We start from the raw sequence: 57,338 nt of genomic DNA on the forward strand, positions 1-57,338 counted from the left end.
ATTTGCCTGGGTTCGGCCTTGGCGACCATCGGTCTAACAGTGCCCGCTGTTCTGATCGCGGCGCATATGGTCGGGTTGCCGATCGAACTTGGGCTCGGCGGCGCGGAAATCGTACTCTTGGCTTTGACGCTCGGGATCAGCATCCTAACCTTTGTCGGGACACGTACAAACGCGCTGCAAGGCGTTGTGCATCTCGCCGCCTTCATGACCTACGTATTTTTGATTTTCGACAGCTAAAAGGCTGAACAGTTCAAAGACCATTGCTGCGCTCGAGTTCAGATTCGGACGTCGCTCAAAAGGAAAAGAGAAATGACCTCAAGACGTGAATTCCTGCAATCTTTGCCATCCCTTGGCTTGATGATGGCCACCACAAGCCTCACCACATTGACAGCGGGTCATGCATTCGCAAAAAGTAAGGTCGCGCCGACTGATACCTCACATCACCGCCCCTTGTCCTATCGAGGGAGTTTCGACGACAACCGTGTTGAGTTCGCCAACGGCGGTATCGCAAATGGCGACTATGTGGACTGGCTGTCTGGCCAACCCAATGAGGCGACGATTTTTGAACCGCAAGAGGGCGTGTGGTCAATTGTCGGCTATATGCTTGGCAACTTTACCTTTGTGCAGAGCGAGACCGGGCTCATCGCTTTTGATGCCGGAAGCAACATCGGAATGGGCCGCGACATCCTCGCATTGCTGCGCACCCGCACAAAGTTGCCCATTGTGGCGATCATCTATTCCCACCACCATTATACAGCAGGAGCGCGTGCCTATGCCGAAGATCGCGGTGCCGACCTGCCGATCTATGGACACCCAGATGTCGACAGGAATTTGTTACTGACGGCGGGTGAACTTGGCCCCATGCAGTTCCGCCGAGCCAGTCTTCAACTCGGCTTCTACTTGCCGCACGACGGGCCAGACGCTTACGTTGGCCCAGCAGAGCCAACGTTTGACGATCCTGAACTTCAGGCCAATGGACATTTGCCAGTGACGCATCCAGTTTCCGACGGTGAAGAGGTGGTGATTGATGGTCGCCGCGTTATTTTCCATCACGCAGTTGGCGACACAAGGGACAGCCTGATCGTGCATTTCCCGGACCAAGACCTTGTCTTGCACAACACAAACGTCACGCCGATGGCCTTTTCCATGTACACGCTGCGCGGAGATTTCTATCGTGCGCCAGATGACATGATCGCTTCCATTGACAAGATGCGCGCGATCCGGCCTGGCGTGCTGGTTGGATGCCACGGCGTTCCGCTCTTCGGCGATGAGGCTTACGAGGTGATGACCGCACATCGCGATTACTACGCATTCATCTACAACCAATCCATTCGCGCCATCAATCAGGGTATGACACCTGAACAGATGGTAGAAACTATTCAGATCCCAGACCATCTTGCCGCGCACCCGTGGCTCTATCCGGGATATGTCGAACATGAGTACAACATCCGGGGCATATACCGGGGTATCGTGGGGTGGTTTGCCGAAGATACCGCTGACCTACACCCGCCAACAGACGCAGAACTTGGTAACGTGATGATCGAAGGGTTTGGTGGTGTGGATGCCGTTATTGAACGGGCGAGAGAGGTATTCGATCAAGGTAAATACAATCTCACGGCAAAACTCATGAGCTTTGTTATTGGCGCAGATCCGTCCAACGGCGAAGCCCGTCAACTGAAAGCCGACGCCTCGCGAGCCATGGGGCAAACCGCTCAGGCGGGCATTCAGGCGCGCAATTTCTTTCTCACACACGCGCGGCATCTGGAAGGCAAACTGGATTGGACGCAACCTCCTGAAATCGGATTTTTCACCCTTCCTGGTGTTGATCTCGTGATGTCCACGCCGCCAGGCACATACCTCAAGCTGTTGCAGTTCAATGTGGATCCAGTGGGTAGCGCCAATGTTAACGCAGTCGCCAAATTCAATTTCACCGATTTGGGGCAATCCTGGGCCGTACATGTCCGCCGTGGTGTTGTGGAAATCACCGAAACCGTTCCGGAAACAGTCGACGTGACCATCGAGTTTGACCGTAAGACCTGGGCACAAATTGCGCTGCGGCAGATGTCATTGGCCGACGCCGTGCAAAGAGGAATGGCAGCGGTATCTGGCGATCAATCCGAAATGGCGGCGATTTTGGGATCGTTTGACAAGATTCCCACAGCTCAACCCGAACCAGAACTGATGAATGGGTAAGGTTCTACAAGATGTTGCGAAGTGTTGAAACGGCATCACCTCGCAACATCTTGGGAAGGCATCGGATCCGCAATTCGCAACTCAGGTTGTAAAAGCGGTCATTCGCTTTGAGGCATGTGAATGTCAGCTCTGGGCCGTTCGCGACGCCTCGGAGCAATTGCCATAGATGTCAGCTAAGCGCAGATTGCGACCTTTGCAAAGTCTCGGCGTTTCCCCGAAGCAGACTTTGAAGCCGACTGCGGCGAAATTCCACTTAGAGCCCAAACTTACCAATGCCGCATGATGCCCCAATGACAGCAACGCGCAGAGAACGGACTTTGCAAAGTCGCGCGGACGGCCCGGAACGATCATTGGGCAATCCCTTCAGGAATGTCCGGTATATGTCTCCTGCAAACGTAACCGAGCTGTTCAGTTGGCCAGCTTCATTGGCTATAGCAGGTTAGCTCGATGGTCAAACGTAGGTCACTGCCCCTTGGAGCGCAGACTTTCGATCTCTTGAGCCATGTCTTCCGTCAGTTCATGGATAGCGCTCTTTAACGATCCCCGGTGCAGTTCAACCCGCAGGGCGGTGACGTTTGCTTGAAAACGCCGAGCAAGACGATCCGGGTCGGCATTTGATGGCAGCTCTCCCGCCTCACGCGCCTCTGAGAAGGCCGTCGCAAATTCTTCCCGCATCTGGTCGAGGTAGATCTGAGTCGCCTCAGCGATCTTCGGGTCCGTCGTCTTTGTATCCACAAGCGTCTTGGTGAGCATGCATGCCTGACGCGAGGCGTCTTCCGGGGCGAGGTCGGCGTATGATCGAAAATGCCCGGCCAGCCCAGCAAGCGGGGATGCAGCCCTTGCCATGTGATCGCGGAACCCCTGGCGGGAGCGTTCGAAATACCGCTGTAGCGACAGCAGGTAGAGGTTCTCTTTGCTGTCAAAGGCGGCATAGATGCTGCCCGGCTTCAGCTTCAGGGCGGCTTCCAGATCCTTCAGGGACGTCGCGTGATAGCCCTTGCGCCAGAACAGGGTCATGGCGACCTCAAGGGCGGCGTCCCGGTCATAGCTGGCGGTGCGGGCCATGGATCAGTCCTTCATTTTGGCAAGTTGGGTCAGAATGCTGGTGTAGTTTTCCACCCCTTGTGCGCCGGTGACAAGATGCTGGCTGTCAAAGATCACCGCGGGCACGCCCTGAATACCCTGTTTCAGCCAGAACGTTTCATGTGTGCGGACCTCGTCGGCGTGGCGCTGGTCCTGCAGAACGGCCAGTGCCTGAGCCCGGTCCAGCCCGACCTCGCCCGCCACATCGGCCAGGACCGCGATATCGGACAGGTCGCGCCGGTCGGTGAAATGGGCGGCGAAAAGCGCCTGCTTCAAATCAAGCACCCGCCCCTGTTCGCGGGCCCAGTGGAGCAACTGATGCGCGTTGAAGGTGTTGTGCATCCGCATGTCGTCGCTAAAGCGGAACGGGAACCCCAATTGCTCACCAATGGTGGTCATCTGGCGGCGGGATTGCTCGGACTGTTCGGGCGTGGTGCCGTATTTTTCGATGATATGTTCGCGCAGGTTCTGTCCCTCGGGCGGCATCTGCGGGTTCAGCTCGAACGGGTGCCAGTGAAGCTCATGGGCTGTACCGGTGTCTTCCAAGGCCCGCGCCAACTGGCGGTAGCCGATCACGCACCAGGGGCACATGACGTCGGAAACAATGTCAATCCGTAGGGAGTTGTTCATGATAGGTTCCTTCAGACGTGCCCAAGGACGGTGCGGTCACCCCGTAGCCAGAGGCGTAAATCGTTGATGTCGAAGGCCAGTGAAAACAGGTTCGCGGCCAGCAGGATCGTCAGATAGGTATCATAGGCACCCGTTGCTACAGGTCTGGCGAAGATCAGGATAAGCACCAGCGGTGTCCAAAAGAAGACATGCCCACCCGAGACCAGCTTCGAAAACCCGCGATGCAGGACCAAGGTGGTGATGCTGGCCAGCATTCCACCAATGGCCAACGTGGCGATCAGGATGCCTTTGGGTTCGGACATAAAGGCGAAGCTGGCCATGTTGATGGGCCCCAGAAGAAGGCTCATCCAAAGAATGACCCATGTCGGCAGCGCCCGAAACGAGCGCCAGATGTCGGCAAACAAAGAGAGCTTGGCATTAGTGTTCATTCATGGGCTCCTTGGAAGAAAGGGCGGCCGGATACCGGCCGCCCCGCGAGGATCATTCAGCCGCGACGGCGGGTTTCTTTTCCCAGGCGAATTTCTGGAACACTTTATCGACCGGGGTCTGGGCAAAGTGGTTGGTGTAGTTCGACATCACCTTCTGAGACACGCCCAGGATCACTTCCAGGATGTTGCGGGGCTCGAAGCCCGCGTCGAGGAAGGCTTGGGTGTCGGCATCATCCACGAAACCGCGATTGCGGACGACCAGCAGGGTGAAATCACGCAGCGCTTCAAGTTTGGCTGTGGGCAGCGGAGTTTCGTTGCGCAGGGCTTCGGTGATGGCGTCATCGACCTTCATCATCTTGGCGATGCCGGTGTGGGCGGGCACGCAGTAATGGCAGTTCTGCTCGACGTTGACGGCCTGCCAGACCACGGTCTTTTCCTCATCCGTCAGGCTGGTGGCCAGGAACTGCTGATGGGCAAAGTTATAGGCAGCCAAAAGCGGCGGAGCGTCGGCCATCGTGCCGTGCAGACCGGGAATGCGGCCGTTGTTCTTCAGCGAGGTTTCCAGCAGCGGCTTGCCAGCCTCGGGAGAGGTTTCAATGGTGTGGATGGTAAAGTCAGCCATGGGATTTCCTTTCGTTCATGGAGAGTTGAGACAGGGTCAGCCGAACGGGCTGTAGCCCAGCCAGGTGTGGATCTGGCCGACCACCCACAGGGCGATCACGCTGGCCAGTAAGAAGGCGCCGTCCCAGATGATGGTGCCGCGGGGGCGGGCAACCCAGGGGCCTTCGGCGCGATTGGTTGCAAGTTTGGAAACCGGCACCCAAAGCAGCAGGCCTCCGAACAGCAGAATCGAGGCCAGGTCGCCATTGACCAGCAAATGGGCGACAGCCCAGAGCGCGAAGCCGGTCAGCATGGGATGACGCACCCCATTCAGAATCACGCCGCGCTTGGCCGCCGGAGTGAAGAAGAAGATCGCGACCAGAACCAGCAGGTTGTTTGCATGGGTCAGGTAGGCAGGTGGGCTCCAGACATGGACGAATGGCGTTGCGCGAAAGCCGATGGTCATCAGTGCGACCGAGATCAGCACTGCGACGGCCACCAGCCGCCACCCGGTTGTGCCTAGGGCGGCCCGGGTGTCGGGGGCGATGCGTTTGAACAGGTGCGCGGCCCACCAGAGGGCGATGCCAAAGATAAGAAGGATCCAGCTCATTGGTATGTTCCGAGTGAGGGTTAGATTTTGGCGGGATTGATGCCCATGCGGACCATCTTCTCGCTCATGCGGATGGCGAGTTTGGCCGGGGTCAGACCCATCATGCGGATCATCAGACTGTTTCGGCGGCCCGGTACGACGGCAAAACGACTTCCAAGCGCATTCAGACCTGCGGCCGCAACGTCAGCCGGTTCCATGCCCTTGAGCGGCATCTTCGACCAGTCCACGCCATTATCGGCAACCATGGGTGTATTGGTCAGGCCCGGAGACAGCACGGATACGTCGACGCCCTTGGGGCCAAGTTCGCCATGCAGGGCCGCGCCCAGGTTCAGGACATAGCCCTTTGCGCCAGAGTAATTGGCGAAATAGGGGAATGCTGCGTGCCCCGCCATCGACGAGATCAACAGGATGCCGCCTTTGCCGCGCGCGACCATGTTTCGGCTGAAGTGGTGGGTCAGTTCGAAGGTGGACAGCACATTGATACGCAGGGACTGTGCCTCTTTCGCGGCATCTGTCTTTTCGAAGGCGCCATTGACCTCCATGCCCGCGCCGGGGATCAGCAGGCCGATTTCCTCGTCCACGGATTTGACGGCTGCAATCCCTTCATCGGTGGCCAGATCTGCCACGATGTATTTGGCCTGAATACCGTGCATGGACTGCAGGTCAGCAACCTTGGCTTTCAACTCGGCCTCCTTGCGGGCCACGACGACCACGTTCAGCCCCTTGGCTGCGACCTGGTCGGCCAGTTCGGCTCCAATGCCCGAGGTTCCCCCGGTGATCAGAGCCCAGTCTCCGTATTTTTCTTTGAACGGTGTGGCCATCGTTTCGAATCCTTTGTTCGTTTGGCGTTGGAGGATGAATAGATATTCTTGAGTGATCGCTCAACATTATTCCTGAGCGATCACTCAAATGTGAGATCAGCTGCGCAAAATGGCGATCAGTCGCGGCCGGATCAGGGTGGTCATGACCAGCGCCATGGCCAGACCGATGGGGAAGGATGTCACAAGTGCGTTCCACCAGAGGTCCGCGAAGATTTGGGTGTCGCCAAACCCGGCGGTGGTTCCGGCGGTGATCACCGCCATCAGGGATTGCATGACAAAGGCCATGATGATGCCGAGCACGAGGTTCTGGCCCAGGGGCGAGATTTTTGGCAGGGCTGCCTCGATTACCCGGGCCAGAAGGCCCATCACGATCAGGGCAAATGGCATCAGGACAAAGAGGGCCTTCAGGAACGAGACGCTCCAGTCGGCAAGGAATGCGTTGCCAAATCCGGTGTTGGCCCATGTCATGACCCCGGTCAGGATCGCCGCGACCGGTGCCATGACGGAAAGGGCGATGGCGATCTTGGTCGGGGTGGAACGTTTGGTTCCGGGTGCGGTGGTGTACGTGCTGTCGGTCATTTTGGTTCTCGCATGTTTGGGAAACGAAGGCCGGGCAATGAGCCCGGCCAGTTTGGGAGGTTGGGAATACTGGGTGCCGTTGGCACGTCAGGTCCAGGCAGCGACCAATGTGGTGTTGCGGCGGCGCAGCCAGGCGTTGACCATGGCCAATCCCATAACAATCAGGGTGACAACCGGCGGTTTGGACTGGAACGGCAGAACTTCAGCCGGAACATTCGGGTGCAGGTGGACATAGACCGCCACCAGCATGATCACGACGATCACAAGGTTGGTCAGGTAGAAAACCGCATCCGCGAATTGCCCCTGCAGGCGACGCCCCAGGATAAAGAAACCCAACAGGACAAGGCCGACAGAGATTTCACCGGCTTGTCCGGCAAAAGCCGACAACCTCGGGAAGGGCAGCTCGCTCAGCGCGATCTGCTGGGCGAACATGTTGGTGAAGGGCATGAAGAATTTGGCCACCCCGCCCAGTAGCAGGAAGGATCCCATCACCCCACTGAGAACACGTTCGGCATTTTGTGACGCTGTCCCGCCTGAGCGGCGAATAACCAACCAGGCCACACCGGTGACGCCCAGAACGATCCCGATCAGGATGGCTTCGCGGAGGATTTGTTCGGTATTCATATCGAGGTTCCTTTTGGAGGTCTCCGGTCAGCGAAATTTGGCCGGAAGGTAATGAAAGGGGTGCGAGACAAAGCCCTGGCCAAGGTCACGACGCAGGGCTTGCCGTCGCTCGGTGATCTCCAGCCGGTAAAGCGCCGAGCGGATCATCAGTTCCGCCAGGACGTGGATGGCTGAGTTGGCGGCATGGGTGACGCTGTGTTTCATGGCTTTTGCCTTCTCTCGCGCTGGAGTTTCCGGTTTACGCGGCGCGACCGCGCCAAAAGTCGACGGACAGGTAATGCTGGATGGCGTATTGGCCGTGAGCCTCGTGCTCTTCGTCGCTCATGTCGGGCGACCAAGTGTTGGGTTTGAACCCTTCATCGGGTTCGGTCCCTGCCAGGTGGTTGGTGTAGTTCGACAGGACCTTGAGGCTGATCCCGACGATTACTTCCAGCATGGTCTGGCGCGTGTAGCCCGCCGCCAGGAAGCCCTCGATCTGCGCCTCAGACGGATAGCCGCGGGTGTCATTGACGACGGTGGCAAAGCTGCGCAGCGCCTCGAGCTTGGGGTCTTTCAGCGGCTTGCCGGTGCGCAGGGCCTCGATCACGTCGATATCGACCTTGACCATCTGGGCGATGGTCGTGTGGGCGGCCATGCAATAGGTGCATTCGTTCAAACGGCTGATGGTCAGCAGGATGACCTGGCGTTCGGTCTCGGACAGTTTCGTTTTCTGGAAGATCTGGCTGAGGGTCACATAGGCCTCAATCATCGCCGGCGCCTCGGCCATGTTGGCCAGAAGGTTGGGCGTATAGCCGTATTTCTGGGTCGCCATTTCAAGGATCGGCTTCGAGCCTTCGGGGGCAGTTTCTACGGTGTGGGTGGTGAATTTGGTCATGGGGTGGCTCCTAACATCGGCGCTTGAGTTTATACCGTTCGGTTTAATCTATATGATAGTTTGTACCGACCGTTCAAGGCTGTTTTTGCGGAGAACCGTTTGAATCGCGTTAACCTTTGATTTCACGCGGATTAAAACTTCTGAGCGCTGGCAAATTCCGGCCCCTAATTCGGATTTTGTTGAATGGCCGGTATAAAAGCCTATGTTTGAGGCGACTCAGTAGACGAAAGATCCTTCCATGCCGTGGGAAAAAGCATTCGACACCGATGAGGCCTTGGAGCGGGCCGCCGACGCCTTCATGGCGAAGGGGTATGAAGCAACGTCAATTACCCATTTGACCAAGGGGATGGGGATCAACAAGGGCAGCCTCTACAACGCTTTCGGCAGCAAGAAAGAGCTGTTCAAAGAGGTCCTGACCAAATTCGTGCGCGACAACCAGGGGCCGCTGTTGGCGCAGTTGGCGGCGCTGGATGATCCAATTGCCGCGATCGCGACCCTATTCGACTCCGTAGTGGCGCAGGGGCTGACCGATTCCGAGAAAAAGGGAAACCTGATCATCAACACGGCGCTGGAGATGCCCAACCATGATGAGGACGTGCAAGAAATTGTCCGGGGTGCGCTGGACAACCTCGAACAGTTTTTTCTGGTCCTTGTGCAACGCGGCAAGGACCAGGGGCGCATTCCCGAAACCATCGTGGCAGAGGACGCAGCCCGCTCTCTGGTCTCATTGACCGTTGGTATCCGGGTTCTGGCGCGCGGGGCATTTGACGGCAACCAGATGCTGTCGATCAAGGCCAACGCCTTGCGCCTTGTCGGGAACTGAAGGGTGCCGGGCACATCTCAGGACGTGGCTGATATTTTGGTAAATTCCAGGAATGCACTGACACCTGCCGACCGGGGTTCCTTCCAGCAGCAGATCAGGTTCCGTTTCAGTTCGTGATCTTCGACCTCAAGGACATGCAGATCATCGCTGACCAGGCTTTTCGGAAAGAGGCCGACACCCAACCCCGCACGGACAAGATCCAGGGCGCGCTGATCCTGCGAGGTGCGATAGGTTACCTTGGGACGGATGTTTTGCTGTGACAAAAGCTGTCCGAAGACCTTGCGGTATTCGCAATGCCTACGCGCGATGAAGGGGAGGTCATGCAGCGTGGTGAGTGGAGCCGATTTCTGCTCAGCGAGGCGGTGGTCTTGCGCCGTGGCAATGACATAGTGCTCGGTCGACAGAACGTGTTTTTCCCAGGAAGGCGGCAGATTTTCGTCTCCTGTGTCGGCCAGGAACACGATATCTTGCCGTCCGTTGGCCAACTGGTCGATCAATGTCTGACTGTTGTCTTCCCAGACCTTGAGGCGGACAAAGCCATGGTTGCGCCGGAACTGCTCCAGCGTGGCGGCCAGGGAGGGCAGATCCATCGTGTCGCAGATACCTATGGACAGCACCTCGCGCTCGGCCGTCTGTTTCAGGGCCGAGCGAACAGTCTCGCATTCACCGACGATGGTCTTGGCGCTGGCCATCAGGCGATGGCCTTCTGACGTCAGGGTGACCTGCCGAGCCAACCGATTGAACAGTTGCACCCCAAGATCATCCTCAAGCTTACCTATGGCCGTGGACAGCGCGGGTTGAGACACATGCGCCCGGGCAGCCCCTTTTGAGAAACTGCCGGTTTCGGCCACGGCGAGGAATTGTTCGAGCTGTCTGAGGTTCACGTCATACACATCATGTATATCAGAGATCAAAACTATAAATTGGATAAATGAAAAGGCGTCGGGTAGTCAAGAGACATGGCCACCAAAAGGACACGCCCCATGACCCAGACCGCCCTTGTCATTGGCGCCGGAGACAATCTCGGCTCTGCGATTGCCCGCAGGTTTGCGCGGGAAGGTCTGCATGTGGTGGCCTCTCGTCGGCGAGGAGATTTGTCGCCTCTGATTGACGAGATCGAAACTGCTGGCGGGCAAGCCACTGGGGTGCATTCCGATGCGCGGGATGAAGATGCGGTCAAGCAGGTGGTCGCAGAAGCCGAAGATATAGGCCCCATCGCGGCATGTGTCTTCAACGTCGGCGGTAACGTCCGCTTCCCCATCACCGAGACCACGACCCGTGTGTATCGCAAGGTTTGGGAGATGTGCGCGCTGGCCGGGTTCCTGGTGGGCCGAGAGGTTGCGGGACGCATGAAAGAGCGTGGCGAGGGCACCATCCTGTTCACCGGCGCCTCGGCCTCGCTGCGTGGCAATGCCGGGTTCGCAGCCTTTGCCGGGGGCAAACACGCCTTGCGGGCTCTGGCCCAGAGCATGGCACGAGAGCTTGGCCCAGAAGGGGTGCATGTGGCCCATGTCATCATCGACGGGCTGATCGACAATCCGAACACCAAAGACCTGTTCCCCGCGATGTTCGAGGCCCGTGGTGAAGACGGCATCCTGAAGCCTGACCACATCGCCGAAGCCTATTGGCAGCTGCACGCCCAACCCCGGACCGCCTGGAGTTTCGAGATGGACCTGAGGCCCTTCAAGGAACCCTGGTAACCCCTGCCACAAGGAAAGACCCATGACAAAATCATTCGATTTCTATTTCGACTTCGCGTCGCCCTATGGCTATCTGGCCAGCCGCAAGGTGGGGGCGCTCGCCGCAGCCATCGGGCGTGACGTGAACTGGCGGCCCTTCCTGATCGGCGCGGTCTACAAGGCGCATGGCGGGGCTCCTTTGGCCCATCCCTTAAAGAGCGACTATGTGTTCAAGGACGTGTTCAGACGCGCTCGGATCGACGGCGTGGAGGGCATGCAAATGCCCGCGAATTTCCCGACCAGTTCCGTGCCGCCCTCGCGCTTGACCTATTGGGTGGAACGCGAAGCCCCCGAAAAGACGGGCGCCTTCGTTGAGGCGGCTTACAAGGCCTACTGGATTGAGGGACGTGATACCGCCGACCCGAATATCGCGCTCGACGCTGCTGAAAGCATTGGCTTTGACCGGGATGAAGCGATGGCGGGTGCACAGGATCAAGCCATCAAGGATCGTCTGCGGGAGGTGACCGAAACTGCACTGGAACGCGGCGTCTTCGGTTCGCCTTTCATTCTGATTGATGGGGAGCTCTTCTGGGGCGGAGACCGCTTCGCGGATATCGAGGCGCTTTATGGCTGATGCAATGACAGCCCAAAGGCCGGGTAAGTTGCACTATGCGTGGATCGTTGCAATCGCTGGCGGCGTGGCCACCTTCTGCGGTTTGGGGCTGGCGCGTTTTGCGTTCGGAATGCTCCTGCCGTCTATGTCGGCATCGCTGGGCCTGGACTACGGCCAGAGCGGCGTGCTGGGCTTCGCCTATCTGATAGGCTATCTGGTCGCCGTTACCCTGGTGCCGGTTGTCCTGCGCCGATTTGGAAACCGCATCACAACCAGCGCCAGCCTTGTCCTCATCGCAGCCACCATGCTGGGCATTGCGCTTGGGCAGGACTTCCTGCTTCTGTGGCTGCTCTATGCTTTGACCGGTGTCGGCAGCGGCGGCGTGATCGTGCCAGTGATGAGCCTGGCCTCGCATTGGTTCCACCCCTCCCACCGAGGCCTTGCGGCGGGCATCCTGATGTCTGGCCCCGGATTGGGCGTGATCATCTCCGGGTTTGTCGTGCCGAAACTCACCCCCATGGCCGGGTTCGAAACATGGCAATTGGGCTGGCTGTTGTTCGCGGCCATATCGGCGGGCGTCGCTGTTCTAGCCTTTGCCCTGTTGCGTGACCGTCCCGACGACATTGGCGCCGATCCCTTTGGACGCGCCATGGAAGACCACACGGCCATCCGGGTTGAAATGAGCCGGAGGACCAAGCTTCGGATGCTGATCCACATGGGTCTGATCTTCGCCCTCTACGGTGCGACCTACATGGCCTATGTCACCTTCATCGTCACCAGCATGGTCGATACCTATGGCATGTCGCCCGAGGATGCCGGGAGCCTTTGGGCGGGGTTCGGGTTCCTCAGCCTGTTTTCCGGCATCCTGTTCGGATCAATCTCTGACCGTTTGGGCCGCCGCGCCGGGATGGCACTGGCCTTTGGGGTTTTGGCAACCGCCTATCTTCTGGTCGGCTTCGGCGCGTGGATGCCCGGCCTTTACCTGTCGATCCTGCTGTTCGGCCTGGCCGCCTGGAGCATTCCGGTGATCATGTCCGCCTCTGCAGGGGATTATTTCGGCCCGGCAGGAGCCGCGAACGCCCTTGCCGCCCTGGTGTTCGTGTTCTCGGCTGGTCAGGCCGCCGGGCCGCTGCTTGCGGGCTATCTGGCCGACCTGACGGGGGATTTCACCCTCGGCTATGCCGCGGCAGGCCTCATCGCCCTTTTGACCATTCTCCTGATCCGGGCATTGCGGCCACCGCCAGTGTCCGGGTGATCCGGCCTATCGACATTCAACACGAAAGAGACCACCCCATGCCCCTCAAAGCCATCGCCTTCGACGCCTACGGAACCTTGTTCGACGTCTATTCCGTCGGTGCCCTTGCAGAAGATCTGTTCCCCGGAAAAGGTGCCCAGCTGGCCACCATCTGGCGCGACAAGCAGATCGAATACACGCGCCTGCGCAACATGTGCGAACAGTATGCGGACTTCTGGCAGGTGACGGGCGATGCCCTGGACTATGCCTGCGAGGCATTGGAGCAGGACCTGACCCCGGACGCGCGCGACCGCCTGATGGGGCAATATGCCGAACTCTCGGCCTTTCGGGAAAACGCCGAACAGCTGAAACGCCTACAAGGCGCTGGCATAGCCATGTCAATCCTGTCGAACGGAACGCCCTGGATGCTGGATCAGGCTGTGAAGGCCTCGGGCCTTGAGGGGTATTTCGACCATGTACTCAGCGTCGACACGGTCAAACGCTTCAAGACCGCACCAGAAGCCTACCAGATGGGGCCAGATACCTTCGACTGTGACGCCGGAGAGATCCTGTTTGTCTCTTCCAACTGCTGGGACATCTGCGGCGCCACCTGGTTCGGATACCGGACCATCTGGCTCAACAGATACGGGCTTCCCCTGGAGCGCCTCGGCGTCGAGCCTCATCGCATTGGTTCCTCCCTGCAGGACGTGGCGGACTATGCCGTTGAGCTGATCACCTGAAACAAAACTCAAACCAAGGAGAATTCCATGCCCGTCATCCGCGTTGAGGTACCCGAAGGCACCGACTATGACACCAAAACCCGTATCCGCGAAGGTGTGAAACAGGCCGTGCTCGACACGCTTGCCCCCAAGGAAATCAAGTACGACTATGTCGCCGTGCGCGAAGCATTTGGCATTCTGGGCGATGGTCTGCCACTGGTCACCGTCGATCTGCGCCCTGGTCGGGATGCGGGTCGCAAGAAGGCTCTGACCGATGCCATCGCGGACATCTTGCAACAAGAACTGAATTCCGATCCTATCGATCTCTATGTCCTCTTCCGGGAAAATCCCGCCGAGAACCACTACACCGGGGGAACTCCATTGCCGGATTGGGTGCCGGCTGATCAGTAGACGACTTACCGAAAGCGGTCATTTGTGCAGCTCGCAGCAAGTGACCGCTCTCCACCCTTGCTGTTTTTCGCTGCTGTCGCAAAGCGTGCAATGCGGTCGTTCGTTTCGAGGGGGCAACGGCCGTTTTGTCCGCTTAGCAGCCATGCGAAACTCTCTTCGTGGATGTCCGCTTTTTGCACCATGAAGCAATGGAGCCGAGTCCGCTTTGGGCTGGGAGCTGACCTCCGGGAACAAATGCGCTCTCCAAAGTGCGCATGAAAATCTCCGAAGGCCGAGCCAACGGCGGCTCTGCGCAGAAAGCGCGCTTTGCAAATTCAATGCCCCACAGTTGCATTGGCGCAGTCACCACGACGATGGATCTAACTGGAACAGCATTGAAAGCTGCTGGTAGACCTCCGGCTCTTCTCGTTTGAGAGATGTTGGCCTTTCAAAGAAAACCTCAACCGATACGGCGAAAAACTCTTCGTAGCCTTCTGCGCCATAGGCGTCGATCACGGTCGCGTGCCCCTTTTGAACGAGCTGAACATGCTTGTTATATGCTGTGTCGAACACACGGGCCCATTCCGAAAACTTTTGTTTTGGGCCAAGGTTTGGCACCCCATCAGTGCGCCCTGACAAGTCATCGATCTGATGGGCGAACTCATGGAACACGACGTTGTGTCCATCCGCGTCGTTTGCCGCTCCTTGCTGGGAATGGGACCAGGACAAGATGACCGGGCCACGCGACCAGCTTTCCCCCGTTCGAACGATTTCGCGTTCAATCACGACATAGCCATTGTGCTGTGTTTGCCTCGATTTGAAAGCGCCGGGGTAGACCAGAACAGTTGTCAGATTGTCATACCAAGTATCGCTATTCACGACCAAGAGGCAGGCCTGAGCGGCTATGGAAACTCTAATTTCATCAGTAATTTCCAGCCCGTTGCAGCCGGTGAACCGAACCTGGTCCAGAAACCGGTTAATCTTGCCTTCCAGTTTGTCGCGCAAATCTATGGGTATTCTGGACGCAATAGGGACCTGTTCTGCTAAAATTGCGCGATGATCTGCAGACATGGGCTGTGAAAGAAGGCGTTGCAGGCGCTGACGGTTTGACCAGTATCTGGCTATCAAAGCGAATACGCCTAGGGCCATCACAAAAAAGAAGACTGCCATCCGTGCGAACCTCTACCTGCATGAATCGATCTCCTGAATACGGCAGATTGGGTGGCAACAAAACCATACAGATAAAGCCGTCCGAAAATCGGGCGCTGCTTGCATCACGCAGCCATTCGCCACATTGCGCGACATTCGGCATGGTTGTCCAAACGACGGCTGTCAGCGTTGGGTTCAACTGATCGGCTTTCCGCCGTTTCTAAACGAAGCGCTTCTTCACCGAGGAAAAGGCGAGGCTCCTTCAACTTGCGGAGTTTTCGTCGGCCAACACTGAATCAAACGGCAGCCATCTCCCGTTAGCACGGCGGTTTCTCAAGTTGTTCAGACTTGCTCGGAACAATCCCAGCAAAGATCGGGGAATATCCGGGGAGTAGCGCTTGCTTCACCCCATAAAGGCAATAAAATACTAATTATATTTAGAATTTGGTGCGGTCGAGAAGACTCGAACTTCCACGGGTGTTACCCCACAGCGACCTCAACGCTGCGCGTCTACCAATTCCGCCACGACCGCACTTGCCCTGGTGGGTGAGGGGCTAATACCCACCCTTTGCAGGGAAGTGAAGCGAAAAATTCATCGATTTCACATTTTGTTGGCGGCGTCGCGCCGCCGTATCCGCGCCATCAGAAACAGCGCAATCACCAAGGCTGCGATCAAGCCTGTCGCAACGCTTATCTCGACCTGGGCCAGCAGTACTCTGTGCATAATCCGGCCCGGCAGAAGCGTCAGTGCCCCCGCGATTCCCAGCGCCCAAAACGCCATTCCGCGCATCGCCGCTGCATGCCCCTGAAAATCCCCAGCCCAAGCGGCGCGCAGGCCGCTCCACAATCCCAGAAAAGTCAGAACCGACAAGAGGTGGATGGGTGAAAACGGCCCCATCACCTCAAAACCTGTGATCCAAAAAGAAGACCCCGCAGTCACGCCCATCGCCAACACCCAGCAATAGCCCAACCTCTTATGCCACGCCCCGCGCCGGCGCGGCATAATTTGCACCGGCGCCAAACAGATCGCAACAACGGCGGCGACCACGTGAACATGCGTGGCGAAAGACGCCTCAATCAATGGAGTTAACGTTGCCATTCAGACTTATCCCTGCGTAAACAAATGTCACGACATCTGATGGCAACCTCCCCCGCTCCGGACCAGCGCCGGTGCGTGAACTGAAGGAAAATCGCGTGACCGACACGCCTCTGCACTTGGCGAAGCGTGAATTGCAGCGCCTGCTGACCAGCCCCAAAGTCTGGATTGGCGTCTTGGCGGTGGGCCTGATCGCGGGGTTGTCCGGTCCATTCGGAACCATCGACCACCTGTCGCCCCTCCCGCGCCTGATCTATTGGATCCTTCTCTCCGCTTCGGCCTTCTTTGTCGGCTCCGGCGTTGGCACCTTCGTGCACAGCGCTCTGCGTCCGCGCCTTCCGGATCTTGTGACGACGCTTGCGGCCGGGCTGTGCGTGGGCATCGTACTGACGGCGATTCTTGCGGCGATCAATCGTGTCATCTTTGGCATTTCGCCTCTGGATCCAGAACATCTGCTCGGCACGTTTGCCAATGTCGGCGTGATCTCTCTGATCGTCACTGTCGCCTTTGTCGCTTTTGACCGTCTGGACGAAACCCCTGACGACACACCGGAAACACCCCGCCCTGCCGATGCCCTTCTACGCCGCCTTCCGCTGGAAAAACGCGGCCCCCTGCTGTCCCTAAGCGCGACAGATCATTATGTTGAGGTCACAACCCCCAACGGCAGCGATCTGGTCCTCATGCGCCTGAGCGACGCCATCGAACTGGCCACCGGCGTGGACGGCCTGCAAGTGCACCGCTCTCACTGGGTGGCACGCGCCGCGGTTGCGGGAACTCGCCGCGATAACGGTCGCTTGATGCTGCGTCTCACCGACGGGCGTGACATTCCCGTCAGCCGCACCTATGTCTCAGCGGTCAAAGATGCAGGGCTAACTTCGGAGTAACCCCATGGTGGAATGGATCATCACCGACGGTCTAACCGACTACGACACCGCCGTGACCTTCATGGAGGCCCGCGCCGAGGCCATTCACAATGGTGAAGCGGACGAGTGCATCTGGCTGGTAGAACACCCGCCGCTCTACACCGCGGGCACGTCCGCGCGTATCGAAGACCTGAAAGATCCCGACCGTTTCCCGGTCTATGGGTCCAAACGCGGTGGGCAATATACCTATCACGGTCCGGGCCAGCGAGTGGCTTATGTGATGCTTGATCTCAACAAACGCGGCAAGGATGTGCGCCTCTTTGTGCAAATGCTTGAAGAGTGGGTGATTGCAACGCTGGCAGAATTCAATCTGCGCGGCGAGATCCGCGACGGGCGTGTTGGCGTCTGGGTCGAACGCGACGACAAACCGCTGACCGTCGCCGGCCATAAAGCGGAGGATAAGATTGCCGCCATTGGTATTCGCCTGCGCAAATGGATCAGCTTCCACGGCATCTCGATCAACGTCGAGCCTGACCTCAGCCATTTTGACGGCATCGTACCCTGCGGGATCACCGACTACGGGGTGACCTCTCTGGTGGATATGGGCCTGCCGGTGACGATGCATGATCTGGACAGTGCGCTGCAAAAAACCTTTGCCGAACGGTTCTCCTGAAGGTCCGGTTTTCCGCGCAACACGTTAACGGCACCCTGCTTTATGGCACCGTCGGCGCCGTGCGCGGCAACCTCGACACGGGGGCTGGCAGCGTATCTGACAACGGCGTTGCCTATGGCATCGACGTCGAACGCGCCATCGCCAGCAACTGGACCGTCGGTTTTGAGATCCAGCAAAGCGAGTACAGCAACATCAATGGCGGCAGCAATTTGAAAGACACAGCCGCCACGTTGCGTGTGAACTCCCGCTTCTGAACGAACCAAAACCCGGGCGGAACGATCCAGGGGCGCCTCTTTCAGGCGCTCTTTTTTATGCTACACTCCGAAAATTCCCTCCGAGGGCGGACAGATTGTCGCCTTCCCAGTTTTTCGCGTTCCTTCCTGCGTTTGACTGCTAAACTGCGCACCACAGGACCGCGACGAAACATTATTCCAGCTTTAAAAGGTCAGAGACATGAAATCCGTATTTGCTATCGCTGCTGCATCACTCGCCCTCTCCGCTCCGGCATTTGCCGAAGGCGACGCTGAGGCCGGCAAAAAAGGCTTCAACAAATGCAAAGCCTGCCACGCCATCGTTGATGCCGAAGGCAACGTGCTCCTTAAAGGCGGCAAAACCGGTCCCAACCTTTATGGCGTTGTTGGCCGCGTTGCCGGGTCCGAAGACTTCAAATATGGCTCGGGCCTGAAGGACGCCAACGCTGCCGGCTTTGTCTGGACCGCCGAAGAGATCGTGGCCTATTCGGCTGATCCGAAAAAATGGCTGTCTGGCCAAGGCTTCGCAGCCAAATCCAAAATGAGCTACAAGCTCAAAAAGGGCGGCGAAGATATCGTTGCATTCCTGATCTCCGTAGGTCCAGAAATGCCAGCCGAAGACGCCGCATCCGAAGAGACCACCGAAACTACCACTTCGGACTAAGTCCCGGCTTCCGTCACCCACATCATTACCGCGCCCATCTCAATATCTCTGAGGTGGGCGTTTTTCGTTTTCGGGATGGGGTCAGCGCGCTAGTCTCACCGCTATCAAGCAAGGATCAAGACCATGATCACAACGCCACGACTCAAACTCCGCCGCGCCCAGGCCGGTGACCTTGACGATCTGCACCGCATTTTGTCCAACCCCGACGCGATGCGCTATTGGGACACCCTGCCTCATGTCGATAAAGCACAGACCAAGGCGTTTCTGGATGCCACCATCCACGCACCACCCGATCAAAGCGATGATTTTATGCTTGAACATCAGGGGCGGGTAATCGGCAAGGCGGGATGCTGGAGAATTCCGGAAATCGGCATCATCCTGCATCCCGACTATTGGGGCAAAGGTCTCGCAAGCGAGGCCCTGTCTGCCGCTATTCTCCACGTCTTTGACACTCTGCCCGTGGAAAGCCTTACCGCTGACGTTGATCCAAGAAACACTGCATCTTTGACATTGCTCAACCGCTTTGGGTTTGTCGAAACCGGCCGTGCTGAAAAGACGGTCCTTCTTGGCAACGAATGGTGTGACAGCGTCTATCTCGAACTGCGCCGCCCGTCATAACCCCACGCCGCCGCGCTCGCACATTCACCCATCTCGTTTGTCCAAAGCCTCGCCTCGCATCATCCCCATCAACTCCGTGCCGGGCATCGCGTCTTGCGAATACCCAAAGGTACCCTGCCCCAAAACCTCGGCAGCAGCCTTCTGCAACGCACCATATGCAGCCCGCGCCATCGACCCGCCCACGCTGATCCGCGCCACACCTGCCTCTTGCAGCTCGGTCACCGAATACAACGGCGCGCGCAGTCCCATCACAACGTTCACCGGCTTTTCAACTTCAGCACAAACCGTCCTGATCGCATCCAGATCGGGCAACGCCGGTGCATAAAGAACATCCGCACCCGCCTCACCGTAAGCCTGCAATCGTGCAATCGTGTCCCTCAGATCAGGCCGCCCGACAAGGTAGTTCTCCGACCGCGCCGTCAAAACAAACCCAACCTCCCGCGCCGCTTCTGCCGCCGCCGCGACACGGTTCGCCGCCTCTGCAATCTCGTAAACGCCGCCGTCCGGCCCGCCGGTCACATCCTCGATTGAGCCCCCCGCCAAACCGACGCCAGCCGCCAGTCGCACGGTTTCCGCGCAAACCTCAGGCGCAGGCCCGAAGCCATCCTCAAGGTCTGCCGAGACCGGCACATCAACTGCCGCCACAATCGCCGCCGCGTTTTCAAGAATCATCGCCCGCGACACAGCCGCCACCCCGTCCCGGTACCCTGCACTGACCGCACAGCCCGCGCTTGTTGTGGCCAACGCCGCGAATCCCATCTGCTCCAGTATCCGCGCCGACCCTGCATCCCATGGGTTGGGCATCACAAAACCCGCGCCCATTTTATGCATTTTGTGGAATCGGCCCGTTCTGGCCCTCTGCAATTCCGAATTCTCGCCCATTTCACCCTCCCTGACTGGCTTCCATCCCATCAAATCAGAACAAACAGGAAACAAACACCCCCTGCGACACCTTGTAAATTGACCGAACCCCGGTGGGGTGCGACACTTTTTTTTGATCTGCGTCAAATACGGAGATTGCGACTGCGCTCCGTAGTCCCTAAAAACAGCCCGGAATGGGCGTCGGCAAGAATCCGCGCGCCCCAGAAATGTATCAACAGGAGGCGAGGCATGGCAGACGCAGCCATTCAAGGCCACGAACATCATGACGAGCGCAGCTTCTTCACTCGCTGGTTCATGTCCACCAACCACAAAGACATCGGTCTGCTTTATCTGGTCGTGTCGGCACTGGCCGGTTTCATCGCGGTGTTTTTCACCGTTCTGATGCGCATGGAGCTTATGGAGCCCGGCGTTCAATATATGTGTCTGGAAGGCGCGCGCTTCCTGAGCCTCGGCGCAGGTGACGGCCCCTGTACTCCAAACGGCCACCTCTGGAACGTTCTGATCACCTACCACGGTGTGTTGATGATGTTCTTCGTGGTGATCCCTGCGCTGTTCGGCGGCTTTGGCAACTACTTCATGCCACTGCAAATCGGCGCGCCGGATATGGCCTTCCCTCGCATGAACAACCTGTCGTTCTGGCTCTATGTGGCTGGTACATCGCTCGGTGTGGCTTCGATGCTTGCGCCAGGCGGCAACGGTCAGTTGGGTTCTGGCGTGGGCTGGGTGCTTTATCCGCCGCTGTCCACGTCCGAAGGCGGCATGTCCATGGACCTCGCCATCTTCGCTGTGCACGTCTCTGGTGCCTCGTCGATCTTGGGCGCGATCAACATGATCACCACCTTCCTGAACATGCGCGCACCGGGCATGACGCTCTTCAAAGTGCCGCTGTTCTCATGGTCGATCTTCGTGACCGCATGGCTGATCCTTCTGGCTCTGCCGGTTTTGGCTGGCGCCATCACCATGTTGCTGACCGACCGCAACTTCGGCACAACCTTCTTTGATCCTGCCGGTGGCGGTGACCCGATCCTTTATCAGCACATCCTGTGGTTCTTCGGTCACCCCGAAGTCTACATCGTGATCCTGCCGGGCTTTGGTATCATCTCGCACGTGATCGCTACCTTCTCGCGCAAGCCTGTCTTTGGTTACCTGCCAATGGTTTGGGCGATCATCGCGATTGGTGCTCTGGGCTTCGTCGTGTGGGCGCACCACATGTACACCGTTGGCATGTCGCTGACACAGCAGTCCTACTTCATGCTCGCCACGATGGTCATTGCGGTCCCGACAGGGGTCAAGATCTTCAGCTGGATCGCCACCATGTGGGGCGGCTCGATCGAGTTCAAAACCCCAATGCTCTGGGCCTTCGGCTTCCTGTTCCTGTTCACCGCTGGCGGTGTAACCGGCATCGTGCTGTCACAAGCCGCTGTGGACCGCTACTACCACGACACCTACTACGTGGTTGCGCACTTCCACTACGTGATGAGCTTGGGTGCTGTTTTTGCCATCTTCGCCGGTATCTACTTCTACTTTGGCAAGATGACGGGTCGTCAGTATCCTGAATGGGCCGGCAAACTGCACTTCTGGACCTTCTTCATCGGTGCAAACCTGACCTTCTTCCCACAGCACTTCTTGGGTCGTCAGGGCATGCCACGCCGCTACATCGACTATCCGGAAGCCTTCGCTTACTGGAACAAGATCAGCTCTTATGGCGCGTTCCTGTCCTTTGCATCTTTCGTGTTCTTCTTCGGCATCGTGATCTACTCACTGCTGCGCGGCGCGAAAGTGACCGAGAACAACTACTGGAACGAGTATGCGGACACTTTGGAATGGACTCTCCCGAGCCCGCCCCCAGAGCACACCTTTGAAATCCTGCCAAAGCAGGAAGACTGGGACAAAGGCCACTCGCACTAAAGAGCGGTCTCATACCAAAATCAAAGAGGCCCCGGAGCATCACCGCCCCGGGGCCTTTTCTTTTCCAACTCTGTGCCGTCATGCCTGATTTCGCCAAGATCAAAGCCTCAACCAACACTGTCTATGACCGACAGGCCACCACCTGGGACGCCAATCGCAACAAAGACTTGCACGAACGCCCATGGATCGACCGGCTGTTGGCCGGCCTGCCCACTCCCGCCCGCTTGCTTGATCTCGGCTGCGGCTCCGCCCGCCCGATCGGCCAATATATCGCAAACCTTGGGCATCACCTCACAGGCATCGACGCCAGCCCCACCATGATTGCACTGGCCCGGAAAAATGTGCCCACCGCCAACTTCCATCAAATGGACCTAACAGCGCTCAGCCTCACAGGCACCTTCGACGCCGTGCTCAGCTGGGACGGTACATTCCACCTTTCTGTCGCAGAACAACGCGCCCTTCTCCCTCAGCTTGCCGGCCTGACCGCCCCCAAGGGAAACCTGCTCCTGACCATCGGACACGGCGAAGGCGAGGTCACCGGCACTGTGGCAGGCGAAACCGTCTACCACGCCTCTCTACACCCGGCCGAATACATCCAAACACTGACCCGACTCGGCTTTGAATCCGTAACCTACACAGCCGACGACCCAACGACGTACGGCCACCACATCCTGCTCGCCACCAACAAGACAACTGCCACATGACACCCGCCCCCTCTTCCTTTTGCCACAAGTATCCCGGGGTGAATTGCCTACTGGGCAAGAGGGGCCGGCCCCTTCCCGCCGAAAGATCCGCCTGATGCCGCACCGCTGGACAGACACGCCCACGCCCGACAAACCGGTCCTAATCCTCTGGCCGCACCGCTCGTTGCCCCGTCGCGGCTTTGCAGCGATGATCCTCTTCGCCTTCACGATGGGCACCATCCCGCTCTACGGGCTTCTGGGCACCATCTTCTTCTGGACCATCCTGCCGTTCATCCTTGCGATGGTGGCCGCTCTTTGGTGGGGCTTGGAACGCTCCTACAAAGACGGCGACATAATCGAAGAACTCCGCCTGACGGGTGACACCTTGCACCTCATCCACAGCCCAGCAAAAGGCGCGCCCAAAAGCTGGGACTGCAACGTCTATTGGGTGCGCGTTGACATGCATGTCTCCGGCGGCCCCGTGCCTCACTACGTCACACTTTCCGGAAATGGCCGCACCGTAGAAATTGGCGCCTTCCTGTCAGAAGACGAACGCAAACTGCTTTTCACAGAACTCACCGACTTTCTAAAACGCACCGCCTGAGCAACCCGACATTTCTGCCGCCACGTCGCTGCCGACGATTTTCTCCGCAATCTGGCGCCACACCGCTAGGCTGTCCCTGAGGACCGGTCATTCACGGAGGACACCATGCCCGTTTCAATGCAAGTACTTTACCCAGTTGCCGAAGGCACCACCTTTGATCACGACTACTACGCGACAACCCATATGGGCCTCGTGGCCGAACACATGGGCCCGCACATCACCTCTGCTCAGGCCAGCAAAGGCCTCGGCGGCGGCGGCCCCGACGTGCCAGCACCCTACCATGTCATCGCGACGATCGTTTTCCCGGATCAACCCTCAATGGATGCGGCCATGGCAGCTTCCGGCCCAGTGATGGCGGACGTGCCAAACTTCACAAACATCCGCCCCACAGTGATGATCGGTGAAGTGCTCGGCTGATCAATACGGGAACGACATGCCCGTCCCCACGCCAAACTCACATCCGAGCATTGAGGGGCGGACTACTCCGGATCTGTAGGCACAATCCGCTGATAGAGATGCCACGTGGTATGACCCAGAACGGGCAACGTTACGACCAGCCCCAAAAATGCCGGCACGAGCGAAAGCAAAATGGTCAGCGATACAATCGCTGCCCAACACAGCATGATCACAGGATTTTCCGTAACCGCACGCACCGATGTGATCATGGCGGACACAAAATCGATCTGTCGATCAAGCAGCATCGGCATGGCAACGACTGTCACCGAAAACAGCGCCGCCGATAAGAAAGCCCCCGCACAAGTGCCGATGGCAAGGAAAGTCCACCCTTCCGGCGTGAAAAAGACGGCCGTTACAAACCCGTCAAAGCCCGAGAACGACACATCTTTGAGGATGATCGCCAGCCACAACCGTATCTGGTAAATCCACACCCAAAATACGAACAAAGTGACAAAAGCCATCCAGCCCAACTCTCGTTTGCGCTGATTGGCCATCACGGTGAGGATATCTGTCCAGCCGAAAGACTCGCCCGCTTGCATGCGGCGCGACATCTCATAGAGGCCTGCCGCCGCAAATGGCGCCACCAATGGAAAGCCGACGATGGCCGGAATGATCATCCATATCTGCCCAAGCCACAGCAGGCTCCAGACAAACAGCAATCCGAATACCGCATAGAAGAGGCCAAAAAAGCCGCTCATGATCGGACGCGCCAGAAAATCTGCCACACCAGCCCTAAGAGCAAAAGCAATATCGCTGGCGCTCACCTGACCAACCTGCGGCAATGCCGGTGGCGCGGGCGTCTCTGTTGCGGCGGTCTCGGAGTTCTCGGGTTTGGATGTCATGGGCGCACCTCCTTGCAGATCGCGCCGCCGGTTGCGCTTGCCAACAAACGCTGCGGTTACGACGCCACTCTCCTCAGCTCAAAGGGTGCGCTGACAAGGGTTCAAGAGCAAGCCCGTCGTGTAAGTAAGCGCGCACAAAAGAAGGGGCACCGTTTGGCGCCCCTTTTCTGTGTTCTGCTACCAGTGCTTAGGCCATGCCGCCACGCACCAGCCCGTCAGCAATCCGCGCATAGGCCTGCGCCATCTCACTGTCGCCTGCAGCAATCGGTGTGCCACCGTCACCTGCCAGCCGAGTGTCCAGATCAATCGGCAAGGCACCCAGCAACGGCACACCCAGCTTCTCGGCCTCGGCAGCCACTCCGCCATGGCCAAAGATATGGGATTCATGTCCACACTTCGGGCAATGGAACAGGCTCATGTTTTCAATCAGCCCCAGCACCGGCGTTTTAAGCTGATCAAACATGCCCAACGCCTTTCGCGCATCCAAAAGCGCCACATCTTGCGGGGTGCTGACAACGATCGCGCCGGTCAGTTCTGTCTTCTGACACAGCGTCAATTGCACGTCGCCGGTGCCCGGTGGCAGATCCACGATCAACACGTCCAGATCGCCCCACTGCACTTGCGTCAGCATCTGCTGCAACGCGCCCATAAGCATTGGCCCACGCCACACCACGGGTTTGTCTTCCTCCAACATAAAGCCAAGCGACATGATCGTTACGCCATGAGCATGTAAAGGAATGATGGTTTTGCCGTCTGGACTAGCAGGGCGTTTGTTCACCCCCATCATGCGCGGCTGGCTTGGGCCATAAATATCCGCATCCAACAGTCCGACTTTGCGACCCTGCTTGGCCAAGGCCACCGCAAGATTTGACGACACTGTCGATTTGCCCACGCCACCTTTGCCAGACCCAACCGCCAGAATGCGATCCACACCGGCTACCTTCATCGGACCAGCTTGCGGCTTAGGATGCCCGCCAATTTTCAGACTCGGCGGCGCAGCAGCAGGCGCCGCAGCAGGCGCTGCCTGCCCGCCGGAATGTGCAGTCAACACCACCGACACCTCACTGACGCCGTCCATTGATGCCACCAAATCCTCCGCCGCCTGACGCAACGGTCCCATTTTCTGCGCGATCTCTGCGTTTGGCGCCTCGATCACAAATCGCACCACACCTTCCGTCACGGAAAGCGCCCGCACAAAATCATGCGACACAAGATCGCCACCATCCGGCAGAGAGATCCGACGTAACGTCGCAAGCACTGACTCTTTTGTTACCGCCACCATTTTCCTCACTTTCTGCATTGCAGCATACTTTTTAGGCACGCTCACTTTTACAATTTCTTCACAAATAGGCCTTTGTTTTCCGTATCTTGCCTAAATTGCTGCCTTTTCCAAGGTGACGCTACGTTCGTATTCCACTGACGCATAGCTGCTTTGCACAGCCGGGTATTGTGCACCTGCAGCAACACCCTATATCACCATCATCAAGACGAAACGAAACGAACACCGCACGATGCTCGAGGTATCAAGATGGCATATGTAACAAACACAAACACCGTGGCAACCGCCACCGAAGCCCGCGGCCTCTCGGTTCTGTTTTCGAACCTCGCAGAGAAATGGCGCCAATACCGCGTTTACCGCGAAACATACTCCGAGCTGATGGACCTGTCTGATCGCGATCTCGCTGATCTGGGCCTGAACCGCTCGATGATCCGCCGCCTGGCCATCGAGGCCAGCCGCGAGCACTAAAAATTTCGGGAAGCCGCTCCTCCCTCAGGCTTTCCAATTCAGCGATGGTGTCTCTCCTCCTCCCTGACATCATCGCAAGAACATCGGGCCCAAAGGCCCAACGGAATCAAGGTCTCCTCTCCTCCTCCCTGGAGATCTTGTGACTAGAGCGACGGCACCTCTCCTCCTCCCTGGTGTCGTCGCACCAGAACATCGGGCCACATGGCCCAACGGGATCAAGGGTTCCTCTCCTCCTCCCTGGAACCTTTGAGACTAGAGCGACGGCGCCTCTCCTCCTCCCTGGCGTCGTCGCACTACCAACATCGGGCCGATCCGGCCCACCGAGATCAGGGCCTTCCTCTCCTCCTCCCTGGAGGGCTTTGACACAAGAACGGCGGCGCCTCTCCTCCTCCCTGGCGCCGCCGTTTCTTTTTTCTCAAGGCTGTTTTCGGGGTCAGCTCCCCTATGTGTTAAGGCGTCAAAGACCCGCGCTCGGTCGCGCCTTTATCTTCTCGAACCACGCCTGCGAGGCCGCGTTTCCTTCAGGTATGCCTTGCTTCACGATCCGCGCAAAATCGCAGAATACAAACCCCGTGATATCGGCCATCGTGAAATCATCCCCCGCAAGGAACGCACTTTCCGACAACCGCGCCTCCAACGTATCAAAGAACCGTCCCAGCCGCAGAATGCCCCGCTCCGCCAACGCCGGAATCTGCGCGTAATCCACTGCCCCCGGCAACGCCCGCCCCTTCAGAGCAGGCGTCGAATTGCGCAACGCCTCTGCGATGGCCATGCCCGCATGAAACTCGCAGATCGCGTTCCACATCAACACTTTGCCCTTCTCATCAGGCGTCACGCCCATCAACGGCGGCTCAGGGCACATCGCTTCCAAATAGCCCGCAATGGCGATGTTTTCGGTCAGCGGTGCACCCTCATCTGTCACAAGAACCGGCACGGTGCCATGAGGGTTGATTGCTAAAAATTCGGGCTTCCGGTGCGCATCGTGGCGCAAATCCACCTGCTGCACCTCCACATCAATGCCCTTTTCGGCCATAAACATGCGCGCGCGCCGCGGGCTGGGCGCTGTGGAACAGTCGTAAAAGATCATGAAGGCCTCCTCTGGTTGCTCCCAGCCAACGCCGCAAGCGGCAAACTGTCAATCAGATCACCCCCGTCTGACGCCTCGTCAAAGCGTCCGCCCGCCAGTAAACGAAAGCCGCTTCCTCTTGCCAAAAATATCCTGGGGGAGCGCCAGCTTGCTGGCGCGGGGGCAAAGCCCCCCTAGCTATTCAAAAAATCGACCTCAAAACGGAACATCACCCGGCGCAGTCACAAATCGTGCGACAACTTTTTTCTCGCCCGCTTTCTCAAAATCCACGGTCAGCTTGTCACCCTCGATATCGGTCACCACGCCATAGCCAAATTTCTGGTGAAACACCCGATCATCAACGGTGAAACTGCTCACCGCTGTCAAATCTATTGCCGCGGCTTTGCTTTCCTTGGGTTGGCTGGTGCCATAGTGCCCGCTGCGCGATTGCATCCGCTTCCAACCGGGCGAATTATAGACATTCGCGTCCGCAACTTTCGCCTCAAGCCCCGACGACATGCCGCCGCCGCCTCCGCCACCGGTATGCCCGTAAAGGCCAGGAGGCGTGAGTACTTCAACGTTGTCTTCGCTCAGTTCATCAATGAACCGGCTTGGCATCTGGCTTTGCCACTGCCCAAACACACGCCGGTTGCCGGCAAAGGAAACCGTGCAGACTTCTTCGGCCCGCGTGATGCCCACATAGGCCAACCGCCGCTCTTCCTCGAGCCCTTTAAGGCCGCTTTCGTCCATCGACCGCTGGCTTGGAAACAGCCCGTCTTCCCACCCCGGCAAGAATACGGCAGGGAACTCAAGCCCCTTGGCGCCGTGCAGGGTCATAATGGTAACTTTTTCATCACCATCATTGTCGTCCCGATCCATGATCAGGCTGACGTGCTCCAGAAATCCCTGAAGATTGTCAAAGCTTTCCAATGCCTTGACCAACTCCTTAAGGTTTTCAAGCCGCCCCGGCGCTTCCGGCGTTTTGTCGTTCTGCCACATAGCGGTGTATCCCGCCTCATCCAGAATGACCTGCGCCAGCTCAACATGGCCAAGCTCTGGCTGGCCCTCTTGAAGACGCGTCGCCTGCACTGTGGCGCCATCATCAATCACGGCATCGTCGTCCAAAGCCACCCCGACAACCGGCGCAGCCCCCTGCCGACGCCAGCGGTCCACACCATCCAGCAAGATCGCCAGTTCCTTGGCCCCTTTGCCGCCGATGCCTTTTTCTTCGATCAAAATGCGTGCGCCTTCCAAAAGGCTCACCCCATTGGCCCGCGCGCAGGTCTGGATTTTCTGCTGTGCCACATTGCCAAGGCCCCGCTTGGGCGTGTTCACAATCCGCTCAAATGCCAGATCGTCTTCCGCACTCACAACCAGCCGGAAATAGGCCATCGCATCGCGAATTTCGAGCCGCTCGTAAAACCGCGGCCCGCCAATCACACGATAAGGCAGGCCAATCGTCAGAAAGCGATCTTCAAAGGCGCGCATCTGATGGCTTGCCCGCACCAAAATCGCCATATCCTCCAGCGACTTGCGCTCCATGCCGCGTGTGCCGCGCTGCATCGCTTCAATCTCTTCGCCAACCCAGCGCGCTTCTTCCTCGCCATCCCAATGGCCGATCAAACGCACTTTCTCGCCGTCGTCCGCCTCCGTCCAAAGCTCCTTGCCTAGCCGGTTTTCATTGCCGCGAATGACTGAACTCGCCGCCGCCAGAATATTGCCCGTCGAGCGGTAATTCTGCTCAAGCCGAACCACATGCGCGCCCTCGAAATCTTTCTCAAAGCGCAGGATGTTGCCCACCTCGGCCCCGCGCCAGCCGTAAATCGACTGATCATCGTCGCCCACGCAGCAGATGTTTTTGTGCCCCTGCGCCAACAGGCGCAGCCACAGATACTGCGCGACGTTGGTATCCTGATACTCGTCGACCAAAATATAGCGGAACCAGCGCTGATACTGCGCAAGCACATCGGGGTGTTGCTGAAAAATTGTCACCACATGCAGCAGCAAATCGCCAAAATCACAGGCATTCAGCTCTTTCAAGCGCACCTGATACTGCGCATAAAGCTTGCCGCCGCGATGGTTATATGCCCCTGCATCCGCCGCCGACAGCTTCTCCGGCGTCAGCGCCTTGTTCTTCCAGCCATCGATCAACGACGCCAGCTGACGCGCCGGCCAACGCTTGTCGTCAATATTGGCGGCGGACACCAACTGCTTGAGCAGGCGCAGCTGATCGTCCGTGTCCAGAATGGTGAAATTGCTCTTTAACCCCACCAGTTCCGCATGGCGCCGCAAAAGCTTCACACAGATTGCGTGGAACGTGCCAAGCCACGGCATGCCCTCAATCTGATGGCCCAGCATGTTGCCCACGCGGGTCTTCATCTCTTTGGCGGCCTTATTTGTAAACGTCACCGCCAAAATCTCATTTGGCCGTGCCTTGTTCATATTGAGTAGATGCACAATCCGCGCCGTCAACGCCTTGGTCTTGCCCGTGCCAGCGCCCGCCAGCATCAACACCGGCCCGTCCATTTGCTCCACCGCTTCGCGCTGCGCTGGGTTCAGCTCGTTCAGGTATGGCATCGGCCGCGCCATCATCGCGCGGGCCGACAGGGATGCGCCTTCGAAGGCGGCGAATTCATCGTCAAAACTGCTCATGACCGGCAATCTATCGCGCCAAATCCGCGATTGAAAGTTCTCTTTATGTTCACTTGGCTTGTAAGTCAGATACTGCTTTCATGTAATCAGGAGAGAGCTTTTGGGTAAATCAAATTACATAGGCGGACATTCGACAATCTCGCGGACCGGAGCCTGGGGAACCTGGGATCCAGCGGAGGAGAAGAAAAAACCAAAGAAGGCAAAGGCTAATTCACCGTCGACGTCCAATGAAAGAACCGCAAACTCAGTTAAAGTATCCAAAAAGCAGCGCAGACTCGACGCTCAAAAAGCAAAGCAAAAACTAATGGACAATTTCGCAATGAGATGCGCTCTAGCTGAGATCCACAACAAACCTCGACCGGATCAACCCAGCGGCCTAAGACTAAAACGTAAACACACTAAGCGGATCGCCAAATTTGAAGAACGAGTGATAGAATGGCGGAAGAAGTTCTCTTGGAAGGCTTCCGACCAATAATGAATCTGCACGCCAAATACCCCGCACTCAGCGACCTTCGCGCCAAGGCACAACGCCGAATCCCCAAATTCGTGTGGGAGTATCTCGACAGCGCCACCGGAGAAGAGCGCACCAAGGCCCGCAACCGCGCCAAGCTGGACGACATCCTGTTCAATCCCTCAATTTTGCACGGCGACATCACACCCGACACCACAACCACGCTTTTGGGTCAGCGCTATCCGCTGCCGGTCGGCATGGCCCCGATAGGCATGTCCGGCCTGATGTGGCCCGACGCTGAGTTTTCGCTCGCCCGCGCCGCCGCCACAGCAAATGTGCCATATTGCATCTCGACTGTCGCAACCAAGACACCCGAAGAGATGGCGCCACACATTGGCGAAAACGCGTGGTTCCAGCTGTATCCACCCCGCGACGAAGGCATCCGCAAAGACCTCCTGTCCCGCGCCAAAACTGCCGGATTTTCCACATTGGTTCTGACTGTCGACGTGCCCATCGCCAGCCGCCGCGAACGTCAGGTGCGCTCGGGCCTGACAACGCCCCCCCGTTTGACCCCCCGCTTGCTGGCACAAGTGGCAATGCGTCCGGCTTGGGCTTTGGCCACCGCGCGCGCCGGCATGCCCCGCATGAAGCTGATTGACGACTATGCCGAGGAGGTCAGCGGCCTCAGTTCCACCGCGCACGCAGGCTATCTTCTGCGCACCTCGCCGGATTGGGATTACCTCAAATGGCTGCGCGATCATTGGGACGGCCCGCTTGTGGTCAAAGGCGTGATGCGGCCTGATGACGCCAAACGCCTCACGGCCACAGGCGTTGACGCACTTTGGCTGTCCAATCACGCAGGCCGTCAATTCGACGCAGCTCCTGCGCCCATTGAGGTCCTGCCAGCCGTCCGCGCGGTCACCGACTTGCCACTGATCGTCGACAGCGGCTTTGAAACCGGCTTGGACATCCTTCGGGCGTTGGCTTTGGGTGCCAACTTTGTCTTTATGGGACGCGGATTCCACTACGCAGTTTGCGCCTTGGGTGAAACCGGCCCCGCGCATCTTCTCGATATTCTGGCCAAAGACCTGGAGGCCAACATGGGCCAGCTGGGTGCGAGAACTTTTGCCGATGTGCCGGCCGCATTGGTGACGTAGGCGGGCCGGGCTATTCCGCTGTCAAATCCTTCGGCATTGCGTCAAACGCCACCTGCGCTGTAACCACCGGCAATCCAGACGTGATCCAGCCCGTGCCGCGCGGTCCGCCAACCATACCTTCGGTCACATCCAGAACGCCCTCGATGCCGTTCTGCGCTAACGCTTGCATCAAACGCCCTGTGCGGTTGCCCGTCCGGCAGATGATCGCCACCTTGCGTCCGGGATTGCGGTCAATCACCGCCATCAACCAGCCGCCAAAGTCCTGATGCCGCATGTCCAGTGGCCAGGCGCCTTCGGCGACGCCGGTTTCCTGCCACTCCTGCGGCGTGCGCACATCAATCAAAATCAATTCGCCAGAGGCGAGCGCTTTGCTGGCCGCTCCGGCACTCAAAGTTTCCACCTCAGCGCGCGCGCCAATTGGGAAACCCAAAGCAGCAGCAGCCATCACAAAAACACGACGAGTCAGCATAAACACATTCCAATTATTGCGTATGTTTTTTGCCATGCAGGGCATTAATGCGCAAGGCACTCACCTGCGAAAAAATCGACCAAGTTACAATAGTACCCAAATCAACGACTTTCAGCACGATTCAGTCTCGGCACCACCGTGTTATCGCTGACACCTATAGGCACGCCTTCAAATGTAACACAAATCTTACAAATACGGGTCTCTGGGTATTGCGCTGCATTGCGGCGAACGGCTAGCAATTCGCGCAAACACCGACAGAGCCACAAAGGGGGAAGCCTGCCGATGCCCGATTTCCAAAAGATCCTGATCGCCAACCGCGGCGAAATTGCCATCCGCGTCATGCGTGCCGCGAACGAGATGGGCAAAAAGACGGTCGCCGTCTTTGCCGAAGAAGACAAACTTGGTCTGCACCGCTTCAAAGCCGACGAAGCATACCGCATCGGTGAAGGCATGGGGCCCGTTGCCGCCTATCTCTCGATCGAGGAAATCATCCGCGTCGCCAAAGAATGTGGCGCCGACGCGATCCACCCCGGCTACGGCCTGCTGTCGGAAAACCCTGACTTCGTGGATGCCTGCGCCGCCAATAACATCACCTTCATCGGCCCCAAAGCCGCAACCATGCGCGCCCTTGGTGACAAAGCCTCAGCCCGCAATGTTGCGGTCGAGGCCGGTGTGCCCGTCATCCCTGCCACCGAAGTGCTCGGCGACGACATGGACGCCATCAAGAAGGAGGCCGCCGAAGTTGGCTACCCTCTGATGCTCAAAGCCTCCTGGGGCGGCGGTGGCCGCGGCATGCGACCCATTTTCTCCGAAGATGAAGTTGAGGAGAAAGTCCTCGAAGGCCGCCGCGAAGCCGAAGCTGCTTTTGGCAACGGCGAAGGCTATCTGGAAAAGATGATCACCCGCGCCCGCCACGTCGAGGTGCAAATCCTTGGCGACCAGCAGGGCAACATCTATCATCTGTATGAACGCGACTGTTCCGTTCAGCGCCGCAACCAAAAGGTCGTTGAACGCGCGCCGGCACCGTATCTCTCTGAGGCACAGCGCGAGGAAATCTGTGAACTGGGCCGCAAAATCTGCGCCCATGTGAACTACGAATGCGCCGGCACCGTCGAATTCCTGATGGATATGGAAACCGGCAAGTTCTACTTCATCGAGGTGAACCCCCGCGTGCAGGTGGAACACACCGTAACTGAGGAAGTCACCGGCATCGACATCGTTCAGGCCCAGATCCTGATCGCCGAAGGAAAATCGCTGGCCGAGGCCACCGGCAAATCCAGCCAGTATGACATCCGCCTCAACGGTCACGCGCTGCAAACCCGCGTCACCACCGAGGACCCGCAGAACAACTTCATTCCGGACTATGGCCGCATCACCGCTTATCGCTCAGCGACTGGCATGGGCATCCGTCTCGATGGTGGAACCGCTTACGCTGGCGGCGTCATCACCCGGTTTTATGACTCGCTTCTGACCAAAGTCACCGCCCACGCTCAAACACCGGAGAAGGCGATCAAGCGCATGGACCGCGCGCTGCGTGAATTCCGTGTGCGGGGCGTGTCGACCAACATCTCTTTTGTCGAAAACCTGCTGAAACACCCGACGTTTCTAAACAACCAGTATACGACAACCTTCATCGACCAGACGCCGGAACTGTTCAAATTCGCCAAACGGCGTGACCGCGGCACCAAGGTTTTGACTTACATCGCCGACATCACCGTCAACGGCCACCCCGAGACAACTGACCGTCCCGCGCCCGCCGCTGACATGAAAACGCCGATTGCACCTGCCAAAAAAGCCGCGCCTGCATATGGCACGCGCAACCTGCTTGAGGACAAAGGCCCGCAGGCTGTGGCCGACTGGATGAAAGCGCAGAAACAACTGCTCTTGACCGACACCACCATGCGCGACGGCCACCAGTCCTTGCTCGCCACCCGCATGCGCTCGATCGACATGATCAAGGCGGCACCGACCTATGCCGCCAACCTGCCGCAGCTGTTCTCGGTGGAATGTTGGGGCGGCGCGACCTTTGATGTGGCATACCGCTTTTTGCAGGAATGCCCATGGCAGCGTCTGCGCGATCTGCGCGTGGCCATGCCCAACCTGATGACACAGATGTTGCTGCGCGCCTCCAACGGCGTCGGCTACACCAACTACCCCGACAACGTCGTGCAGGAATTTGTCCGCCAAGCGGCCGAAACCGGCGTCGACGTATTCCGCGTGTTTGATAGCCTCAACTGGGTCGAGAACATGCGCGTCGCGATGGATGCTGTGGTCGAGAGCGGCAAGGTCTGCGAAGGCACAATCTGCTACACCGGCGATCTTTTGGATCCAAACCGCGCCAAATATGACATCAACTATTATGTCTCGATGGCCAAAGAGCTTGAGGCTGCAGGCGCCCACATCCTTGGCCTCAAAGACATGGCCGGCCTGATGAAACCCGCCTCCGCTCGCGTGCTGATCAAAGCGCTCAAGGAAGAGGTCGGCCTGCCAATCCACTTCCACACCCACGACACTTCCGGCATTGCCGGCGCAACCATTCTCGCCGCCGCTGATGCTGGCGTAGATGCCGTTGACGCCGCAATGGATGCCTTCTCGGGGGGCACCTCGCAACCGTGCCTCGGCTCCATTGTTGAGGCCACACGCAACACCGACCGCGACACCGGCCTTGATATCAAAGCCGTGCGCGAACTGTCTGAATATTGGGAAGGCGTACGCGCCCAATATACTGCGTTTGAAAGCGGCCTCGCCGCGCCTGCCTCCGAGGTCTATCTGCACGAAATGCCCGGCGGACAGTTCACCAATCTCAAAGCTCAGGCCCGCAGCCTTGGCCTTGAGGAAAAATGGCACGAGGTCGCCCAGACCTACGCCGACGTGAACCAGATGTTTGGCGACATCGTCAAAGTGACGCCGTCGTCCAAAGTGGTCGGCGACATGGCCCTGATGATGGTCTCCCAAGGCCTCACCCGCGAAGAGGTCGAAAACCCCGACACCGACCTGTCTTTCCCTGACTCGGTGGTGGACATGATGCGCGGCAACTTGGGCCAGCCCCACGGCGGCTTCCCCTCCGCGATCATCGACAAGGTGCTTAAAGGCGAAAAACCAAACCTTGAGCGGCCCGGCAAACACCTTGCCCCCGTTGATCTCGAAGCCACCCGCGCCGAGCTGTCCAAAGAACTCGAAGGCTTTGAAGTCGATAACGAGGATCTCAACGGCTACCTGATGTATCCCAAGGTCTTCCTCGACTACATGGGCCGCCACCGCCAATACGGCCCAGTGCGCGCCCTGCCGACTCGCGCGTTCTTCTATGGGATGGAACCCGGCGAAGAAATCACCGCCGAAATCGACCCGGGCAAGACGCTAGAAATCCGGCTTCAAGCGATTGGCGAAACCGACGAGAACGGCGAGGTCAAAGTCTTCTTCGAACTCAACGGCCAACCCCGCGTGATCCGTGTGCCAAACCGTCTGGTCAAATCGTCCACTGCCACGCGCCCCAAAGCCGAAGTCGGCAACAAAAACCACATCGGCGCGCCGATGCCTGGTGTTGTCGCCTCGGTTGCCGTGACCGTCGGCCAAGAGATCAAAGAAGGCGACATGCTATTGACGATTGAAGCCATGAAAATGGAAACCGGCATCCACGCGGAGCACGACGCCACGGTCAAAACCGTACACGTCGGCCCCGGCGGTCAAATCGACGCCAAAGACCTGCTGATCGAGCTGGAATAAAACCCACTGGGTTTTGGTCCACAATCGGATCGCTAGACATAAGAACGCCGCCGGAGACCACCGGTGGCGTTTTTTCTTTTACTCGATGAAGCGCACCAGTTTTCGGTGAGGCCGCGGCGCGGTGACGCCACGCGATATCATGACGTCGAAGTCTCCACGATACGTCCGGCCACCAATCAACCACCACGCCTGAAATCAGAGCAGCCTTGATCTTACGGAAGTGAGATACAATAACATAACAATATACTGCGAATCTTTCAGTACGTTCCAACCGGAGACACCCCATGACCCTCAAATCCGCTCTTCTTTGCTCGACGATTATGTGCGTCGCAATGCCCGCCCTCGCGGAGGAAAAGCGCGAGCTTTCCGCCCATATGCACGGGCATGGGGCGCTGAATATCGCTCTTGAAGGCAGCCAGCTTATGATGGAACTGGAAGCTCCTGGCTTCGACATCGTTGGCTTTGAACATGCCGCCACGTCAGATGCCGACAAAGCCGCAATTGAAACGGCACTCGCGCAGCTTTCCAAACCGATGGACTTGATTTCCTTACCCGAAGGTGCAGCTTGCCAATTGAGTGAGGCGTCTGTGGACCTGCATGGCGAAGAAGATCAGGGGGAGGACCACCACGACGAGGAACATGAGCACGAGCACGATGATCACGGTAGTGAGGATCACGCGGATGACCATGATGACCATGATGACCATGATGACCATGATGACCATGATGACCATGATGACCACTCCGAAGGCGAAAGCCACTCCGAATTTCACGCATCTTACGAATTCACCTGCGATGACCCCTCAAAGCTGACCAAGATCGATTTGACCTATTTCAATGTCTTCCCAAATGCGGAAGAGTTGGAGGTGCAAGTCGTCACCGATGCAGGTGCCTCCAAAGTTGAAGCCTCCGCCGATATGCCGACGATCAAACTGAACTAGACCAGAGGACGCCCCCCTGCGAATGACCGCCGCTGTAGAAATCAACGACGTGACATTTACGTGGCGTGGTCGCACTTCGTTTTCGCTCGCCATACCGGAACTTTCGGTCACGGCGGGCGAAAAGCTGTTTTTGCTCGGCGAAAGCGGCAGCGGGAAATCCACACTTCTCAGTTTAATCTGCGGCATCAACACACCGGATCGGGGTATGATCTCGATTGGCGGGGTGTCTTTGTCTGATCTCAGGCCGGCTGCCCGCGACAAATTTCGCGCCGAGCACATTGGCGTCATCTTTCAGATGTTCAACCTTTTGCCCTACGCCTCCCCGCTGGAAAACATCCTTCTGCCGTTGTCCTTTGCGCCAGCGCGACGCGCTCAGGTCGACGTCCCCAAAGACGAGGCGATGCGCTTGGCGACGGCTCTGGGACTTCCAGAGGAAATGGTGACGCAGGCCAACACCACCGAACTCAGCATCGGCCAACAACAACGAGTGGCCGCCGCCCGCGCATTGATCGGAAAACCCAAGCTCATCATCGCAGATGAGCCGACCTCTTCTTTGGACGCCTCCACGCAAGAGGCCTTTATCAAGCTTCTTATGACCCAGACCGAGGACGCAGGCGCGACACTGATCATGGTGTCCCACGATCAACGCCTGTCCGCGCAATTTGATCGCAGCTTGGATCTGGCGCATGTGTCCCGGATCACGCGGGGGACACCATGATCCTCTTTCGCCTCGCCTTCAAATCCCTGCTCAGCCGAATTCTGACCGTCAGCCTGACTATTTTTGCGATCGCCCTGTCGGTTGCGCTGTTTCTCGGGGTGGAAAAAGTTCGAACCGGCGCCAAAGCCAGCTTTGCGGACACAATTTCCGGAACCGACCTGATTGTCGGGGCACGGTCAGGCGGTGTGCAACTGTTGCTCTATTCCGTGTTCCGCGTCGGAAATGCCACGAACAACGTCACTTGGCAAAGCTATCAGGACATCGCAAACCGCGACGAAGTCGAATGGATTGTGCCGTTGTCTCTGGGCGACAGCCATCGCGGATTTCGCGTCTTGGGCACAACGGCTGAATTTTTTGACCGCTACAAATACCGTGGTGGCCGAGACGTCCAATTCGTGGACGGTCTAGCGTTTGGCGACCTATTTGACGCCGTGATCGGCGCTGATGTAGCGGCCGCTTTGGACTACACCCTTGGCGACGAGATAATCGTTGCACACGGGATCGCGTCTTTCACCGAGCATGACGACAAACCTTTCAAAGTCTCAGGCGTTCTCAAGAAAACCGGCACCCCGGTAGATCGCACCGTCTTTGTCAGTCTGGAAGCGATCGAAGCCATTCACATCGACTGGCAAGGCGGCGGTCGTTCGCAAAACACAATCAGCGCCGAAGACGTGCGGCAGATGGAGTTAAAACCCAAAGCCGTCACAGCCGCCTTGGTTGGGGTCACTTCGCGACTCAAGATATTCGGTCTGCAACGCTGGGTGAATGAATACTCCGAAGAGCCCCTCTTGGCGATTTTACCCGGTGTTGCGCTCAGCGAGCTATGGAGCCTAATTGGCGTGGCTGAAACCGCTCTGGTCGGGGTTTCGATCATGGTCGTCATCACCGCGCTTCTGGGCATGGTGGCGATGATTTTCTCCGGCTTGAACGAGCGACGACGGGAAATGGCTTTGCTGCGCGCAATAGGCGCGCGGCCCCGAACGATCCTGATGCTTCTGACCACCGAGGCCGCTTTGATGAGCTTCGTGGCCGTTTTACTGGGCGTGACGCTGCTCTACACAGGATTGTTTGTTGCACGATCCCACATTGATGCTGCATTTGGACTGTATCTGGACATAACATGGCCCACGGCACGCGAATATATCGTCTTGGCGCTGGTTGTTGTGGCTGGAACGGCAGTGAGCTTGATCCCTGCCCTACGTGCTTACTTCCTGTCTCTCGCAGACGGGATGCAGGTGCGCAACTGACACGTTCAAAAAGGAAAACCATGCAGTCACGTCGCGCGTTTCTGGCCAAAATGGCCGCCACTGCCATCGTCGCAAATGTCTCGCCAGCAATGGCGCGCGACCTGCTGGAGTTGGATTGGGCAGATCTCATACCCGAAGGAGACACCGGACAGCTGATTGAACAACTGCGCGGGCTTGGTGTGGTACAACACAACCAGCTGTCCACAGGATTTGAACAACTGGAATCCAGCGGCGTAACAGACGCGTTTGACGGAAAAATCGTGCGTTTGCCCGGCTTCGTCGTCCCTTTAGATTTCAGCGCAAGCGGCGTGACAGAATTCATCCTCGCGCCATTCGTCGGGGCCTGCATTCACGTACCGCCCCCGCCGGCGAACCAACTTGTTCTGGTGAGCGCAAAAAAACCGTATGTGATGAAAGACATGTTTGATCCCGTAGAAGTCACGGGCGTATTTGGTACAAGTTCCAACCAAACCGAGCTTGCCGAGATAGGCTATACGATGATGTCCGCGAAAGTGCGCCTCCATCGGCCATAGCGCGCGATCAAATCCAAACCTGTACTTACGGACGGCCGTCCGTTACGGCAGGGGTGACGCAAACAAGACCAGTCGCAACTGGCATCGCCCCCTTGCAACTTCAGGAACCAAACATGGCGCAAAAAGCCACAATCTACAAAATTGAGCTTTCTGTCTCGGACATGGACCGTCACTACTATGACACCCACCGATTGACCGTCGCAAAGCATCCCTCAGAGACTGACGAGCGGTTGATGGTACGTGTTCTGGCATTTGCCCTGAATGCCCAAGAGGGCTTGGAAATGACCAAGGGACTGTCCACAGATGATGAGCCGGACGTCTGGAGAAAAAGCCTAAGCGGCGAGTTGGAGTTATGGATCGCTTTGGGGCTTCCGAGCGAAAAGATCGTGCGGCAATCCTGCGGCAAAGCCAAAAATGTAGTGATCTACAGCTACGGCGGCAGAACCGCCGAGATGTGGTGGGACAAACTCAAAAACAGCACCTCTAGGTTTGACAATCTCCGGGTTGTGAACCTGCCCGAGACCGCCACCTCTGATCTGGCAAAACTGGCGAGCCGCTCGATGAAGCTACAAGTGAACATTCAGGATGGCGATGTGATGGCCAGCGTCGATGACGGCATTGTTTACATCACGCCAATCGAGCTGAAAGGCGCCGCATCTCAGTAGAGCCGCAAGACGGCCCAAGTTCTTGTATTTCTTTGGCGCCCAGCGCTGAAGTCTTGGGCGTAAAAAGAGCGTCCTTCCTAACCGTTTTTAAAAACATCCTAGTTCCGGCAGACGAGACTCAAGAGCGCATTCAAGACGATTTGACCTTTCCGGTACCGCACGATTGACCATTGGCTCCATTGATCTCAGGTCATGGGACGATGGTCGGCTCCGCCGCGTTCAAGGTATCGCGCGCAAATCCCGCGGCGGCTTTGTATTTTGCCATAAAGTCTTCGCGCTCGACTTTGGCGATAACAGTGTCGATGTCGTCAAATTCCCCACCGCAGCGGTCGTTCACCATATTCAGAAGCCCAAACGGCCCTGCCCCGCGGTTGCGCAAAATCAGTTCTGAAACCGGCCCACACAGCACATCGTTATAAGCCGCCAGCGCCTGCACGCCGACACCGTGTTCCAGAAACATGGCGCCAAGGGTTCTCGCGTCAATAATCGCCTGACTGGCCCCGTTTGATCCGGTTGGATACATCGCGTGCGCCCCGTCCCCCATCAATGCCACAGGTCCGTCTACCCATGTGGGCACCGGATCGCGGTCGATCATAGGGTTTTCGTACGCCACGTCTGCCCCACGTATCATCGCGGGAACATCCAACCAGTCAAAAGTCCAATTCTCAAAATGATGGATGAAATCCTGCAATTCCACTTGCTTGAACCACCCCTTGGTTCTTCGGGACTCAGGATCCTCCTCAACGACTTCCGCAATCCAATTGACCAACGCCAGGCCGGTGTCCGGATCAGGGGGCGAAATCGGATAAATCACCATGCGTTGTGCATGTGTGCCAAGACCGACAAACGATGATCCGGTCCTCACCGGCTTGGCCCAAGATGTGCCCCGCCACATCACAGCGCCGCCCCAATGAATGTCTGGCTGATCGGGATGCATATGCGCCCGAATGGCGGAATGGATGCCGTCTGCTCCGATCAACACTGTGCCGGTTTCCCGCACTTCCTGTCCGTCTTTTTGAAGGACTAGCGTTGCGCGACCGTCGTCTTCGATCTCATACCCCGTCGCACGGTGGCCCAGCCGTACCGCGTCAGGGCCAGCAAGCTCTACAAACCGCCGATAGAGCGCCATGTGGAATTCACCGCGATGAACGGCGTATTGCGGCCAGTGATAGCCCGCCTCGGTGCCGCGCGCTTCTGCATAGATCTCCTGACCATTCTGCCCGACCAGCGCCCATTCCTTCACAGGAACGCCGATTTGATCCAGATCGGCAGCACCAAAGCCCAGATCATAAAGCTCGCGCACCGCGTTTGGTTGCAAATTGATCCCGACGCCAAGCGGCTTCAAATCGCGCACCGCTTCAAACACGACGCACTCAACGCCAATCTGATGAAGGGTCAGCGCAAGCGACAGCCCCCCGATGCCACTGCCTGCGATAAGAACTTTTTGCTGGGCCATCTGAAACTCCTGTTAGAATTACCCGTTTATCACAATGGACAATCAGGTCGACAGGGCGAGAGAGCGCAGCCCTTTTAGCAAACACAAGTGGCGCGACTGACCAGACCCGCCAATGTGACCTTAGCCCTCAAACCCCAGAAACCGCGCCGCGTTCTCCACCGGACGGCGACGGGAAACCACTGAATTGGCCACAAAATCCTCGTCTGGCCAGCCCAGCGCCACGCACGTCAAGATGACTTGATCCTCGGGGATCTGCGCCACTTCCCGCACAACAGGGCTTTGCATGATGCCCTGCCCGTTGATCACCGCACCAAGGCCGCGGTTCCACGCCGCGAGAACCAACCCATAGGTCATGGCACCGGTGTCAAAATGCGCAATCGTGTTGCTCAGAAGACTGCGGTCAAAACAGACCACAATCGACACCGGCGCATCAAACTGCCGAAACCCACGCATGACCCAATCCTGACGGCGCTCCTTGTCGTTGCGCTCAATGCCCATCGCCTCAAACAACTGCACCGCGATTTCGATTTGCCGCGCGCGATGCTCGCCTTCGTAGGCGGCGTAATCCTCGATATCCCGCGTCGGTGTCACACCGCCAAGCATGCGTTCTGTGTTGCCCCGCCGCACCCGCTCAAGCGGTTCTCCGGTCAGAACATGCAAATGCCAGGGCTGTGTGTTCATTGACGACGGCGCACGGTTTGCCAACGCAATCACCTCTTCCAGCAACTCCCGCGACACTGGCTCATCCGTAAACCCCCGAATGGAGCGGCGCTCCTGTATTGCCTGATCAAGTTCCATGTCCGCGCCTCTATTTTGATGCTGTGCCTCCGGCCACTGCCGGTCTTGCTGATGGAACCGCGAAATCGACGGTCACACAATGCAAACCCATCCAATTGCCGCCCCGTCACTGGACACACCGCCCCCACAAAAGAGCCGGCGGCCTCCCCCAAGGAAAGCCGCCGGTCAAACGGTCATAACAAGTTTGGCAAATGCGCCGTCAGTCCGACACGCCGCGCCCAATCGGGACAGGCGCGACCAGATACTCGTCCGCACGATGGCCAAACTCGGCCGCGTCCTTAGCCGCGTAGAAGTTGGTCAGAGAGATCGCCACCTGAAAGCTAAAGTCGGTCGAGTAGGCCGAAGCGTTGCTTGATGTCGCCGCTGGAATGTTCTGGAACCAGAACATCCACTCGTCCATGTCTTTGATGTCAGGCGGGTTGGGGCCACCGTCCGGCACCGATCCCGGAGGCACCAACGACGTCAAAGCCGGATACTGCGCCATGATGTGACACGCCAAACAGGAGGTGGTGTTCAAATCCGCCGGTCCGTTCAGACGCCCGTTCCATCCCAGATGCTGCGCCGGAAGATTGGCGCTGTCGGTGATGATGGTTTCTTTCAAATCAGGATTGATCACGGTCTTCGTGGGCGGGAATGGTGTGGTGGTATTGGTGGTGTCCTGCGGATCGTTGCCCCACATCAACCCGACCGGGATCAGGTTGTGATGCAGCTTCTCGGCGTCGCTGCGATCGGCGGGCGCAGGCGCACCTTTGACATCCGCTTGACCGTTATAGGCAAAGGTTCCCAGCACCCAATTGGTCACCGGCGCCGTGCTGTCGCGCACCATAATGTCCATCTGCAACAGATTGACCTGATGCACTTCACGCGTGACTGGCCCGTCGCCAACCGGATCAAAGGTCGGTGTGATATAGCCAAACCAGGAATAGGGGTTTTCAAGGAACGGAATGTTGCCCTTGTCGCTGCCCCGCGGCGCATCTGTGAACAGCAACTTGGCAAACACCGCGCCGTCCTTGAAACCGCCACCATAGCGCGCATCTGTTACACGCGGATCTGGTCCTTCGGGGTTCTTCCACATCTCATGCAACGTATAGGCGGCAATGTCGTTCACCAACGTGATCGCATAGACGGAATAGTTGCCGTCCTGTCCGTCCTGCCCCGCCGAAATCTGATGCGGGCTCATCGGGGCTTCTTTGATCAGACCACGAAACCCTTCGGTGCCGCCATTGGGCGGATAGGCCGTCGGAGAGCTGTGCAGCCACGGAATGTGATACCAGTTCGCCTCTGTGTTCTCGAACGGGTTCCAGTTCGGCGTGTTGCCCGTCAGGGAATAGCGTTTGACCTTCTCCAGATACTCCGCCGCCGTGCTTGGGTCCATGAACTCACCGGTGCCCACAAAATCCGGTACCGTGTCAGGCAACGTGTTGGGGAAATCGGTCTTCAGGCGGAAAATCGGCTGATCGGACCAGCAGAAAAAATACTCCTGCTGGCTGACCATAAAGCCAAAATCAGGATAGGGGCTGTTGTGAAAATCAAACGCCGCCGGATCGGTTTGCGGGTTCACCGGCTTGTTCGCATTTGGCGGCAAGGGTGCGCTGGAATTGTCCGGGCACAGCGGATTGATGTCGCTTGGCTTGCCCTCGGCGATGGCCATCGCGGGCAATGCCAAGGCAACCACGCCTGCTAGGCAAATTTGTCTGTGTCTCAAGGGTCTGTCCTCCCATTTTTGTTGAAATTCAGGATGTTGAAAACTGCTCTGGTGTGACTTCAAGCGCGGTGCTGACCGCATCGACCGTGGCGGGCGCATCCAGCACAAAGAACGGATCAAGTCCGCGCTCGACCCGGCTTGCCCGCACCGCGTTGCGCACCGCTAGGAAAACGCTGGTGGCCAACACAAGCGGCGGTTCACCCACTTCCTTGGACGACAGCACGCCTTCGGTGGGGCTCAATTCAAACGGCACCTTGCTGCGCGGGAACAAATGCGTGTCCAGTCGCAGCGGAATAGTGGTGGTCGCCGGAATCTTATACCGCCATGTGTTGACTGTGTTCAGCCGCCCTTCGTCGTCCGCCCCTTTGGGCTGGAACGCCATTTTCTCGGTCAACATCAACCCGACGCCTTGCACAAAGGCGCCCTCGACCTGCCCGATATCCACCGCCGGATTGAGGCTCATGCCCATGTCATAGGCCAGATCGGCCGACAGGACCTTGGTCTCACCGGTCAGCACATCCACTTCGACAACCGCGCAGGCTGCCGAATAGGTCCACCCACAGAACTCCGTAAATGCCCCGGGAATGGGGGTGTCGCTCACGGTGTATCCCGGAATAGACGGCTGATCTTTAGGGTTGGACGATTTGTAGGTGATGTTTGGCATGTCATCCAAACCACCCTCGATCTGCGCATTGTGTGTCGCCGTCAGGTTCACCCGATCGCCATAGGCCTGCGTAATCAGGGTCGGCCAGATCTGTTTGCCGGTAACGGTACTGATCGCCTGCCAGCCCTCATGCTTATAGTTCCAATAGTCCACACCGAGATTGACACACCACTGCTCGCCGTTCTGATCGCGCAGATAATCGGCATAGGCCATCAACCGTTTGCGCATTTCCTGACACAGCTGTTTGACCGCCTCTGCATTGTAGGACGTGCCCGTAGAGCCGCCTGTCGATGTCGGGTTCGGCGTGACCGCGGTGTGGGCGTTTTCCACTCGTACCATGTCCATCGGAATGTTGAGGACCATCGCGGCTACCTGCCGCGCCACGGTCAACAAACCCTGCCCCATTTCCACACCGGACTGATGGATCACCACTGTGCCGTCGGACTGATAAATCGCCAAACTGGCTGTGGCCTGCTCCAGCAGCGGCAGGTTGTAGCCCGAGCCATATTTAACCGGTAGCATCGCGACACCGCGCTTGCGCCAACGGTTCTTGGCGTTGAATTCAGCGACCTCTTGCTGCCGCGCCGCCAGATCCGCCTTGTCCTTCAGCCACTCCCAGACTTCCTGCATATAGCAATAGGTCAGCGCCTGCCCAAACGGCGTCGCCTGGCCGCGCACATAAAGGCTCTTTTCTCGCACCTCCTCGCCGGTGATCGCGTCACCCTTCAGGCTCAACGCATACGCCGCGTCATCAATCGCTGCCTCCACGATGGCCTTGGATTGAATGTCGCCAAAGGCCCGCATCGCTGTTGATGGCGCGGTGTTGGTGCGACACACGTCGATCTGCGCCTGATAATTTGGCACTGAATACGCATTGTCCGCCCGCGTGATGATGCAGTTTGAGACAATAAACGAGCAGTCATAAAACGCGCCGCCATCGCCCCACAACTCAATGTTCTGACCGCGAATACGCCCCCGATCCGCCGGATCAATGTCGCCATTGTCCAAGGCAATCTGCACTTTACCGAAATAGCCGTGCCGCTTGCCGATCATCGACGTGTCCTCGTCACGGCTCAGCGCAAGGCGCACGGGTTTGTCAGTAGCACTGGCCGCCACCACGGCAGGCCCCACCACAAAACGCGTCTGCTCGGTCTTGCCGCCAAAGCCACCGCCCACTGGCGGCACGTTGACTTGCAAGTGGTTGTATTGCGCCCCAATCGCCATGGCGCTGGTCTGGTGCATTTCCTGTGGGCTTTGCGTGGACGGATATACCGTCATCGTATGTGCGTCTCCGGGTTCCACCAGAACGGCTTGCGGCTCCATATAGAAATGCACCTGCCCGCCGATCTTGTGGGTGCTGCCAGACACAGTGCAGCTGACGCCATCAATGCTGATCTGATCATCCCGTGTCGGGCGCGTGATTGGGTCCGCATCCCAATCGCTCCACCCCATTACGCTGCCAGGGCGGGTGATTTTCCAGATGTGAGAGACAAAACTCGCCTGTGACGGCCAATCCGGATAGACCGATCCAACGCTGATCGCGTCCTCCAGTGTCAGAACCGGCTGGTCCCACCACGCCGGTTTTTCCCCGCCATCGGGCGCCTCATAAACTTTGGCCGTGTAGCCAACGCACTTCGCCTGAACAAATTGCGCGATCTCCTCGGAGGCCATTGGCGATGTCGCCGCCACAAGTGCCAAACACTGGCCGACATAAACCACCGTTCCGTCGCTCAACAGCGGTTGATCCGCGCCCATCCCTTGAGGGTTGATGCCCGTCTTCGGCACGTTTTTACAGGTGATCAGCTCCTCAAATGCAGCAAACCTCTCAGCCAGAAACTCCGACATCTCCTTAACGGTCAATTTGGCACCGCTCTCCGGATGTTTAAAATGGAACACGCCCAACGCCACCGAGCTGTGCACAAGGCTGGCAAACAGGGTGCCATACGGGCTTGGCAGCTCGTGAGTATAGCGCAGCTTGCCCGCAGTTTGCTCCATGCCCAGATATTTGATGTAGGGCACACCCACAGGTTGACGTTCCATCGGCGCATCGGATTCCCAGCTCTGATGCCCGTGGCTCACTTCCCAGTTGCCCCAGCTTTCCACGCCGGCCGACTGATCCGGCGCTGGCACAAGCCCGCCGGTTTGCTCCAAGCCGTTGACGTAGGCTTTGTAGAGGAAACTGGTCGCCAACTGCGCCTTGTACGCGTTGGACACGCCTTCGTAAGGCAAGCCCGCCATCCGCTCATTCTGCGCGTCAAATTCCGCCAGAACCTCTTTCAAAAGGCTCTCGGCAATTTCTCCAATCGCATCCAGATTAAAAGGCTTTCCGAGCATCAACTGCTCGGTCTGCCGCGCACGCCAAGGGTAAGGCGCCACACCGCCAAACGTAAGGTTAACGTGCCTGATCAGCCCGTCATCATCCAACGTGATTTGCGATGTCGTGTTCACCAGAGAATGTGAATTCACCTCCCGCAACGCCACCTTTTGCGCCAACGTCAGCACGCCTTTTTCCTGCGCCAGCAGCACCTGAAAACGGGTAAGGACCATGTGCTTCGCAATGCTCGCGTCCCGGCTCAGCTCATCAAACAGGTCGTCAATTTTGCTCCACTTAGGCTCCGGTCCACACCGGACATCGACCCATTCCACCCAGGATTCCGTCCCGGTAAGCGCCGTGGCCGCATCAGACGGAAACGGCTCGCCCTCGGCGACATGATGCGCGACCAACATAAAGTTGCCGCCAATCGTCGCCGCGTTGCGCACCAAACGTCCCGCCGTGCGCATCGCCATGTGATGCAGCGCGCCCAGCGGCGACGTGCTGGGATAGATGATCCGCCCGTCCGGATCGGTGGTGGTCAGGCCCAACGCCAGCATCTCTTTTTCCAGCTTCGTCAACAGGGTGCTGTAATCCGTTCCCGCCGGAATGTTGTAATACCCGTGCTCCTGACACAGCTCGCCCTGCAATTCAGGCACGGCGCGCACGTCTATCAACACATCTGCCGCCTGATATTCATCCGCGTAGATGCCATAAGAGGTGTTGGCATGCACCAACCGCGCCTCGGGAAGTGCGTTCATCAACTCCACAAGCTCGGCCATCGACGTCGGCGCAAGCCATTTGCGTGCTCCATCTGTCTGCGCAGCAGGCGTCGGGGCCGCCTCTGCCGCTTCGGGAAACGGGATCGTGATCTTTGAGGCAGGAATTTGCGTCCGCGCCTCGTGATCCAGACGGCATTTCATCCGCTCTTTCTCGTCTTCCTCGCTCCAGTCCCCGGCAAAGGTCTTCATCCCGGTCAGGATCGCGCGGTATCCGGTACAACGGCACAGATTGCCATCCAGCGCCTGTTCGATCTCGCGCTTTGTCGCGTTGTGATTGTTGAACAGAAACTCGGTCATGTTCATGACAAACCCGACCGAGCAATAACCGCATTGCGTGCCATTGTTGGCCGCCAATCGATGGGCAACAGGGTTCATGCCACCATGCAGCGGCAGCTGGGACAGATCGGCATTTGCTCCGTCTTTCACCACCTGCGCGGCGGTTTCGGCTTTGGCAACAACCTCCTGATGCACCGCTTTGGCAGCATTGACGGACTTTAGCGGATCAGGGGCGACGCGATCCTGACTGCCCATTCTCGGCGCGCCCGCCCGCCCCATCACAAGGTTATGCTCGATCCGCGCCGGCAGCGGCTGGTTCGGCGTGCCGGTGCCTTCCACTGTTGTCACCACCAACCCATTCAAAGCCGTCACAGGCCGCAAGCAGGAATTGATCGCGCGATGCCGCGGCTTATGGATCTTTTCGTCCCAGTCTGACAGGATCACAGTACAGCCCCCACAGCCGCCCTGACCACAGGGTTTCTTGGGGCCCGTCAAATTCACATCAGGCGATTTCAAATAATCGATCAACAGCATGTCGGGCGATGGCGCGTCCAACGTCACCTTCTTACCGTTCAGAAAAAACGAAACTTGGTTGTCCATCGGTTTACCCTCTAACTCTCTGTTGAAATTGTCTTTTATGATTTTTTGGACCGTGCCTGATATCCTGCACGGGTCCACTTCACGACCTTGCTGCTGGCATCGCGCCAGACCATCACCATCCCGCCCGCACCATCTTCGCAAAGCGCGTGCTGACCGCCTTCTGGCAGTACAGCGCCCGGAACTTCGGCTTCCCGCGTCCACCCCGCCTGATCCAGAGTGCCAAACCCGTTTGATTTTGCTGATGCTGTGGACAGAACGCCGGTCAGCCCAAAAACCGCGTCATAGGCCTGCGGCGTGTCTGGATATGCGCCGCGATGCACCAAATGCAGTTCGCCTTCCATCGTGGCCAGCGTCAGCTTGCCATCCGCCAGATATTCATGTGCCACCGCAGCCAGTTTCTTGGCGAAATTCCCAACAGCAAAATCCGCAATCGTCCAGGTGTATTGCGTGGTGTCGTTGTCAGGCGCCGGGTTGCCTTGGAAATCCTTCGCCTGCAACGCGTTGAAATCGGCAAGGTTATAAGACGTCACGCGCATCGCCTGCGTGTTGCGCTCCTTGTAAACAAGGAACAATGACGCCCCCAACTGGCCCAGCGCCATTGGCCCGTCCGACAACTGCCCAACCGCAACTGCCGCACCCCAGCGCTCTCCGTCAAACACTGCGCTTTGAATGAACCCGTGGGCATCCTGCCAACCCATCATCATCTTGCGCCGATCACTGTCACCGACATCGCAATAGCCAAGCAGCGCGGGATTGCTGCCCCGCATCTCGTCGGGCAAAGTTTGCCAGTCCACCCAATCACAGCCGTCTTTGGACCGACTAAACACAAATCTGTCGTCCTTTGTCTGCGCAACCATCATCAAGCCATGGGCGTCTGACCCAAGGCAGATCGCGCCCCCAAACGTGGGCAATCCAATCGGCTCTGCCGCGCTCCAGGCGCCGTCTTCAAGTCGCGACAACGTCAAGGGCCCGTCGTCAGGCGTATCGGTCACCAGACATGGCACCCCATGGCACAGCGCCGCTTCCGCCTCATTGCCCAGCTCAAGCCCAGTCTCTTGTGGTGCCGACCAGTCAAACGACTGTCCCCACAACGACCGCACCCACCCCGCACCGCGATCGTTGGTCTTCAGCGTGCCAAGATTAAAGTTTTCCTCAACCGTGCGCAGCAGGCTGTAGTGGTTGAACGGCCGATCCCACGTGCTGCCCGGTGTGATCATGTCCCCCAACAGGACCGAGTAGATCTGGTTGGGCCCGTCGTAATTGGTGTCATATCCAACTGCGTCGTAATCCGCCTCGTCAAACGTAACCATGATCAAAGTGCCGGGCGGAACCCGTGATGCTTTCCATGCTGCCGCCGGATCGCTCAGCAACATATCTACATCCAGATCAAGCCCGATATTGCTCAGCCTCGATCCCGCCGCGCCTTGGACGTTCTCCACTCCGGGATTGCCGAAAAACACGAACTCCAGCCAGGCCGACAATTGCGGCACAAGCCGCGTACGCGGATTGGTGTCAAAATGGGTGTTGTAAAGGTAATGACCGTCGTTCCAGATGTCCGGCGTGAACCACGCATAGTCCGGCAAATCGCCGCCTTCGACGTCCTCCCAAAAAGCCGCCTCATCTACAATCTTTGCCCAACGGTCAGGTTGCGACTGCACCGACTGAAACGACGCAAACGCGTTGTGTTTGCGAAAATATCGCGCCAATGCGTCATTCGTGTTGGGGTACTGCTCAAGCGGCGCTTCGGGCGCCGGATAGGTCGGGTCCGCCCAAACGGGGTTCCACGCCTGCTGCGGCAACGCCTCCATATAGGCTTTCCAACTCACACCCTTGTTTTCCAAAAGATCGACAAGGTTCGCCTGTGGCAACGCCGCAGTGGGTGCGTCGTCATTTGTCACATCACATAACTGCCCGGCCAACGCCGCCACATAGTTGGTCTGCGACGGGTGAAAACACCCAAACGAATTGCTCAGAGACATCCCCGCCCGCGCGAGCTTTTCCATGAACGGATCTGCCAACACATAATTGCGGTATTGGTTCTCCATCATCACAACGAGTATCCGCTCAAACGCGTGCCGCACGCGGGCCTCCTCTGCGTGCTCAAGGACACGCATAAAATACATTTTCGCTAAATCTTCGCGTTAAAGGTGCGGCAAGATCTCACCTTAAATCAACCCCTGATTAAATCTTTTTTTAACATTCAACCCATGGGTAAGCTGACCCAACACAGCCCCACCGGGCTTTGGGCTCCAGTCCAGAGCGCAGATCATTGCTGGCCACGCGACGGATTTTTGGTTCGCCGTATCAATTGCAACGAACCCCTGGACAAACGTTCAGCTTAGTGGAGATGACGCAGGTAAATTACACCAAGCAGTCAACCAAAACGCCGCACTGGCATTTGCAAGATCGTGCTGTCTTTCTGCGCCGCCGGCCGCACCGCCACGTCACATGGATTTGCCGCGCGCTGCTCCTCACAGGTGACCCGGAATTGGCGCGGGGACATCCCGTTCCAGCGGCGGAATGCCGTCGCAAAGGACGCTTGGTCCGAATATCCCAGCGCATAGGCAATCTCGCTGATGCGGACCTCGTCCTTGATCAGGGATTTGGCCAGATTGTTGCGCAACTCGCCAACAATGTCGCGGAAACTGACGCCTTCCCGCAGCAATCTGCGGTGCAAAGTGCGCGTGCTCATGCCCAGTTCTTCGGCAACTTTCTCGACCGCTGGCATGTGATTTGGCAAGGCTTCGGTCAGCACGTTTTCCACGCGTGCCCGCAAAGGGTTCGGTACGGGGCCTTCTTCCGCCAACAGCAGTTGGCCGTATCCCGTCAAATGCGCCAGCAGATCAGGATCGTGTGTGGGGATCGGTGTATCAATGGCAGTCAGCGAAAACACCAAGGCGATCTCGTCGCTGCCAAACACCACCGGACAGGCCGCCACTTGGCGATACCGCTCGGCATCGTCTGCCACACGGTGCGTAAACCGGATTTCGATAGGCGCCACAACGGACTGCGTCGCCGCCCTGATACGCGCAAGCGCTGTGAACACTGCGAATTCCACAAGCCGGTGGTCCGCAAGGTGTTTTGCATCGCGCCAGACAAAAACCATGCGCGCCTCGTCTTCTGACTCTTGCAACGACCAGCTCAGCGCAGGGCTGTCCAACCTGTGCAAACGCGCCGTGCTCTCAATCGCAGACCTCAGATCGCGCGCGGTGCGTCCGATATACTCGACCAGGTTTCCATCCCGCCGCAGCGCGAGCCCAATCCGCGCAGCAAATGTGGTGTTTTCCGTAGCATCACAGGCCGCGTGGACCCACATCGCCTGCCGATCCGCCCAGTCAAGATCACGCCCGCCCCGCGTCCGCGCCAAACGGTCCGAGAAGCTCAGCTTGATATGCGCCATGTCGCGCGGGCTCGCTCCAGCCCGTGACATTGCTGCCAGCAGGAACGCTTCAGAACGCTCGGCGCCACTACATTGCACGGTCATCGTCTTTTCCTTCCGTCAAGCATTTGGTGAACCGGCCAGTCCGTTTACTTCCATTGGGTCATGCTCGTTCGGTCACTCGGTCTTTTTGCAAAATGTTGTTCGCGTGCCAGCGCAGCCAAGGCTTCGGCGGCCTTGCGCACACTGGCTTTTTGGTTGTCAGCGGTCATTTTCTGATCGCGCTGAAGGAGGGCGTTGGTACCCAAAGAGACAACAATCTTCATGGATATTGACCTATCTGCTGTGAAGCACACCCGACGCAGCGACCCGAAAATGCGACTTGTGTGAATTTGGAAACCCAAGACGGATGAGGGAGATCCGCCTCAGGCTTTCGACCGATCGGTTTCGCAGGCCGATCAGTTTTAGAAGGACAGCAATGCCGACAGACGCTCTCCTTCTTCTGAATGAAAATGGGCACGAAAATCCTGCGCCAGACGGTCACAGATTGCGCTGGCCTCGCCACCATTCGTGGCCAAATGGCTGCGCTCTTCAAAGCCAAAGGACCGGCTCAACACCTCTTCCTCAGCTCCGCCAAAGCCACGCGCTCCGTGACCATGAAATGTTTTATCTCTTTGCATGTTGGCCTCTTCCCACTCGCAAACGCCCCTCCAGTCAGGACAAACGCAAGCCTCTCTTCACTTCGATCACCACATCCTGCGGCGACCATCAATTGCATACTGATTGCAAGTTACCATTTGTTAACGCTTTTATCAAGGTCTTTGATTGCAAGTCGCACCCATCATGATTGCGCCCCTCAATCACACTGCCGCCCGGCGGCGCCACATGGGCCGCTCCACGGCTAACCAAATGAATTTTAAAGACGAATTTATCCGCCCGGCGCACGGCCTTGGACAAGGCCGGCTTCTTGCAGCGAAAACGTCAGCGTAAATCCAAAGGCGATGATCGAGATCGGGTGGGTTCCGGCGAATCGCCCTCTCGATTTAACGGCTGCGAAAACCGCCAAAACCCAGCCGTGACGGACGGAACGAAAAAGGGCGGCCGCTGCTGCGACCGCCCCTTTTCCAAATGTATCCCGGAAGGACTTAGAGCCACTTCCAGCCAAAGACTTCCTTGGCACCCGACAGCAGGAACGTCGGCAACGCAGCCACAAAGGCACAGCCCAGCAGGAGGTATACGGACAGGCTTGTGGTGCCTAGAACGAAGTGCCCCAGTGGGGTGAAGACCGCGATTGCAGACAGCGCCAGCGACAGAGCCACAGCCATCAGCAGTTTCGGGTTGCCAAACGGCGACTTGCGGAACAGCGATGTATTGGTGCGAGCGTCAAACACGTGCCACAGCTGGGCAAACATGATGGTCACAAAGGCCATTGTTTGCGCGGTTTCAAGACTAAGACCAAGGCTCAGACCTTCCTTGAACGCGAGATAGCTGACAAAGCCAACCGCAAGGCCGCGCACCAAGATCCGCTCTTTCAAACCACCAGCAAAGATGTCTTCGTCTTTTGCCCTTGGTTTGCGCTCCATGATATCGTCGTCGGCTTTCTCAAAGCCAAGCGCCAGAGCAGGGATACCATCCGAAACCAGGTTCACCCAAAGGATCATCAGCGGCGTCAGCGGCATCAGCGGATCGGCACCCATCAACATGAACGCAAAGAGGATCGTCGACACCTCGGCCACGTTTGCGGTCAACGCCTGACGCACGAACTTCAGCAGGTTGTCATAGATCCGACGACCCTCTTTCACCGCTTTCACGATGGTCGAGAAGTTGTCGTCCAACAGCACCAACGCGGCACTGTCTTTCGCCACCGAGGTGCCGGCAATGCCCATGGCCACACCGATGTCCGCGGTCCGCAGCGCTGGCGCGTCGTTCACGCCGTCACCTGTCATTGCGGCCACTTCGCCGGTGTTTTGCATCGCCTTCACGATCCGCAACTTGTGTTCCGGTGTCACACGGGCAAACACAGCCGCATTAGGAACGATACCTTCGAGGTCCTTGTCGCTCATCGCGTCGAGTTCAACGCCTGTGTGCACGGTCTGGTCGTCGCGGGTTTTGATGCCGATTTGCTCAGCAATCGCTTGGGCGGTGACCGCGTGGTCGCCAGTGATCATCACCGTACGGATACCAGCCGAAGTAGCATCTTCCACGGCGCCTCGCACTTCAGGGCGCGGTGGGTCCATGATGCCATGGATACCGATCAGAATGATGTTCTGCTCCGGATCTTCCGGATCAAACGTCCCATCGTCAGTCTGACGGAAGGCAATCGCCAACGTACGCAACGCGCGGCCGCCAAAGTCCTCGATCACGCCCTCGACCTGAGCGCGGATCTCGTCGGTCAGCTCGTGCAACTCGCCGTTCAACCAAACACCTTTAGCGCGCTTCAGGATCACATCAGGCGCACCCTTAGCGATGAGGAAGTTCTCACCATTTGGCAATTTTGTGTGCACGCTCATCATCTTGCGAGTGCTGTCAAACGGGAAGGCTTCCATCGTTTGCACTTTGCGTTCCTGCAAACGCGCACGCGACAGGCCAACCTTGGCCGCAGCCACGACAAGCGCACCTTCGGTCGGGTTGCCCTGCACCGCAGGACGACCGTCTTTGGTGATCAACTCGGCGTCGTTGCAATAGGCAGAGATGTTGAGCATCTGGCGCAGGTCGAATTCCTTGCGGATGTCGGCCACGTTGCCGTCCGCATCGACGAATTCACCGTTGGGGTCAAAGCCTTCGCCGCTCACGTCCCAGGTCTTGCCACCGGCCCATGTGCGCATCACCTGCATCTGGTTCTGCGTCAGGGTGCCGGTTTTGTCCGAGCAGATGACCGAAGTCGTGCCCAGCGTTTCAACCGAAGACAGTTTGCGGGCCAGCGCATTGTTGGCCACCATCCGCTGCGACCCGAGGGTCAGAACGATGGTCACAACAGTTGGCAGACCTTCAGGAATGGCAGCCACCGAAAGCGAAATCGCGGTGTTCAGCATTTCGGTCACATCCATGCCCTGGAAGATGCCGATACCAATCACAATCGCCACAACGCCCAGCGCAGCCGCGATCAGCACTTTGGAGAGTTTCTCGATGCGGATTTGCAGCGGCGTTTTGGGGTCTTCAGCGGTCGCCATCAGGTGCGCGATATGGCCCACTTCGGTCGCCATGCCGGTGCCTGTGGCGATGCCCTCACCGGTGCCGTTGGTCACTTTTGTGCTCATAAAGCCCATGTTCAGGCGGTCGGCCAGCACGATTTTCTCGTCGTCAATCGGCAGCGTATGCTTGTCGACTGGCTCGGATTCTCCGGTCAGCGCGGCTTCATCAACGGCCAGTCGCGCCGCTTCGGTAAAGCGCACGTCGGCGGCGATGATGTCGCCTGCCTTAAAGCGCATCAGATCACCGGGCACGATGTCCGCGGCAGGGATTTCCACCCAGTTGCCGTCACGCTTCACAAACGCCAACGGCGCGGACATTTCCTTGAGTGCGGCCAGCGATTGCGCGGCGCGGAATTCCTGCATGAAGCTGATCAGAGCATTCAGGATGACGATAACGGCAATGGCGACCGCATCCACATAATGCTGGGTATAAAATGAAATCGCCGCACCGATCATCAGAATGATAAGCAGCGGGCTTTTGAACTGTTCGATAAACAGCAAAATTGGGGAAACGCCTTTGGTGTCTGCAAGACGGTTTGGGCCGACTTCTGCAAGCTTCCGAGTGGCTGCCTGCGTGGACAGACCGGTCTTTGGATCACTGGCGAGTGTTTCGGCCACCTCCTGCGGAGCTTTTGTCCAGGGCGCTAAACTGCCGCTGAGGTCTTGTTTTTGATTTGTGGCTGAATCGTTCATCGAAATTCTCCAGAACGGAAATTGGGGAGTTTTGGTATGGCCTCCCGGCTAACCGGGAGACCATTCAATTTTCAAATAATCAGCTGGCGACAAGCTTCAACTCTGTCACGGATTCAGACACAGTAGTGCCTGTTTCTCCGCGCAAAGCCGCCTGCACGTCTTTCAATGCGCAGATGATGGCACGTTTGCCGCTGGCGCGGGCAAAGTCCTGAGCTGCTTTGACTTTCGGACCCATGGAGCCGCCGGGGAACCCGAACTCGTCCATCATGTCAGGCGTGGCTTCGCGGATCGCTTTCTGATCCGCAGTACCCCAATCGAGGAACACAGCTTCGACATCGGTGGCGACCACAAACACGTCGGCATCAATCTCGGTCGACAACATCGCAGAGCAGTTGTCTTTGTCGATCACGCATTCTACGCCAGTCAGGTGACCTTCGCGGTCATACATGGTGGGGATACCACCACCGCCGGCCGCAATCACAACCGCGCCTTGATCCAGCATCCATTTGATTGGACGCACCTGGAAAATCCGCTTGGGTGCTGGCGATGGAACCACGCGGCGCCATTTGTCGCCATCCGGCTTGATCGCCCAGCCTTTTTCATCGGCGTTTTTCTTGGCTTCTTCTTCCGAATAAACCGGTCCTATGAATTTGGTCGGATCTTCAAATGCGGGATCTTTCGGATCCACTTCGACCATGGTCAGAACAGTGGCGAGCGGCTTTTCGAACGGCAAAAGGTTGCCCATCTCCTGTTCGATCATATAGCCGATCATGCCCATCGTTTCGCCAACCAACACGTCCAGTGGGTATTCGTCCACTTCGGTATAAGCAGCTTCCTGAAGTGCTAACAAACCAACCTGCGGGCCATTGCCGTGGGTTACGACCAGTTCATGTTCCTGTGCGAGGGGGGCGAGGCTCTCTGCCGCAATCCGCACATTCTCGCGCTGGTTCTCCGCCGTGAGAGCTTGCCCACGGCGAAGAAGCGCGTTGCCACCAAGGGCGACGACAACACGCATGATTTATGCTCCCAAAGTAGCGACGAGGATCGCTTTGATGGTGTGCATACGGTTCTCGGCCTGCTCAAACGCGATGTTTTTGGGGCTTTCGAACACTTCTTCAGTCACTTCCAGCTCGGTCACGCCAAATTTGTCAGCGATGTCCTGACCCACTTTGGTTTCCGTGTTGTGGAACGCAGGCAGGCAGTGCATGAACTTGACGTTGGCGTTGTTGGCTTTCGCCATCAGGTCTGCGTTCACCTGGTAAGGCATCAGCAGTTCGATGCGATCTTTCCAGACTTCGGCTGGCTCGCCCATGGAGACCCAAACGTCTGTGTGGATGAAGTCGACGCCGTCAACCGCGTTCACATCATCCGTGATGGTGATGCGCGCACCAGTTTCAGCAGCGATATCCTGCGCCATTTTCTGGATGTTGTCTTCGTTCTGCAGTTCTTTCGGTGCGATGATCCGCACGTCACAGCCCATCATGGCGCCGAGGATCAGCAGGGAGTTACCCATGTTGTTGCGAGC

General features: G+C 57.9%; 55 protein-coding genes and 1 tRNA gene (2 of these 56 cut by a window edge). 25 read left to right on the forward strand and 31 right to left on the reverse strand.

The features are described 5' to 3' along the window. Both PG871_RS16135 and PG871_RS16140 read left to right on the forward strand, forming a co-directional pair. A protein-coding gene (locus PG871_RS16135) for a calcium:proton antiporter (RefSeq protein WP_270731075.1) crosses the window boundary here: on the forward strand, positions 1-237 show its 3' end. It extends 885 nt beyond the left edge of the window; only the last 237 of its 1,122 coding nucleotides appear in the window; the start codon falls outside the window, past its left edge; it ends in the stop codon at positions 235-237. A gap of 72 nt (positions 238-309) precedes the next feature. Next, positions 310-2,193, forward strand: coding sequence for an alkyl sulfatase dimerization domain-containing protein (locus PG871_RS16140; RefSeq protein ID WP_270731076.1), 1,884 nt, complete (start codon positions 310-312; stop codon positions 2,191-2,193). Between the two features lie 462 nt (positions 2,194-2,655). On the opposite strand, the gene PG871_RS16145 is transcribed toward PG871_RS16140, so the two are convergent. The 10 genes from PG871_RS16145 to PG871_RS16190 all read right to left on the reverse strand — a co-directional run bounded on the left by PG871_RS16145 (position 2,656) and on the right by PG871_RS16190 (position 8,442). After that, the gene (locus PG871_RS16145) at positions 2,656-3,258 is read right to left on the reverse strand and encodes a TetR/AcrR family transcriptional regulator (RefSeq protein ID WP_270731077.1); all 603 of its coding nucleotides are present in this window, start codon (positions 3,256-3,258) and stop codon (positions 2,656-2,658) included. Positions 3,259-3,261: 3 nt separating this feature from the next. Next, the gene (locus PG871_RS16150) at positions 3,262-3,906 is read right to left on the reverse strand and encodes a DsbA family oxidoreductase (protein ID WP_270731079.1); all 645 of its coding nucleotides are present in this window, start codon (positions 3,904-3,906) and stop codon (positions 3,262-3,264) included. 11 nt (positions 3,907-3,917) lie between these two features. Next, a complete protein-coding gene (locus tag PG871_RS16155) occupies positions 3,918-4,334 on the reverse strand; it encodes a hypothetical protein (RefSeq protein WP_270731080.1) in 417 nt (138 codons plus the stop codon). A 52-nt stretch (positions 4,335-4,386) separates the two neighbouring features. Continuing rightward, on the reverse strand, positions 4,387-4,956 hold the full coding sequence (locus PG871_RS16160) for a carboxymuconolactone decarboxylase family protein (RefSeq protein WP_270731082.1): 570 nt from the start codon (positions 4,954-4,956) through the stop codon (positions 4,387-4,389). Positions 4,957-4,992: 36 nt separating this feature from the next. Then, the gene (locus tag PG871_RS16165; protein ID WP_270731083.1) at positions 4,993-5,544 is read right to left on the reverse strand and encodes an NnrU family protein; all 552 of its coding nucleotides are present in this window, start codon (positions 5,542-5,544) and stop codon (positions 4,993-4,995) included. A 20-nt stretch (positions 5,545-5,564) separates the two neighbouring features. Further along, positions 5,565-6,365, reverse strand: coding sequence for an SDR family NAD(P)-dependent oxidoreductase (locus tag PG871_RS16170; RefSeq protein ID WP_270731085.1), 801 nt, complete (start codon positions 6,363-6,365; stop codon positions 5,565-5,567). A 96-nt stretch (positions 6,366-6,461) separates the two neighbouring features. Beyond that, the gene (locus tag PG871_RS16175; RefSeq protein WP_270731087.1) at positions 6,462-6,944 is read right to left on the reverse strand and encodes a DUF2798 domain-containing protein; all 483 of its coding nucleotides are present in this window, start codon (positions 6,942-6,944) and stop codon (positions 6,462-6,464) included. Positions 6,945-7,031: 87 nt separating this feature from the next. Beyond that, the gene (locus tag PG871_RS16180) at positions 7,032-7,568 is read right to left on the reverse strand and encodes a hypothetical protein (protein WP_270731089.1); all 537 of its coding nucleotides are present in this window, start codon (positions 7,566-7,568) and stop codon (positions 7,032-7,034) included. A gap of 27 nt (positions 7,569-7,595) precedes the next feature. Further along, a complete protein-coding gene (locus PG871_RS16185) occupies positions 7,596-7,772 on the reverse strand; it encodes a hypothetical protein (protein WP_270731091.1) in 177 nt (58 codons plus the stop codon). A gap of 34 nt (positions 7,773-7,806) precedes the next feature. Next, positions 7,807-8,442, reverse strand: coding sequence for a carboxymuconolactone decarboxylase family protein (locus PG871_RS16190; protein ID WP_270731093.1), 636 nt, complete (start codon positions 8,440-8,442; stop codon positions 7,807-7,809). A 238-nt stretch (positions 8,443-8,680) separates the two neighbouring features. Between PG871_RS16190 and PG871_RS16195 the strand changes: the two genes are divergently transcribed. Continuing rightward, positions 8,681-9,265, forward strand: a complete 585-nt coding sequence (locus tag PG871_RS16195; RefSeq protein WP_270731094.1) for a TetR/AcrR family transcriptional regulator — start codon at positions 8,681-8,683, stop codon at positions 9,263-9,265. 17 nt (positions 9,266-9,282) lie between these two features. On the opposite strand, the gene PG871_RS16200 is transcribed toward PG871_RS16195, so the two are convergent. After that, entirely contained in the window at positions 9,283-10,158 is an 876-nt protein-coding gene (locus PG871_RS16200; protein WP_270731095.1) for a LysR family transcriptional regulator, read from the reverse strand. A 90-nt stretch (positions 10,159-10,248) separates the two neighbouring features. Between PG871_RS16200 and PG871_RS16205 the strand changes: the two genes are divergently transcribed. The 5 genes from PG871_RS16205 to PG871_RS16225 are packed head-to-tail and all read left to right on the forward strand — an operon-like array spanning position 10,249 to position 13,921. After that, positions 10,249-10,965 (forward strand): SDR family NAD(P)-dependent oxidoreductase, encoded by a 717-nt coding sequence (locus PG871_RS16205; RefSeq protein WP_270731097.1) that lies wholly within the window; start codon positions 10,249-10,251, stop codon positions 10,963-10,965. 22 nt (positions 10,966-10,987) lie between these two features. Continuing rightward, positions 10,988-11,578: a 2-hydroxychromene-2-carboxylate isomerase gene (locus PG871_RS16210; RefSeq protein ID WP_270731099.1), complete on the forward strand. Its 591-nt coding sequence runs from the start codon at positions 10,988-10,990 to the stop codon at positions 11,576-11,578. After that, entirely contained in the window at positions 11,571-12,812 is a 1,242-nt protein-coding gene (locus tag PG871_RS16215) for an MFS transporter (protein WP_270731101.1), read from the forward strand. The genes PG871_RS16210 and PG871_RS16215 overlap by 8 nt, the downstream gene beginning before the upstream one ends. A gap of 38 nt (positions 12,813-12,850) precedes the next feature. After that, complete coding sequence (locus tag PG871_RS16220) at positions 12,851-13,531, forward strand: haloacid dehalogenase type II (RefSeq protein WP_270731103.1); 681 nt, start codon at positions 12,851-12,853, stop codon at positions 13,529-13,531. A 27-nt stretch (positions 13,532-13,558) separates the two neighbouring features. Further along, the gene (locus PG871_RS16225) at positions 13,559-13,921 is read left to right on the forward strand and encodes a tautomerase family protein (protein WP_270731105.1); all 363 of its coding nucleotides are present in this window, start codon (positions 13,559-13,561) and stop codon (positions 13,919-13,921) included. A gap of 342 nt (positions 13,922-14,263) precedes the next feature. Here the strand turns inward: PG871_RS16225 and PG871_RS16230 are convergent, their stop codons facing one another. From PG871_RS16230 to PG871_RS16240, 3 genes are all read right to left on the reverse strand, one after another. After that, positions 14,264-15,070: a zinc-dependent peptidase gene (locus tag PG871_RS16230; protein ID WP_270731106.1), complete on the reverse strand. Its 807-nt coding sequence runs from the start codon at positions 15,068-15,070 to the stop codon at positions 14,264-14,266. A 424-nt stretch (positions 15,071-15,494) separates the two neighbouring features. Continuing rightward, positions 15,495-15,581, reverse strand: a tRNA-Leu gene (locus tag PG871_RS16235). Positions 15,582-15,650: 69 nt separating this feature from the next. Next, complete coding sequence (locus PG871_RS16240; RefSeq protein ID WP_270731108.1) at positions 15,651-16,148, reverse strand: DUF2306 domain-containing protein; 498 nt, start codon at positions 16,146-16,148, stop codon at positions 15,651-15,653. Positions 16,149-16,243: 95 nt separating this feature from the next. Between PG871_RS16240 and PG871_RS16245 the strand changes: the two genes are divergently transcribed. The 5 genes from PG871_RS16245 to PG871_RS16265 all read left to right on the forward strand — a co-directional run bounded on the left by PG871_RS16245 (position 16,244) and on the right by PG871_RS16265 (position 19,214). After that, positions 16,244-17,029, forward strand: coding sequence for a LytTR family DNA-binding domain-containing protein (locus PG871_RS16245; protein WP_270731110.1), 786 nt, complete (start codon positions 16,244-16,246; stop codon positions 17,027-17,029). Positions 17,030-17,033: 4 nt separating this feature from the next. After that, positions 17,034-17,681, forward strand: a complete 648-nt coding sequence (gene lipB / locus PG871_RS16250; protein ID WP_270731112.1) for a lipoyl(octanoyl) transferase LipB — start codon at positions 17,034-17,036, stop codon at positions 17,679-17,681. Positions 17,682-17,716: 35 nt separating this feature from the next. Next, positions 17,717-17,935 carry an outer membrane beta-barrel protein gene (locus tag PG871_RS16255; RefSeq protein ID WP_270732719.1) on the forward strand — a complete coding sequence of 73 codons (219 nt, stop codon included), beginning with the start codon at positions 17,717-17,719 and terminating at the stop codon, positions 17,933-17,935. A gap of 199 nt (positions 17,936-18,134) precedes the next feature. Next, on the forward strand, positions 18,135-18,596 hold the full coding sequence (locus PG871_RS16260) for a c-type cytochrome (protein ID WP_270731114.1): 462 nt from the start codon (positions 18,135-18,137) through the stop codon (positions 18,594-18,596). Positions 18,597-18,719: 123 nt separating this feature from the next. Then, complete coding sequence (locus PG871_RS16265; protein ID WP_270731116.1) at positions 18,720-19,214, forward strand: GNAT family N-acetyltransferase; 495 nt, start codon at positions 18,720-18,722, stop codon at positions 19,212-19,214. Between the two features lie 24 nt (positions 19,215-19,238). Here the strand turns inward: PG871_RS16265 and PG871_RS16270 are convergent, their stop codons facing one another. Continuing rightward, positions 19,239-20,045, reverse strand: a complete 807-nt coding sequence (locus PG871_RS16270; protein WP_270731118.1) for an isocitrate lyase/PEP mutase family protein — start codon at positions 20,043-20,045, stop codon at positions 19,239-19,241. A gap of 279 nt (positions 20,046-20,324) precedes the next feature. On the opposite strand from PG871_RS16270, the gene ctaD reads away from it, so the two are divergent. The 4 genes from ctaD (at position 20,325) to PG871_RS16290 (ending at position 23,708) form a co-directional block, all read left to right on the forward strand. Then, on the forward strand, positions 20,325-22,004 hold the full coding sequence (ctaD, locus tag PG871_RS16275; protein WP_270731121.1) for a cytochrome c oxidase subunit I: 1,680 nt from the start codon (positions 20,325-20,327) through the stop codon (positions 22,002-22,004). An 80-nt stretch (positions 22,005-22,084) separates the two neighbouring features. Continuing rightward, a complete protein-coding gene (locus PG871_RS16280) occupies positions 22,085-22,708 on the forward strand; it encodes a class I SAM-dependent DNA methyltransferase (RefSeq protein WP_270731123.1) in 624 nt (207 codons plus the stop codon). 94 nt (positions 22,709-22,802) lie between these two features. After that, a complete protein-coding gene (locus PG871_RS16285; RefSeq protein WP_270731125.1) occupies positions 22,803-23,291 on the forward strand; it encodes a DUF2244 domain-containing protein in 489 nt (162 codons plus the stop codon). Positions 23,292-23,396: 105 nt separating this feature from the next. Continuing rightward, positions 23,397-23,708: an EthD family reductase gene (locus PG871_RS16290; protein WP_270731127.1), complete on the forward strand. Its 312-nt coding sequence runs from the start codon at positions 23,397-23,399 to the stop codon at positions 23,706-23,708. Between the two features lie 62 nt (positions 23,709-23,770). Here the strand turns inward: PG871_RS16290 and PG871_RS16295 are convergent, their stop codons facing one another. Continuing rightward, complete coding sequence (locus tag PG871_RS16295) at positions 23,771-24,589, reverse strand: DUF2189 domain-containing protein (RefSeq protein WP_270731129.1); 819 nt, start codon at positions 24,587-24,589, stop codon at positions 23,771-23,773. 187 nt (positions 24,590-24,776) lie between these two features. Continuing rightward, on the reverse strand, positions 24,777-25,889 hold the full coding sequence (locus PG871_RS16300) for an Mrp/NBP35 family ATP-binding protein (RefSeq protein ID WP_443020507.1): 1,113 nt from the start codon (positions 25,887-25,889) through the stop codon (positions 24,777-24,779). 228 nt (positions 25,890-26,117) lie between these two features. Between PG871_RS16300 and PG871_RS16305 the strand changes: the two genes are divergently transcribed. Beyond that, positions 26,118-26,336: a DUF1127 domain-containing protein gene (locus tag PG871_RS16305; RefSeq protein WP_270731131.1), complete on the forward strand. Its 219-nt coding sequence runs from the start codon at positions 26,118-26,120 to the stop codon at positions 26,334-26,336. Between the two features lie 457 nt (positions 26,337-26,793). Here PG871_RS16305 and PG871_RS16310 read toward each other — a convergent pair whose 3' ends face one another. Beyond that, positions 26,794-27,423: a glutathione S-transferase family protein gene (locus PG871_RS16310; RefSeq protein ID WP_270731132.1), complete on the reverse strand. Its 630-nt coding sequence runs from the start codon at positions 27,421-27,423 to the stop codon at positions 26,794-26,796. Between the two features lie 195 nt (positions 27,424-27,618). Continuing rightward, the gene (locus tag PG871_RS16315) at positions 27,619-30,054 is read right to left on the reverse strand and encodes an ATP-dependent helicase (RefSeq protein WP_270731134.1); all 2,436 of its coding nucleotides are present in this window, start codon (positions 30,052-30,054) and stop codon (positions 27,619-27,621) included. Positions 30,055-30,528: 474 nt separating this feature from the next. Here PG871_RS16315 and PG871_RS16320 point away from each other — a divergent pair, with 474 nt between their 5' ends. Further along, positions 30,529-31,662, forward strand: a complete 1,134-nt coding sequence (locus PG871_RS16320) for an alpha-hydroxy acid oxidase (protein ID WP_270731136.1) — start codon at positions 30,529-30,531, stop codon at positions 31,660-31,662. A 10-nt stretch (positions 31,663-31,672) separates the two neighbouring features. Here PG871_RS16320 and PG871_RS16325 read toward each other — a convergent pair whose 3' ends face one another. After that, positions 31,673-32,131, reverse strand: coding sequence for a rhodanese-like domain-containing protein (locus PG871_RS16325; RefSeq protein WP_270731139.1), 459 nt, complete (start codon positions 32,129-32,131; stop codon positions 31,673-31,675). Between the two features lie 282 nt (positions 32,132-32,413). Between PG871_RS16325 and PG871_RS16330 the strand changes: the two genes are divergently transcribed. From PG871_RS16330 to PG871_RS16355, 6 genes are all read left to right on the forward strand, one after another. Further along, entirely contained in the window at positions 32,414-35,854 is a 3,441-nt protein-coding gene (locus PG871_RS16330; RefSeq protein ID WP_270731142.1) for a pyruvate carboxylase, read from the forward strand. Between the two features lie 284 nt (positions 35,855-36,138). Beyond that, positions 36,139-36,795 carry a zinc uptake protein ZrgA gene (gene zrgA / locus PG871_RS16335; RefSeq protein ID WP_270731144.1) on the forward strand — a complete coding sequence of 219 codons (657 nt, stop codon included), beginning with the start codon at positions 36,139-36,141 and terminating at the stop codon, positions 36,793-36,795. Between the two features lie 22 nt (positions 36,796-36,817). Beyond that, positions 36,818-37,513 (forward strand): ABC transporter ATP-binding protein, encoded by a 696-nt coding sequence (locus PG871_RS16340; protein WP_270731145.1) that lies wholly within the window; start codon positions 36,818-36,820, stop codon positions 37,511-37,513. Then, positions 37,513-38,760 (forward strand): ABC transporter permease, encoded by a 1,248-nt coding sequence (locus PG871_RS16345; protein WP_270732722.1) that lies wholly within the window; start codon positions 37,513-37,515, stop codon positions 38,758-38,760. Before PG871_RS16340 ends, PG871_RS16345 begins: the two co-directional genes overlap by 1 nt. Positions 38,761-38,780: 20 nt before the next feature. After that, complete coding sequence (locus tag PG871_RS16350; protein WP_270731147.1) at positions 38,781-39,293, forward strand: DUF3299 domain-containing protein; 513 nt, start codon at positions 38,781-38,783, stop codon at positions 39,291-39,293. A gap of 113 nt (positions 39,294-39,406) precedes the next feature. Next, positions 39,407-39,958, forward strand: coding sequence for a YaeQ family protein (locus tag PG871_RS16355; protein WP_270731149.1), 552 nt, complete (start codon positions 39,407-39,409; stop codon positions 39,956-39,958). A gap of 190 nt (positions 39,959-40,148) precedes the next feature. Here PG871_RS16355 and PG871_RS16360 read toward each other — a convergent pair whose 3' ends face one another. The 11 genes from PG871_RS16360 to PG871_RS16410 all read right to left on the reverse strand — a co-directional run. Then, positions 40,149-41,414 (reverse strand): flavin-dependent oxidoreductase, encoded by a 1,266-nt coding sequence (locus PG871_RS16360; protein ID WP_270731152.1) that lies wholly within the window; start codon positions 41,412-41,414, stop codon positions 40,149-40,151. Positions 41,415-41,534: 120 nt separating this feature from the next. Beyond that, complete coding sequence (locus PG871_RS16365) at positions 41,535-42,212, reverse strand: nitroreductase (RefSeq protein ID WP_270731153.1); 678 nt, start codon at positions 42,210-42,212, stop codon at positions 41,535-41,537. 199 nt (positions 42,213-42,411) lie between these two features. Continuing rightward, a complete protein-coding gene (locus tag PG871_RS16370) occupies positions 42,412-43,917 on the reverse strand; it encodes a hypothetical protein (RefSeq protein ID WP_270731154.1) in 1,506 nt (501 codons plus the stop codon). 28 nt (positions 43,918-43,945) lie between these two features. Then, positions 43,946-48,550 (reverse strand): molybdopterin cofactor-binding domain-containing protein, encoded by a 4,605-nt coding sequence (locus PG871_RS16375; RefSeq protein WP_270731156.1) that lies wholly within the window; start codon positions 48,548-48,550, stop codon positions 43,946-43,948. 35 nt (positions 48,551-48,585) lie between these two features. Further along, the gene (locus tag PG871_RS16380) at positions 48,586-50,664 is read right to left on the reverse strand and encodes an alkaline phosphatase family protein (protein ID WP_270731158.1); all 2,079 of its coding nucleotides are present in this window, start codon (positions 50,662-50,664) and stop codon (positions 48,586-48,588) included. Between the two features lie 260 nt (positions 50,665-50,924). Continuing rightward, entirely contained in the window at positions 50,925-52,034 is a 1,110-nt protein-coding gene (locus PG871_RS16385; RefSeq protein WP_270731160.1) for a helix-turn-helix transcriptional regulator, read from the reverse strand. A gap of 44 nt (positions 52,035-52,078) precedes the next feature. Continuing rightward, positions 52,079-52,255 carry a hypothetical protein gene (locus PG871_RS16390; protein WP_270731162.1) on the reverse strand — a complete coding sequence of 59 codons (177 nt, stop codon included), beginning with the start codon at positions 52,253-52,255 and terminating at the stop codon, positions 52,079-52,081. Positions 52,256-52,393: 138 nt separating this feature from the next. Beyond that, positions 52,394-52,609 carry a hypothetical protein gene (locus PG871_RS16395; RefSeq protein ID WP_270731163.1) on the reverse strand — a complete coding sequence of 72 codons (216 nt, stop codon included), beginning with the start codon at positions 52,607-52,609 and terminating at the stop codon, positions 52,394-52,396. Positions 52,610-53,074: 465 nt separating this feature from the next. Continuing rightward, positions 53,075-55,813 (reverse strand): cation-translocating P-type ATPase, encoded by a 2,739-nt coding sequence (locus tag PG871_RS16400; protein ID WP_270731165.1) that lies wholly within the window; start codon positions 55,811-55,813, stop codon positions 53,075-53,077. A gap of 79 nt (positions 55,814-55,892) precedes the next feature. Then, a complete protein-coding gene (arcC, locus tag PG871_RS16405) occupies positions 55,893-56,828 on the reverse strand; it encodes a carbamate kinase (RefSeq protein ID WP_270731166.1) in 936 nt (311 codons plus the stop codon). A 3-nt stretch (positions 56,829-56,831) separates the two neighbouring features. Continuing rightward, on the reverse strand, positions 56,832-57,338 hold the 3' portion of the coding sequence (locus tag PG871_RS16410) for an ornithine carbamoyltransferase (RefSeq protein ID WP_270731168.1). 492 nt of this gene lie beyond the right edge of the window; the window shows 507 of its 999 coding nt (coding positions 493-999); the start codon falls outside the window, past its right edge; it ends in the stop codon at positions 56,832-56,834.

This window comes from Shimia sp. Alg240-R146 (genome assembly GCF_947331465.1).
GTDB lineage: Bacteria > Pseudomonadota > Alphaproteobacteria > Rhodobacterales > Rhodobacteraceae > Shimia.

What these genes read in the sequence shown, in the direction of transcription:
- PG871_RS16140 (WP_270731076.1), top strand. Translation starts at nt 310, where the DNA reads ATGACCTCAAGACGTGAATTCCTGCAATCTTTGCCATCCCTTGGCTTG.
- PG871_RS16145 (WP_270731077.1), bottom strand. Translation starts at nt 3,258, where the DNA reads ATGGCCCGCACCGCCAGCTATGACCGGGACGCCGCCCTTGAGGTCGCC.
- PG871_RS16150 (WP_270731079.1), bottom strand. Translation starts at nt 3,906, where the DNA reads ATGAACAACTCCCTACGGATTGACATTGTTTCCGACGTCATGTGCCCC.
- PG871_RS16155 (WP_270731080.1), bottom strand. Translation starts at nt 4,334, where the DNA reads ATGAACACTAATGCCAAGCTCTCTTTGTTTGCCGACATCTGGCGCTCG.
- PG871_RS16160 (WP_270731082.1), bottom strand. Translation starts at nt 4,956, where the DNA reads ATGGCTGACTTTACCATCCACACCATTGAAACCTCTCCCGAGGCTGGC.
- PG871_RS16165 (WP_270731083.1), bottom strand. Translation starts at nt 5,544, where the DNA reads ATGAGCTGGATCCTTCTTATCTTTGGCATCGCCCTCTGGTGGGCCGCG.
- PG871_RS16170 (WP_270731085.1), bottom strand. Translation starts at nt 6,365, where the DNA reads ATGGCCACACCGTTCAAAGAAAAATACGGAGACTGGGCTCTGATCACC.
- PG871_RS16175 (WP_270731087.1), bottom strand. Translation starts at nt 6,944, where the DNA reads ATGACCGACAGCACGTACACCACCGCACCCGGAACCAAACGTTCCACC.
- PG871_RS16180 (WP_270731089.1), bottom strand. Translation starts at nt 7,568, where the DNA reads ATGAATACCGAACAAATCCTCCGCGAAGCCATCCTGATCGGGATCGTT.
- PG871_RS16185 (WP_270731091.1), bottom strand. Translation starts at nt 7,772, where the DNA reads ATGAAACACAGCGTCACCCATGCCGCCAACTCAGCCATCCACGTCCTG.
- PG871_RS16190 (WP_270731093.1), bottom strand. Translation starts at nt 8,442, where the DNA reads ATGACCAAATTCACCACCCACACCGTAGAAACTGCCCCCGAAGGCTCG.
- PG871_RS16195 (WP_270731094.1), top strand. Translation starts at nt 8,681, where the DNA reads ATGCCGTGGGAAAAAGCATTCGACACCGATGAGGCCTTGGAGCGGGCC.
- PG871_RS16205 (WP_270731097.1), top strand. Translation starts at nt 10,249, where the DNA reads ATGACCCAGACCGCCCTTGTCATTGGCGCCGGAGACAATCTCGGCTCT.
- PG871_RS16210 (WP_270731099.1), top strand. Translation starts at nt 10,988, where the DNA reads ATGACAAAATCATTCGATTTCTATTTCGACTTCGCGTCGCCCTATGGC.
- PG871_RS16215 (WP_270731101.1), top strand. Translation starts at nt 11,571, where the DNA reads ATGGCTGATGCAATGACAGCCCAAAGGCCGGGTAAGTTGCACTATGCG.
- PG871_RS16220 (WP_270731103.1), top strand. Translation starts at nt 12,851, where the DNA reads ATGCCCCTCAAAGCCATCGCCTTCGACGCCTACGGAACCTTGTTCGAC.
- PG871_RS16225 (WP_270731105.1), top strand. Translation starts at nt 13,559, where the DNA reads ATGCCCGTCATCCGCGTTGAGGTACCCGAAGGCACCGACTATGACACC.
- PG871_RS16230 (WP_270731106.1), bottom strand. Translation starts at nt 15,070, where the DNA reads ATGGCAGTCTTCTTTTTTGTGATGGCCCTAGGCGTATTCGCTTTGATA.
- PG871_RS16240 (WP_270731108.1), bottom strand. Translation starts at nt 16,148, where the DNA reads ATGGCAACGTTAACTCCATTGATTGAGGCGTCTTTCGCCACGCATGTT.
- lipB (WP_270731112.1), top strand. Translation starts at nt 17,034, where the DNA reads ATGGTGGAATGGATCATCACCGACGGTCTAACCGACTACGACACCGCC.
- PG871_RS16260 (WP_270731114.1), top strand. Translation starts at nt 18,135, where the DNA reads ATGAAATCCGTATTTGCTATCGCTGCTGCATCACTCGCCCTCTCCGCT.
- PG871_RS16265 (WP_270731116.1), top strand. Translation starts at nt 18,720, where the DNA reads ATGATCACAACGCCACGACTCAAACTCCGCCGCGCCCAGGCCGGTGAC.
- PG871_RS16270 (WP_270731118.1), bottom strand. Translation starts at nt 20,045, where the DNA reads ATGCATAAAATGGGCGCGGGTTTTGTGATGCCCAACCCATGGGATGCA.
- ctaD (WP_270731121.1), top strand. Translation starts at nt 20,325, where the DNA reads ATGGCAGACGCAGCCATTCAAGGCCACGAACATCATGACGAGCGCAGC.
- PG871_RS16280 (WP_270731123.1), top strand. Translation starts at nt 22,085, where the DNA reads ATGCCTGATTTCGCCAAGATCAAAGCCTCAACCAACACTGTCTATGAC.
- PG871_RS16285 (WP_270731125.1), top strand. Translation starts at nt 22,803, where the DNA reads ATGCCGCACCGCTGGACAGACACGCCCACGCCCGACAAACCGGTCCTA.
- PG871_RS16290 (WP_270731127.1), top strand. Translation starts at nt 23,397, where the DNA reads ATGCCCGTTTCAATGCAAGTACTTTACCCAGTTGCCGAAGGCACCACC.
- PG871_RS16295 (WP_270731129.1), bottom strand. Translation starts at nt 24,589, where the DNA reads ATGACATCCAAACCCGAGAACTCCGAGACCGCCGCAACAGAGACGCCC.
- PG871_RS16300 (WP_443020507.1), bottom strand. Translation starts at nt 25,889, where the DNA reads ATGCAGAAAGTGAGGAAAATGGTGGCGGTAACAAAAGAGTCAGTGCTT.
- PG871_RS16305 (WP_270731131.1), top strand. Translation starts at nt 26,118, where the DNA reads ATGGCATATGTAACAAACACAAACACCGTGGCAACCGCCACCGAAGCC.
- PG871_RS16310 (WP_270731132.1), bottom strand. Translation starts at nt 27,423, where the DNA reads ATGATCTTTTACGACTGTTCCACAGCGCCCAGCCCGCGGCGCGCGCGC.
- PG871_RS16315 (WP_270731134.1), bottom strand. Translation starts at nt 30,054, where the DNA reads ATGAGCAGTTTTGACGATGAATTCGCCGCCTTCGAAGGCGCATCCCTG.
- PG871_RS16320 (WP_270731136.1), top strand. Translation starts at nt 30,529, where the DNA reads ATGAATCTGCACGCCAAATACCCCGCACTCAGCGACCTTCGCGCCAAG.
- PG871_RS16325 (WP_270731139.1), bottom strand. Translation starts at nt 32,131, where the DNA reads ATGCTGACTCGTCGTGTTTTTGTGATGGCTGCTGCTGCTTTGGGTTTC.
- PG871_RS16330 (WP_270731142.1), top strand. Translation starts at nt 32,414, where the DNA reads ATGCCCGATTTCCAAAAGATCCTGATCGCCAACCGCGGCGAAATTGCC.
- zrgA (WP_270731144.1), top strand. Translation starts at nt 36,139, where the DNA reads ATGACCCTCAAATCCGCTCTTCTTTGCTCGACGATTATGTGCGTCGCA.
- PG871_RS16340 (WP_270731145.1), top strand. Translation starts at nt 36,818, where the DNA reads ATGACCGCCGCTGTAGAAATCAACGACGTGACATTTACGTGGCGTGGT.
- PG871_RS16350 (WP_270731147.1), top strand. Translation starts at nt 38,781, where the DNA reads ATGCAGTCACGTCGCGCGTTTCTGGCCAAAATGGCCGCCACTGCCATC.
- PG871_RS16355 (WP_270731149.1), top strand. Translation starts at nt 39,407, where the DNA reads ATGGCGCAAAAAGCCACAATCTACAAAATTGAGCTTTCTGTCTCGGAC.
- PG871_RS16360 (WP_270731152.1), bottom strand. Translation starts at nt 41,414, where the DNA reads ATGGCCCAGCAAAAAGTTCTTATCGCAGGCAGTGGCATCGGGGGGCTG.
- PG871_RS16365 (WP_270731153.1), bottom strand. Translation starts at nt 42,212, where the DNA reads ATGGAACTTGATCAGGCAATACAGGAGCGCCGCTCCATTCGGGGGTTT.
- PG871_RS16375 (WP_270731156.1), bottom strand. Translation starts at nt 48,550, where the DNA reads ATGGACAACCAAGTTTCGTTTTTTCTGAACGGTAAGAAGGTGACGTTG.
- PG871_RS16380 (WP_270731158.1), bottom strand. Translation starts at nt 50,664, where the DNA reads ATGCGTGTCCTTGAGCACGCAGAGGAGGCCCGCGTGCGGCACGCGTTT.
- PG871_RS16385 (WP_270731160.1), bottom strand. Translation starts at nt 52,034, where the DNA reads ATGACCGTGCAATGTAGTGGCGCCGAGCGTTCTGAAGCGTTCCTGCTG.
- PG871_RS16390 (WP_270731162.1), bottom strand. Translation starts at nt 52,255, where the DNA reads ATGAAGATTGTTGTCTCTTTGGGTACCAACGCCCTCCTTCAGCGCGAT.
- PG871_RS16395 (WP_270731163.1), bottom strand. Translation starts at nt 52,609, where the DNA reads ATGCAAAGAGATAAAACATTTCATGGTCACGGAGCGCGTGGCTTTGGC.
- PG871_RS16400 (WP_270731165.1), bottom strand. Translation starts at nt 55,813, where the DNA reads ATGAACGATTCAGCCACAAATCAAAAACAAGACCTCAGCGGCAGTTTA.
- arcC (WP_270731166.1), bottom strand. Translation starts at nt 56,828, where the DNA reads ATGCGTGTTGTCGTCGCCCTTGGTGGCAACGCGCTTCTTCGCCGTGGG.